This is a genomic window from Nostoc sp. (assembly GCF_036917675.1).
Lineage (GTDB): Bacteria > Cyanobacteriota > Cyanobacteriia > Cyanobacteriales > Nostocaceae > Nostoc.
In genome coordinates, this window is the sequence record NZ_JBALCT010000061.1 from 57,672 (window position 1) to 115,342 (window position 57,671).

Here is a 57,671-nt window from a genome sequence, read left to right on the forward strand (position 1 = left end):
CTGACCTTGCTTAAATAGTACTAAGGTTGGGAGAGAGGCAATTTTATACTGAGTGGCCAAATCCGCGTATTTTTCTGTATCGATTTTGACAATCCGTAGGCGATCCTTAAGTTGGGCATTGACTTGCTCTAAAATTGGCACCATCATCTGACAAGGACCACACCAGTCAGCATAAAAATCTACTAATACAGGTACATCAGAAGCAGACAGCATCTCTTCAAAGCTGTTAAATTGCTTTTTAGTTGCCATATGACACACACCGATTTTCAATTGTTTGTTTCAATAGTAATTCTTATAAAATAAAATCGGTATAGGTTTATAGGTTTTTGTTGGGAAAATATTAGATGAGTGAATATAGACTGATTTACCAGCCAAAAATCTTAAATAATTATAATAAAATACGTATATTCTTGTCTTTTGTGCATAGGCATTAGATATATATTTCAACCTATTCTGTTATTATTTTTATAGGGTATTGTTCATAAGATAACTGACTATTATTATCTATTAGCTATCTAATTTGCATCATGCCAGCAAGATTGTCACCCCGTAAGAGTTAGATTTTATCCAGACAATATCAGATGTTCCCTAAATCACCATAAGATAATTAGCGCGGTATTTTTCAGATTGAGGAACATTAAATGACACTATTACAAGATAAAGTCGTAATTGTTACAGGTGGATCACGAGGAATTGGGCGAGCGATCGCAATTGAATTAGCCACACAAGGAGCGATCGCAGTTGTCAATTATGCCAGTTCTAGTGCAGCAGCTGAGGCAGTAGTTGCAGAAATTATCGCAGCCGGAGGTCAGGCGATCGCTATCCAAGCAGACGTTTCTAAAATTGATCAAGTAGACGCACTAGTTAACGCCGTCATCGAAAAGTTCAGCCGTGTGGATATCTTAGTTAACAACGCAGGTATTACCCGCGACACGCTGCTTTTGCGTTTGAAGCCAGAAGATTGGCAAGCTGTGATAGACCTTAACCTAACTGGTGTTTTCTTATGTACACGCGCCGTCAGTAAAATCATGCTCAAACAGCGATCGGGACGAATTATTAATATTACCTCCGTTGCTGGGCAAATCGGCAACCCAGGTCAATCAAATTACAGCGCCGCCAAAGCAGGTGTAATCGGCTTCACCAAAAGCGTTGCCAAAGAGCTGGCTACTCGCGGCATCACCGTTAACGCCGTCGCCCCTGGATTCATCGCCACCGACATGACCAGCAATCTCAACAACCCCGAAGAAATTCTCAAATACATCCCCCTCGGTCGCTTTGGTCAGCCCGAAGAAGTCGCTGGGATGGTGCGCTTTCTCGCCGCCGATCCCGCCGCAAGCTACATCACTGGACAAGTATTTAACGTTGATGGTGGTATGGTGATGGCTTAAAGAGTGCTGAGTTAGGAGTTAGTAATTTTGGTAGCGTGCGTTAGCCTATGGCTAACGCACCCTTGTTATACAGTGACTAATTAAATGTCGTCGTGACAAATTGCTGTCCTTGAAATAAGCATTGTATCACTAGGCTTTTGAAAAGCATAGAGTCATCAAAGTTAACACTATATGCAGTGGCAGAATGAATGCCATTTTCTTAGAGGCTGTTTGCCAAGTCATTGGCAACAATACAAATTGTTAGCAATGCGTTTTTTCGACAATTCATATTTTCGACAATTCATATTTTCGCCAACTCAAAAAAGGTGCATACTTTACCACCTTGCGTGTACGGTTATCACTACTATGAAATTGCTACGTATATACTTAGTGAAGCGCTAAAATTTCAGAAGTTACAAGATGTAGCATTAAAGTCTAAGGCTGTACGCTATGTATAAGACTACACTTAGAGGTTGACGATTAAGCCTCGGCAAATATGCTCTTTCAAGTATATGAGTAGCTTCTCTAATTCATTTTAGAGGCAGGCTAGATCAAGCATTTAGCATTTCTTCTCTTCTAAACAAGCAACCAAATATGATTCACTCTCCTTCGCCTTCTACTCCAGAGTCACAAACATTCAAAGTTCTATCGATAGACGGAGGGGGAATTAAAGGGCTGTATTCAGCCAGAATCCTAGAACATTTCGAGGATAGATTTAACTGTCACATCGCTGATTATTTTGACTTGATTTGTGGCACTTCAACAGGAGGCTTGATTGCACTAGGGCTGTCCCTAGATATCCCTGTCGGACTGATCAGCAACTTATACTACAGACGAGGCAAACAAATTTTCCCCCAGCGAAATAGTTTTCTAAGTTCGCTTAAACAGGTTTTCCTACGAAGCAAGTATGATAACAGCGAATTGAGGAAAGCATTGGAAGAAATGTTTGGAGAGCGAACCCTTGCAGACTCTCGCTGTTTGTTGTGTATGCCCGCGTTTTCTTTAACTGATGGTAGACCCTTCATTTTTAAATACGACCATAATGAAGGCAATCTACGTAGGGATGGCAAAACAAGATACGTTGACATAGCTCTTGCAACAAGTGCTGCACCTGCGTACCTGCCGATTGTTACCATCGATACTTCCGAGCACAAACAGTTTATTGATGGAGGAGTTTATGCCAACAATCCAACTTTAGTTGGGGTAATGGAGGCACTTCGGTACTTCGTTGGCAACGGCAAAAGATTTCAGAAGCTAATGGTGATGTCTATTGGTTCTCTGGAGCCAAATCCTGGTAGGCGGTTTGTTGCTAAACATCATCGTTCGGTTATCGACTGGAACAACGATCTAATCACTACGTTTTTTGAGGGACAGGCTTATGTTACGGGTTACTTTGTGGACACTCTAGCGCACTACTGCGACTCCCCGTTTGATTATGTTCGTATTCCTGGTGCTCCTTTATCTCCACAGCAGGCACAAATTATTAACCTCGATAACACTTCCAGTGAGGCATTGCAGTTAATATCACAGATGGGCACAGATCAGGCGTTGTTTTGGGGTAGGAAACCAGAAATTGCTGAGTTCTTCAAAGAACGTAAACGATATATTATCAGGTGATCACGTGGCAAACTGTCATAAATTGTTCCTGAAGTTCAACACTTTAATTGCTTTTAAGTCTAAGCAAAAAGAGACATTACGTGTATCCCGTAATGCTGTTCGTGAGAGAATCAGGCGGTACTTTCAGAATAAGCAGAATGGCTTTTTTCCAAAGTTTCACGGGCAGGGTTCATTGATGATGAATACTATCATAGAGCCGCTTGATGGAGAGTTTGACATTGATGATGGTATTTATTTCAAAGTAGAAGTACAACCAATTCAGAGCGTTAGCACATTACACCAATGGATTTGGGAAGCCGTAGATGGGCATACGACACAAAAGCCTATTGACAAGCAAACCTGTGTCAGACTTGTTTATGCCGGAGAATATCACCTTGATCTGCCCATTTACTACATCATTGAAGGGCAAACTCCATATCTAGCTCATAAGGGTAAAGGATTCATTAAAAGCGACCCTAGAGAATTCATCAAATGGTTTAATAATAAAGCTGACAATGACGGTCAACTAAAGCGAATTGTGCGTTATCTAAAAGCCTGGAGTGATTACAGGAAAGGCCACTTGCCGAGTGGATTAATTTTTTCAATTTTAGCGGCTAATAATATTGTTTTTGATGAACGAGATGACATAGCCTTTTATAAAACTCTACTCAACATCAAGAGTACCCTAGAACAGAATTTTGTATGCTATCGGCCGACAACTCCTGCCTATGAAAACCTGCTGAAGGATTACAGCAAAACTAACAAGGATTACTTTTTAGGGCAGCTTGGCAGTTTCATTCAATCTGCTGAGAAAGCCTTAGATGAGAAGACAAACCAGAAAGATGCCTGTGAAGCTTGGCAGCGTCACTTTGGCGAAGGCAGATTTCCCTTTGAGTCTTATGCAAATACTGAAGAATTCATTGAAAATCGTTTTAGTATCGATATTCGATATGAATTGAAGATAGATTGCCTCGTTTCACAACAAGGCTTTAGACCTCATTCGTTAATTGAAATGATTTCAAGTAGATTACCTTTGCTTAGAGGTAAAAGCCTAAAATTTTATATTGTTGACTGTAATGTACCAAAGCCATTTCAAGTCAAATGGAAGGTTCGTAATGTTGGAGAAGAAGCAACCAGAAGAGATCAAATTCGAGGTCAAATTCTAAATGATAGTGGAAATCATCAAAAAAACGAATCAAGTCTTTTTCACGGAGCGCATTTTGTGGAATGTTATATTATTAAAGATAATATTTGTGTGGCACGGTCTAGAATTGATGTGCCGATTAAATTTCCAGAGTAGGGTGGCTGCCGAGAAACGAATACCCTTGGCAAATTCCGAAAATATCTAAACTGAACGAGCTAGTTAAGCAATGAGTAGAGTCTGTTAAAGCCAAATTAAAACTCGAATTAGATTGATAGCAGGATCTGTCATAAAATGCTGTAAATTGGATTAAGTTAGTTCTATATAACGCCAGTTGTGCAATTAAAATGAAGTATAGTAATAACTATCAAATAACCTTTTTAAAAACGTAGTATTTTAAATTCATCACTTTTAATACTATAAAATACGGTAACATTTTTACTGATCGATTTAGCATATCTTAAAGCTAAAAATGAACTTTTCAGAGTATCTCCAATACCAATTGAAAAAGTATAAGGTAAACACTCTTTCTTTACAAAATCAGATAGATTTTTAATATTAACTTCATGACCTTTACAAATAATACCATCAGCTCCACTAAATATTATTTCAAATCTTTCTTGTACTAAATAAATTGAAATAAAATCTACAATTTTTTTGATATCCTCATTGATTTTCTTAAGGCTAACTTCGTCATTTTCCATAAAACTTTTCTCTATTTTTAGTCCAATATCGTCTCCATCTAAGATTATATACATCATTATCGGTTCCCTCTAATCTATCATCCATTGCTCTTCGTTACACCACTTTTTCTCTGCTTCTTGATAAGATTCTACACAATTGCTAGATACAAATTTTAGCTTTATAAACCCCTTAGTAGGTCTATTTGTCCAAAAATCACCATATAATAGTTTCTCTTTATCGTCACCTATAATTGACAACTCTGATGCCCCTTGTGGAATATTTTCTTCATCTGATTTAAGCCTCTTTTGTGAATAGAAATAAGTAACTTGTTTAAGACCTTTATTTTCATTATTCAATAATGTTTCACTCGATGAATAAGAAACAAATTTATCAGTAATCGAGATGAAGTGAATGAATAAAAAAGACTGCCTTATTGTTAGCACAATTTTTCCAAAATACTTATTTTTGTTATTATCCTCTGAGTTATATGTACCGATCCATGTTCCATTTAGATTGGGTCTATCAAATATTTTATTTAAAACTGGCATTTTCCAACCCCATTTGAAATAGAAAGCCCAATATAGAGTCAAGAAAGTAATAGTCATACTAAAAATTCTAAAAATTTCAAAGGATAAAATATTTACACTAAATAAAATTATTAAGACACTCGATACAATGATTGATGAAACAACTGTTATAGTTATAAGCTTTTTAATTTCTATTTCATTCATAACAGAGTAGCCTCGATTTTTAGTTGTACAGTTACTAATTAAATGTCGTCGAGACAAATTGCTGTCCTTGAAATAAGCATTGTATCACTAGCCTTTTAAAAGGCACAGATTCATTAAAGTTAACACTATACTATACCCAGTGGTAGAGTGAATGCCATTTTCTTAGCAAGTGATAAATTTGTGATCATTCCAAAATATAAGTAGTTCATCAGAAATGACAATAATTTGTCATTTAAGACAGTAGTATGTCACTGATGACAAATAGTAAGTCACTGTACACTTGGTTGTAAGACAATTTAACTCAAGCTTGAATTTTTTGTGAACTGGTCAAGGTACAATTGTGCATCATCGAATAGCCCGTCGTAGATATCTCTTCCATACAGAGAATAAATCATAGTAGGGCTAGCATTGCAATGCCCACCCTACAAGCAACTAGGGCTGTTGACGTATCCTTTGCCAGATAGTAAAGGCCAAAAGAATGATAATGCTACTGGCGGTAGCCAACATCACAGCCAAACTCATACCTTGTATTCTCATGGCCAGCAAGTTGAAAACTAAGGTAATTGACCAAAGTATGAACGCAGCATTGCGCTGGGAGAGTCCCCAAGCAAGTAAGCGGTGGTGCAGGTGGTCTTTGCCAGGAGTACTCAGAGGGTTATTTCCTGCTAGTAACCGCCGCACAAATACTTGAGTGGTGTCTAGGACTGGTAACAACAGAAATAAAACCGTAGGAATTAGCGCATAAAGTGTGTTTTGTTGCAGTTTGCCTAAAATACTGGTTGCTGCCAGTACATAGCCGAAAAAGTATGCTCCGGCATCACCCATAATAATTCGTGACGGATGAAAGTTATGGCGCAAAAAGCCCAGTGCAGCACCTCCCAAGGCTGCAAGTACCAAGATTGCTGCTGCACGATTATTAAATTGGGCTGCAACAGCCAACAAACTCATCGCGGTAATAAAGCTGATTCCTCCTGCCAAGCCATCCATACCATCCATCAAGTTGATGGCGTTGGTAATCCCTACTACCCACAGCACTGTTAGCAACATGGACAGCAGCGAGTCGATGGGGGTGCCAAACAGGACTTTGACGCTGATGCCATTAGCTACCAGCAACAGTGCCGTGACAATTTGCGCCCACAATCGAACAGAGGGCGGTAAACCGAACTGATCATCGATAAAGCCCACAAGGACTAATATCGAACCCCCCAACAAAATAGTGAGTACCTGAGCCAATACGTTTTGGAGTTCGATCGGTCGTAAAAGGCTAGCTAATACCAGCGCGGCAATTACACCCGCGTAGATAGCCAGCCCCCCTGCATTGGGTAAAGGTTCTCGGTTGAGTCGCCGAGCGTTGGGTTGGTCAGCCCAACCTACCCGCAAGGCGAATTTGCGTACTGTCGGAATTAAACGCCAAGTTACAACCCAAGCCAAGAGGAATGTAAATACTACCGCCAACCAGCCGGTGCCGTGAGGGTCGGCAATACCAAGGGACTTAAGGGAGTTCTCTAGATTCATCTCCCAATTCAAGCATTACTGCCAGTATCTAATATGAGCATCACCTGTATATTAATCAATTTTTTTATTTCCATTTATAATTTGAGCGGCTTGGGAGATTAGCACTCTTGACGTGTGAGTGCTAAATTGTCTAATGGAAGCGCTGGAGAAATAAAACATGGCGAAAATTATTGCATTTAACGAGGAATCGCGGCGAGCTCTAGAAAGGGGTGTTAACGCCCTTGCCGATGCCGTAAAAATCACCTTGGGGCCAAAAGGTCGCAATGTCCTTTTAGAGAAAAAATTTGGCGCACCTCAAATTGTCAACGATGGTATCACTGTTGCCAAGGAAATTGAATTAGAAGATCCTTTGGAAAATACTGGTGCAAGACTCATGCAGGAAGTAGCATCAAAAACTAAAGATGTTGCTGGAGATGGCACCACCACCGCCACAGTTCTAGCACAAGCCTTGATTCGGGAAGGTTTGAAGAACGTCGCGGCGGGTAGTAACCCAGTTAGTTTGAAGCGCGGGATCGATAAAACCATTGAGGCACTGGTAAAAGAAATTGCTAGGGTAGCCAAGCCAGTAGAAGGAAGTGCGATCGCTCAAGTTGCCACTGTCTCTGCTGGTAACGATGAAGAAGTTGGCCAAATGTTAGCCGAAGCAATGGAAAAAGTCACCAAAGATGGTGTAATTACCGTTGAAGAATCCAAATCCCTAACCACCGAACTAGAAGTAGTTGAGGGCATGCAGATTGACAGGGGCTATATTTCCCCCTATTTCGTCACCAACAACGAGCGACAAATAGTCGAATTTGAAAACGCCCGGATCTTGGTTACTGACAAAAAAATCAGCAGCATCCAGGATTTAGTGCCGATTTTGGAAAAAGTCGCCCGTTCTGGTCAGCCCTTGCTAATTATCGCTGAAGATGTCGAAGGTGATGCTTTGGCAACTCTGGTGGTGAATAAAGCGCGGGGTGTATTGGCTGTGGCTGCGATTAAAGCGCCTGGGTTTGGCGATCGCCGCAAAGCTTTGTTAGAAGATATTGCTATTCTCACCGATGGACAGTTGATTTCTGAAGAAATTGGCTTAAGCTTGGATACTGCTGCTCTAGAAGCGCTGGGAACTGCCCGCAAAATCACCATTGACAAAGAAACCACCACAATTGTAGCTGGCAGTGTCACCAAGCCAGAGGTACAAAAGCGAATTGCTCAAATTCGCCGACAGTTGGAAGAAACCGATTCTGAATACGATCAAGAAAAACTGCAAGAACGCATCGCCAAGCTCGCTGGCGGTGTGGCAGTGATTAAAGTGGGTGCGGCAACCGAAACCGAACTCAAAGACCGCAAACTGCGAATTGAAGACGCACTGAACGCTACTAAAGCCGCCGTGGAAGAAGGTATTGTTCCTGGTGGTGGGACGACCTTAATTCACTTAGCTAAGACGGTAGAAGCGATTAAAAACAGTCTGCAAGATGAAGAAGAAAAAATTGGGGCTGATATTGTCGGACGAGCGCTAGAAGCTCCCTTGCGCCAAATAGCAGACAACGCCGGTGCTGAAGGTTCTGTTATTGTCTCTCAAGTCCGAGATAGCGACTTTAACATTGGCTACAATGCTGCTACCGGGGAATTTGAAGACTTGATCGCTGCTGGCATTATCGACCCTGCCAAAGTAGTGCGTTCAGCTTTGCAAAACGCTGGTTCCATTGCTGGTTTGGTCTTAACCACCGAAGCGATCATTGTTGAAAAGCCGGAGAAGAAATCCGCTGCTGCTGCGCCTGATATGGGCGGTATGGGCGGCATGGGCGGCATGGGCGGCATGGGCGGCATGGGCGGCATGGGCGGCATGTTCTAACTTCTGCTGATCCAGATAAATATTTTTTTAGCAGTTTGTCTTCCCAAGGCAAACTGTTTTTTATATTAAATTTTGTAAAATTACGTGTAAGTTGTTAGTTGCCCTAGTCAGTTGTTTTTAGCACTGACAAATGACAAATGACAAATGACAAATGACAATTGACTATTAGGTAATATTTAATGACCCGAAAACTGCGCCGCCTCCCCAAAATAGCAACTAGATCGGATGAAAATGAGTTCTATCACCAACCAGGGACTCTACCAGGAACCATTATTATTGATGCAGATGCTCCACCACCGATAATTTTCTTGATTGACTATAACCAAACTAATTTTACCCGTGAACAAATAGCAACTCCAGAGGAGTGTGTCCCATATCTGGAGATGGAATCGGTTTCTTGGGTAGACGTACAAGGTTTAGGCAGTCAAGACATATTACAACGATTGGGTAAAGTTTTTAAGTTACATCCTCTAGTTTTAGAAGATGTAGTTAATGTACCGGAGCGTCCCAAAACAGAGGATTATGAAGACCAATTGCTATTCATTAGCCGTATGGTAGTAGCAAAGGAAAGAACATGTGGTTTTTATAGTGAGCAAGTGAGTTTAATATTAGGGAAAAATTATTTGCTGACAGTACAAGAGGAACCAGAGCATGATTGTTTTGAAGCGGTGCGATCGCGAATTGAAAAAAATAAAGGTATCATTCGTAAACAGGGAGCGGATTATTTAGCTTACGCTGTGTTAGATGCGATTATTGATGGCTTTTTCCCAGTGCTGGAGCTTTATGGGGAGCGAATCGAAGAGCTAGAGGAGGAGGTAATAGTTAAACCAACCCCACAAACACTACAAAATATTTATCAAATTAGGCGAGAATTACTGCAACTACGTCGTGCTATCTGGCCACAGAGGGATGCAATTAATTCCTTAATTCGAGATGGTAGTGAACTCATTAGTGAAGAAGTGCGAATCTACCTGCGAGATTGTTATGACCATACGGTACAAGTAATGGATATGGTGGAAACTTATCGAGAACTAGCATCTGGATTAATGGATGTGTACCTTTCGGCAGTGAGCAACAAAATGAATGAAATTATGAAGGTACTAACGATAGTTTCAACAATTTTTATTCCACTGACTTTTGTAGCAGGAATATATGGGATGAATTTCAGCACTGAAAAATCGCCATATAATATGCCTGAATTGAATTGGTATTGGGGCTACCCAATTTGTTTGGCAGTAATGGCTGCGATCGCACTGGCTTTACTATTCTTTTTTTGGCAACGAGGCTGGCTGCAAAATTCTGTAATAGTCAAGCGCAATTAAAAATTGCAGATGAGCGATGAGTCGAATATATATTATATTCATTAACACTGGGAGTTGAGATGCTGAGTTATGAGGAGTAGCGACCAGAATTTAATAGTTTTGACGATTTATATTATCGGTGTCTCCTATGTTTTTAACCGCATGGTTGAATCCATTGACGACCAAATTAAATTTGAGTTTAAAAAAGGAATCGTTGACGAGCAACTTAAAGAACAAAATCTCGACGATAAAATTGGGATTTCCTTTAGACTCAAATCCTCATACCCAATTGACGATTTGAAAGATTTAGGAATTGGCATTGAAAATAAATCTGAAAATATTGCCGTATACGTTGACTGGGACAATAGCTCTTTGGTAGTTGAACATAGCAAGCAATCGCGCCGCGTGATTCGGAAATCACCAGACTTAACCCGCGATTTAGCAGTACCCCAAAGTCCTAGCCTGATTGCCCCCAAGAAAACACTTTCTGAAACGGTGACAGCAGAAGATGTTTTCGAGCGCGATCAAGTAACTGGAACCTATTTAGCAAAAAAACCACTAATTGATATCAACGGACTGCAAAAAGGGCAAAAAAAGTTATACAACGACTTTATTAACAGAAGAAAGGAGTTGGATTTTTCCCTGCAACTGGTGCTACGGATATCTGAGGTGCGTTTAGGTTTAGCTCCAGGTCGTGATTTTCCTGACATTAGCATTATCAATTGTCCTTTCACAGTCAGGAAACTACCTTGGACTTACGCTCTACCTTGGAATAAAAAAAAGTAATCCCATGTAGAACATACTATGTCAACCAAGTACACTGGATCTAAGGAGAGAGTAGGCGCAGGCAGTTGCAGATCAGTCATAGTCACTGGTTTGAGGAAAGTCCGGACTCCCGAAAGACCAAACTTGCTGGATAACGTCCAGTGCGAGCGATCGTGAGGATAGTGCCACAGAAAGATACCGCCAATCAATTTTGGATTTTAGATTTTAAATTTTGGATTGAATCTAAAATCCAAAATCCAAAATCCAAAATTCTTTGGTAAGGGTGCAAAGGTGCGGTAAGAGCGCACCAGCAGTATCGAGAGGTGCTGGCTCGGTAAACCCCGGTTGGGAGCAAGGCGCTAGGAACTACGGTTGGTCTTTTACCAGTTCCGCTCAATGAGAGCCGCTAGAGGCGTTTGGTAACAAGCGTCCCAGATAGATAACTGCCCTCGCAAGAGAACAGAACCCGGCTTACTACCTAGTCTTTCCCCTGCAATGGAGTATGAACCTTTCACGGTTTGTACTCCATTCTTTTTTGGACGGATTTTGTGCGATCGCTAAGGAATAAGAATTAAATAACATACAATTTATCTCCCAATACAGTTCAGATAAGACCAAAACACTTGTAGACACGGCGATTTATCGCGTCTCTAAACCAGACGGCGATTTATGTCCCTGGCTTACCTCACCCTCAATCCCTCTCCGATATATTGGAGAGGGATCGTGAGATAGGATGAAGTTTTGCATTTTATTTAATCCACGTTCCTAATTCATAATTTAAAGCATTCCCAGTATCTCTAATCCTGTATCCAGATGCCATTTCACCCGATATAGTCCAAACAGCTTCTCTTGACTGTACCGTGCTGGGTATTCTAGCTTTCTTCCCTCCATCGTCATCTTGAGCAATGCTGACTGTTCTGGTGTAGGTGTTCCCATAGCCTCTAGCGTTGCTTCTAGCGCTTGTACTTGAGAGAGCATAGGAGTCTTCAATCCTTTATTCTCTGACACTTGCTTACAGGCTATAACAGGGAAAGTCAGGAGTGCGTTAATGTAGGATGCCTTATCAGCAGGGTTCCCTATTGCTTGGATGCCGTACTCTATCAGACATAAATCGCGTAACGCTCTCAAGCTTTTGGTTGAGTCGATGGCGGGTATTATCCCGCGCACCTCTCAGTTAGAACCGGACGTGCGACTTTCACCGCATCCGGCTCCCGATGTTCTTAGCTTGCGCTTTTGCTCATGTGCTTGTAGTCGTGGCATGACTCATGTAATGCTTCGAGGTTATTTGTCTTCCAGTTGGCATGATTTCCATCGATGTGGTGCAGGTTAACCCGTTCGTCACCAGTGAACTTCATGCCGCAGGATGCACATTTATGGCTTTGCTTTTTGAGGGCTTTAGAGGTGTGACTGTCGTAGAGCTTGCTATTACGCGCACTCCAGTAAGTCAAATCTCCGTCATAGGGCGATTTTTCACCTGCCACCATGACGTGTCTGTTTTCGGAGAAGGGAATCGGTGGGAATGCCTTATCTACAAGTTTTTTACTTGAATAGTGGTCATTCTTGGTTTCCTTGTTGAATACCGTGTATGCTCTGGGTTAACCCCTGCCTTGAGGCATCGGAATATTCCGAGTTTTAAGCCTTTGGGGGCAATGAGTCTATTCATTATTACTGAGTGGTCAATCCTGTCGAAGCACTTTTCAATATCGAGTTCTATAACTCGTTTTTCTATTCCGTTGCATTGGGAGCGTAAGTTGTCAAAAATGTTTTTCTGTGCGTCATGCGCTGACCGTCCAGTTCTGAACCCGTAGCTCCGGGCGTGGAAAGTGGCTTCATGTGCTGGTTCGAGTGCATATTTTGCTAGGCATTGCCAAGCTCTATCCGCGATAGTCGGTATTTTTAGCATTCTGGTGGTTCCGTCTTTTTTAGGGATTGGAATTTCCCGTAAGCCGCGATGATGCCAGTTGTTATACTGGGTCTTGAGTGTTATTTCAAGTGCAAAACGTTCCTCAAATGAGAGGGACTTTTTGCCATCAATACCTGCTGTCTTCTTACCAGCGTTTAGCTGTGATACTTGTCTTATTGCAAGAAATCGAGCCGAGGTGGATTTCATAATAAGCTTTTGGAGTAACCGTGCTTTCCGCTTGTCTCCAACAAGAACCGCTTTATACACACGCTTTTGAAGGCGGAATAGATTTCGGCGGAATTTCTTCCACGGTAGGGCTATCCAAGATTCACTAGTTTTGTAACTGTGTCTAATCATTTTCTCTTCTAGAGTGAATGTATTCTGAACACCTCAGACCAATTACGGTCTGTCCTACCCGAATTGTGGGGGTTAATCCGCTCGTCTGGTCTACATGGGGGTTCGACCACCCCTAGACCCACAACTCGTTTTTATTCGTTCCCTCGGAGAGATTGATTGTTCCGTTAGGTGTAGCCAATTCAACCATTGGATTCCCTGGACTCTTGCCGTTATTGAGGTTATTTCGGCGGGAATTTTCTCCAATGAAGTCAGGGTTTTGTTTGTTGCGCCCTGCTTGAATTTAGGTTGCTTTTCTAGGCTCGGTTTCACCATAGGAACTCCCTATTAGCGCCAGTGTCCACCCGCAACGGTCGTCTGATTGCGCCCTGTCCCCAGCTTCACCCTCCAGAAACCGAGTCTGGTCAGTGTGGGCAGATAAGGAGTCAAATCTGAGTCTGATTGGCAGGACTTGCACCTGCATCTGACCGAGAGTTCAGCCTGTCCCCCGTGATTGAGTTGAGGCTGGCTTAGTTATTTACGGCCTGGATGCCGAGATTCACTAAGCAACGAATCGCACAACTTCTAATTCTGTGCGTGTAAACATAAAATAGAGTTACCTCTTGTAAAAGTGGAAATCGGTGGATGCATACCCTCAGAAAGTTTCATCCACCAATTAAGCATTATTCAATACGCTTCCACATTAGTACAGCTTTGTTAAGTAACGTAAAGTGTCTAAAGATAATCGCGGTAATCCAGATATTAAAAATTATGGTTTCAAAACTGACAGGGAAGAACCTCTGACTGAGAAGATGAACTTACGTATGACAAAATCCATGAAAGAGGAAGTGCAGCAACAAGATAACCCTCCTGAATTCTGTAGAGAAGCTATTCAAGAGAAGCTAGATAGAAATAAAAGGAAGTAAGTAGGTCGGCACGATAAAACCCATGTATATTTAGTTATAAAAAAACTGTATAATTACTGCTTTATAAGCGGAATGTCTAAAAATAAAGGTAATCCAGATAACTTAAAGCCATTCACTACGGACAGAGAGCGACCACTAACTGAATATCTACATTTGCGTGTCACCAAGGAAATGAAGGAAGAGGTAAAAGCTAAAGACAACCCTCCTGAGTTTTGCCGTCAAGCTATTCAAGAGAAGCTAGATAGAGAGAAGTAGCCAAAAGTTGCTAGAGTAATAGTCCAAGAACTTTAGAGATATAAGTATAGATAGCTAGTACAGCACGGCGTAAATAAACCACTCATTCCAAATTAATAAAACGCTTACGCTGTATTCATTTTGAATTTTAAATTTTGAATTCCCCCTTGCCGTACTCCCCTGCCCTCTTCCCCTTGTCATGTGATGCCCCTTGCCTATCCACGCCGTCAACGGCAACTCGAAAGTTTAGTCCAAAAATTAGGTTTGTCGCTAGAAGCACCTATAAAGTGGGAACTGTTGGATTTAGCGCTAACTCATCCCACCGTCTCTGATTCGGCAAATTATGAACAGCTAGAGTTTGTTGGCGATGCAGTGGTGCGGCTGGTGTCGGCTGTTGTGTTATGGGAAAATTATCCTGATTGTCCAGTAGGGGATTTTGCGGCAATTCGTTCGGTGTTGGTGAGCGATCGCATCCTCGCCCAATTAGCAAGAGTTTATGGTTTGGAGTTATACTTACTAGTCGCTGGCAGTGCTACTGCTGATAAAGTTGGTCTAGAGTCACGACTGGCAGATGCTTTTGAAGCAGTTTTAGGTGCGCTTTACTTAAGTACTCAAAATCTGGAATTGATCCGCTCTTGGCTAGATCCTCATTTCCAAGAACTAACGACAGAAATTCGCCTCGATCCTGCCAGACTTAATTACAAGGCTGCTCTCCAAGAATGGACTCAGGCGCAATTTAAAGTTTTACCAGAATATCGAGTTGTGGAACTCACTCAACCGCACCGCAATCAAGAACGTTTCGTGGCTGAAGTGTGGCTGCACGGAAACAAGCTAGGAGTTGGTAAGGGACGCTCGATCAAAACTGCTGAACAAGCCGCAGCTAAGGTAGCTTTTTTAGCAATTCCTAATCCGCAAATCCCCTGAGCTTAAAAGACGGTTGATTAGCTGATAATCAGTTGGTTGTCAGTGGTCATTTGTCCCTCGTCCTTTGTATACAAATGACTAATGACTAATAGACCTCTTGCATAAATCAAAATAAGAACCCCACCCCGCCAAAGCTACGCTTTGTCTCCCCTCCCGAAGAGCGGGGAGGGGTGTTAGGGACTTTTGCAAGAGGTCTAATGACTAATAACTAATGACTAATGACTAATAATTAATGACAAACCAAATTAAAATTGCTGTCATCGGAGTTGGGCGTTGGGGAGTGCATCTGCTGCGGAATTTCTTAGCACATCCCCAAGTAATTGTAGTTGCTGTAGTAGACCCACATCCAGAACGATTAGCGGCGGTAAAGCAGCAGTTTAACTTAGATGAAAATGTAGTATTAACAACCCAGTGGGAAGATTTAAAGAAAGTGCCAGGGTTAATAGGAGTGGCGATCGCAACTCCAGCTACCACTCACTATGCTTTAATTAAAGACTCTCTCCAACAGGGATACCATGTTTTGGCAGAAAAACCTCTAACTCTCAACCCAGTAGAATGTCGGGAACTTTGCCAGTTGGCAGAGCAGCATCATTTAATACTCATGGTTGACCACACTTATTTATTTCACCCAGCAGTTGAGGCAGGAAAAACTGTAGTACAAGCGGGTAAATTAGGAGATTTACGCTATGGTTACGCGACGCGCACCCATTTAGGGCCTGTCCGGCAAGATGTTGATGCGCTGTGGGACTTAGCCATTCACGATATTGCTATCTTTAACGCTTGGCTTGGTCAGATCCCTCTGAAAGTACAAGCAACGGGTACAGTGTGGCTACAGGGGCAAGCCAATAGGGAAATTACCCACTCTCCATCCCAAGGTTTAGCTGATCTAGTATGGTTAACACTGACATACCCAGATAACTTTCAAGCTTATATTCACTTGTGCTGGCTGAATCCCGATAAACAGCGACGGCTGGGGATTGTGGGTAGCCTTGGTAGTTTAATTTTTGATGAAATGTCGCGATCGTCACCTCTAACGCTGCTACATGGGGAGTTTGAACAGCAGGGCAATCAATTTATTCCGGTGAATCAAAAGCAGGTGGTGCTGGAATTAGAGCTAGGTGAACCATTGGAGCGAGTTTGCTCCTCCTTTGTTGTCTCTATCCTCAACAATACTCCCTCAGAGGTTTCCTCTGGCTGGGTAGGCACACAGTTAGTAGAAATTCTTACTGCACTAACAGTATCTCTTGAGCAAGGCGGCAAACCTGTTTTTCTGAAGCGGTTATAAACCAATACGCTTGGGTTAAGGATAATCGTAGGTTGGGTTGAAGGTCGTGAAACCCAACAAACCATTAATTCGCCGTATTCGTATACTTTCAATAGTGTAGAAGATAGTAAAAATTACCAATAGCAATTGACAAAATTGTAGAATTGGATCGAGTCGCCATCCCTGAAAAATGAAAATAAAACCATAAAAATAAAGGTTTCTGATTTTTATCTGATGATAGTAATAGAAATCATTCGTGAAAAGTTAGATCCCTGACTTCTCAAAGAAGTGGGGGATCTGGACACCGCGAATTTGAACGAAATCAGATCGGATTGCTATAGTGCAATATCTCAAATTCAAGCGAGATTCGAGCAAAGCGACTATTACCTTTCAGAAGTCCCATTTGCATAAACTTCTATTTTTGGAAGACTTACCACAATAGTTTGTAACGGCGAAAGACGAATCTCGCAAGTCTCCTTCCGAAGTACCAGCAGGGACTTGGGAAACTTCTCGTTGTCTACCCCTGCTTTCACAGATTTGTTGCTCTCTAAAGAGGGGCTTTCCCCAGACTCCTGTAAGCTAGGGTAGCGGCTTGCTTTTGCCCCCTGATTCTCAGAGGAAAATCCCAAATCGCCGACATTTTCTTCTTTCTTTGGAACAGCTAACAGCGAGATATCAATCAAAGGAATGGTAATCTTTAATGTCGTACCTTGATAAAGTCCCGCACTCTCAAGAGAAATGCTGCCTCCCATGAGTTCGATTAAGTTTCGTGAAATCGCTAATCCCAGTCCAGTACCTTCAAACTGGCGCGTAGTTGTGCCATTCACCATTACAAAGGGGCGAAATAGTTTGTGCTGTTGAGTTGGATCAATTCCTATACCTGTATCTTTAACAGCGACTACCACCTGAGATTTACCATTACTATGTTGAAGTTCTGTACTAATGGTGATGCTTCCGGTGTCGGTGAACTTAGTGGCATTACCGATAACATTAATCAGCACCTGCTTCAGTTTGGCCGCATCTGCTTTAATTGGTATCAGTTCAGGATCTAACTCACATTTCAACTGCAAGCCTTTTTGTTGAACATTAACTGATTGTAAATTAATCACCTCTAACAATATTTGTCGGAGGTCAACAGGTGTGCTGACGACTGAAAGCTTACCTGCTTCGATTTTAGAAATGTCGAGTAAATCATTAATAATACCTAGCAAGTGAATCGTTGTTTCATCGGCACGTTTGAGGAAATCCATTTCTTCTTCCCGGTCATCACATAAGCCATCTTCAACCAGGCGAATACAGTTAATAATAATATTTAATGGATTTCTCAATTCATGGGAAGTCGTAGCCAAAAACTGGCTTTTTATCTGGTTAGCAGTTTTTGCTTCTTTCCAAGCTATTTCCAGTTCTTCTGCCCCAGCTTTAAGCCGTTCTACCATTTGGTCTAATGCTTGGGCTAGTTGATTAAATTCCTTGATTTGAAAATTGTGCGGAACTGGTTGTGCAGCGTGGTGAGAGTGAATATTGAGAGCGTAGTCTCGCAATTCTTCTACAGGACGTGCCAAGTAAGGAGCTAGATATAGGGATGCTAACAAACTTGCACCAATCAAACCAACAGTCAAAACGATGAGAATTAGTTTGATTTCTTGTAAACCAAAAAGCGCATTATCGACACTAGTAACAGCTAAGACTATCCATTTTTCCTGCTGCTGTTGGGTGAGCGGATTTGCAATGGCTGTATAGCCACCGACTAATTCTTTACCCTCTGTAAAAGACAAATTTATCGAATCGTTTCGTCCCGCAATTGCATTTTTAATTACGCTCCTTAGTTGGGAAGCATTTGGATGCTGATTGATATTAGTTCCCACCCAGTCTGTAAGTGGGTGCGCCAAAATTGTGCCATCTTCAGCAATTACTACCATCGCGCCTGTGAGCGATCCCGGTCGATTTATGGTTTGTTGATACAATGCAGACTGAATACTTAAGCTGTAAACTAAATTTTTTCTGCTATCAGAGACTGGTGCAGATAACACTAATCGCAGTTGATTTTGGGTGTTTCTTTTACCAGTTATTCCTGCCTTTGGCGGGAAGATTGCTTTGACATCAATTCCGTCACTAGGCAAAGGTAATGTCAATTCTCCAATAGCTTGATCCCCACAGCTACTGGCAATTATTTTCTGGTTTTGGAGATTCGTTAATTGGATGCATTCAATATTGGCTGGAAGTTGTTGCCTTAACTGCGTGAGAATTTCTTGCTCTTGTCTCGGCAAACCCGACGGAATCACCGTTGTTTTACTTACACTCAGCAAATTAGCTTTTAAGATTGCGATCGCATCTCCAATTCTCTGCCCTTTACTGATGGCGCTTTCTGCTAAATTTTGACGTGCAGTTTCCAATATGCTAGAACGTGCCTTATTCAAGGCAACAATCTCGCCTGTAAATAAAACTGGGACAAACAGCAGCAATATCCTCGTTACTAAAATTCGACGAAAGGAAGATTGGCGGGAATTAGCCATCGAGTGTCTCACTTTGCATCTGCAAACCACAACACCAAAGATATCTAATTAGACCAGCTACATGAGACATTTTATTAAATTATCAGAATTTTATTTTCAATGTTTAAAAATAACAAATTGCTATAATTCAAAAAGAAACGTGTTATACCAAAAGTCATATATACTAGATGTAGAAGCGATTTGTGTTGCAGATGAATACAGTAGTGAAATTGTAAAACAGTAGCTTGCAGGCATGGATTTTTTTGAGAATCTACACAGGATCAAAGAAAATATTAAAACTATCAAATCAATTTCATGTTGCAATATCGTCCTCATACTACAGTCGTTTTAGCAATGAGTGCAGATGGCAAAATAGCAGATTTTAAGCGATCGCCTGCTCGGTTTGGCTCAAGGGTTGATAAAGCACACTTAGAAAAACAAATCGCTGCTGCTGATGCGGTTTTATTCGGTGCTGGTACTCTAGACGCCTACGGAACAACACTCACCGTCAGAGATCCAACTTTAGTGCAACTTCGAGCGCAAGCGGGGAAGCCTCCGCAGCCAGTTCATATAGTGACTACACACTCTGCAAACCTGAATCCGGAAATTCACTTTTTTAAGCAACCAGTTAGACGCTGGCTACTCACCACAACAGCAGGAGCAGTTTCATGGAAAGGACGCTTACAGACGCTTCCCTCAACTGTGGAAACCAGAGTACAGGAATGCCCTCCAGAATTTGAGCAAATTCTAGTTTTTGAAACACCAACGCGAGAAATTGATATTCCCGCAGCTTTGAAACATCTAGCCACTCTACATATAACACGCTTGGTGGTCTTGGGTGGAGGTGAATTAGTCGCTTCCTTACTAGAATTAGATTTAATTGATGAATTATGGCTGACTGTCTGCCCACTGATTTTAGGTGGTAATACCGCACCCACACCCGTCGAAGGGAAAGGATTTTTACCCGATTTAGCTCCCAAGTTGCAACTTCTAGAAGTTCATGCAGTTGAGCAAGAAGTGTTTTTGCACTATCGCCTGCAACGACCAGGAGATTAGATTACGCTAAGTTAAGTTATTGGGCATTGGGCAATTCAATTTTGGATTTTGGATTTTAAATTTTGGATTAAATTTCAATCTAAAATCCAAAATCTAAAATCCTTGCTCCCCCACTCCCCACTCCCTACTCCCTACTCCCTACTCCCTACTGCCCTAAAAAGTGGAACAACTTAAGCCTCGCTATTCTGTCCTTTGGACGAACAAAATCGCTGAAGTACCCCAAAATGCCTGGAATGCTTTGGCAATGCCACTCAAAACGCCGTTTTTAGAATGGGAGTGGCTGAACAATCTCGAAACCTCCCAGAGTGTTACGGCTAAAACTGGTTGGTTACCAAATCACTTGACATTGTGGCGAGATAGAACGCTGATTGCTGCTGCGCCACTTTATCTCAAAGGACATAGTTCTGGTGAATTTATTTTCGATCATCAATGGGCAGAGTTAGCCGATCGCATCGGAGTCCAATATTACCCAAAATTGCTGGGAATGACACCATTTACTCCTGCTGAAGGCTATCGGTTCTTAATCGCCCCAGGAGAAGATGAGGATGAAATCACAGCGATGATGGTGCATGAAATTGACACTTTTTGCTCCAAAAATCGGATTTCTGGCTGTCATTTTCTCTACGTCGATCCCCAATGGCGTCCGATGCTGGAACGGCATGGTTTTACAACTTGGCTGCACCATAGCTATGTCTGGGAAAATGCTGGCTTTAAAACTTTTGATGATTACTTGAAAGTGTTTAACGCCAATCAGCGCCGCAATATCAAGCGGGAACGCAAAGCTGTGGAGAAAGCAGGTTTACGATTGCAACCGCTAAGTGGTGATCAAATTCCTCAGTCTTTGTTTCCCTTGATGCACCAGTTCTATGCAGACACCTGTGATAAGTTTGGCTGGTGGGGTAGCAAGTATCTCACACAGAGGTTTTTTGAGCAGCTACACACCGATTATCGCCATCGAGTCTTATTTGTTGCTGCATATAGTGAACAAGATAACTCTCATCCTTTAGGAATGTCCTTTTGTTTGTTTAAAGGTGACAAACTCTATGGACGCTATTGGGGGAGTTTTCAAGAAATAGATTGCTTACATTTTGATGCTTGCTATTATGCACCAATTGAGTGGGCGATCGCTAACGGTATCCAAATTTTTGACCCTGGCGCGGGCGGGCGTCACAAAAAACGGCGCGGTTTCCCTGCTATGCCCAATCACAGTCTGCACCGCTTTTACAATAATCGTTTAGGACAAATTATCCGTCCTTATATTAAGGAAGTGAATCAACTCGAACAGCAGGAGATTGAGGCAATTAATGCAGAGTTGCCATTTAGTGAGAAAAATGCTTGAGGAAAAGGAACTACGAAAGTAGCAGAGTTTGCCGAATGATTAAGCTTTACTCGGCAAACAGATGTTTACTTTGCTTAGGGACTTCCAACAAATAAATTACCCAATCTTGTGGTGTGGGCATCTTGCCCACCTTTGTATACGGGCGGGTGAGACACCCACCCCACAAGAAGTAGTTGAGTATTTTTTTATTTGTCAGTCCCTTATTTTGAAAATTGTAAAATTAAATTGTTGGCGATCGAGACGTATTTCTGCTACCATTCGTCAAAACTCACCCTCTTTAATGCCTCTTTGGATATTCTCCACTAGTTGCTGCACCATCGCTGCTCTTACTGAATCTCCTCTGGAATTGTAGATAGCAATAGCCTTCTCAGCATCTTCAATCCCCTTTTGTGGTTGTCCTTCTAAAGGCAATACATTACCTCGAAAAACATAAGCTTCCGCATAGTTAGGATCAAGCTCGATTGCTCGCGTGTATTCAGCAATTGCTTCTTGAGACTGACCTTGTTTATCAAAATTACGCCCACTTCGGAAAAATTCTTCTGCATTCGCCATAGTTCCTGAATTTTGTCCTTGACTACTTGAATTACACAAACCATTTGAATCCCTGACTTGCCCCGATGAACAAGCTGATTGTTCCTGAGCTTTCGCTACAGAGTCAAGAATTATAGGGAAGATGATAAACGCAGAACATACACCAAATATAACGGACTGGTGCTTTGTTACTAATTTCATTTTAGATTACTCGTAATTCTAATAGTTTATTGTTGTGCTATGTAATCCATTCGTTCCACTTCATTAAGCATCAAATCCTCGATACGTAAAGTTGTGTGTTGACCTACTAGTAGTTCTTCTACCTCAACTACACAGGGAATATAAGCGTCCTGCTCACGGATGAAAGTCATAGTAAATGTGTACGCATCTTCAATACTTCTAGCTTCTAATTGACGAAGCTGAGACTGAAACTCGCATTTGAATTCCTCTTCAAAAGACAGTTTTTCTTGTAGAATACCATTACTGTAAAGATGGTATTCAATAGTGCCGCACGTATCGCTGCCAGCGTAGTAAATAACAGAAGTACTCAGAGATTCTGAAATATTTCTAGCATCTTCTTCTGTTAAGTAGATTCGTATCGACGACATATGGGGTTTATAAATTAAGCTCCAAGAATGTCCCCGCAACTGAAAAACAAAAGTGCTTTCATTCTGAATTTCAATTTCGCACTCATACGCATTGCGTACCCAGACATTCATTTGTCTTAAGCTGCTAAATGCTTGCGAGACTTGTTCTACAGATGCTCGAACAAGAACAAACACAAGATTTCGATCAATTGTTTCTAATCCTCTACGCTGCTCTAGAGGGATACCTTCTTCTCTGACAAAATATATTGACATCTTGGTAAATAGTTTTAAATTCTACCAGCGTTTCCGGGACCACCATAACCTGTAGGTACCCTTCCTGGAAGGATGTACACAATAGGATTCAATAATTCAGCTTTACCCATCTGAAGATTACCAAACGGCGGTACAATTTCACATCCTATGGAATGCCAGACCCCTATACCTCTACGGCTAGCTTCAGCAATTGTTTTAGGACTTATTGTTCTGACATCGGATGTGGTGAGAAAAACAATCGCTGGGTTTTCATTGTTAGCTGTTGCAGCACTCTTAGCGAGAACATCTAGGAAACCAAGAATTTGATAACGCTCATAGCTGGGAGGTAGTAAAGTCCTTTGCACTGCCTTTGACTCATAAAATACGCTATCCGGGTAAGTGAAACTAAAAAATGGTATTAAGTTAACGACAAGCGCAACTACCCCATCTGGTTGTACATTACCTATACCAGCTTTTATTTGCCTTAATGGTGAAGGAAAAAGTCTTCTGTTGGAAGCAATGGGATCACCTGGTTTAAGTGTACTCAGCGCGAACCTTTCAAATTTTACTCCCACTTGAGGTAATGAAATGCCTTGATTAATGGCAATTTGATCGAGTCTGCTTTTAGTTAATGGTGTTTGGCTAGAATTAGCGCAGGTTTGAGCTTGAACAGCAAACGGAGTCATAGAAACTGTAGCTCCTACCCCGATGAATAGCGCTATTTTTCGGATGTAATTCATGATTAGCAACTGAAGTAAGTAAGCTTTTAGCAGGGCTTTTAAATTTCATTCAAAGGCGAGTATATAGTTTTTTTATAACTATGTATTCAGGAATTTTACGTAGTACAGTTATTGCGGTTCATTTGAGGATAAAAGTATAATTTATAGCAAATCCTCTGATTTACTTTTAAGTAAAAGGAATCAAAAATATCTGAAAGATATCAAGAATACTGTTTTTTTATAACTATGGCTTCAGTAAATTCATGCACTAACATTTTTTTGGACTATTTGTAAATAAATCTATAATTTATAGCAAAGTCTATAATTAACTTTTAAGTAAAAGGATCACAAATATCTTAAAGATATAAAGAATGCTAAGTAAGATAGGAATTACACTTGATATAGAGTGTAAAAACCCTGAATAAAAAAATTTCTTTTTTAGAATGCTTATGGATTTGATGGTTGAAAATTTAGCGGCAATTGATGATAAACTTTCCCAGCGTCATATTGACCTTGATCCTGGTGGATATTTCATTATTTACTTGGATCGGGACGCAGGGTTAATTTATGCCAAGCATTTTACAAATGTGATTGACGATCGCGGTTTAGCTGTCGATCCAGAAACAGGAAAGGTAATTCCGGCGCGAAAAAAGGTAGAACGAACTCATACAACAGTTTTTAGCGCAAGGACGGCGAAAGAACTTTGCGTGAAGATTTTTGAAGAAACTCAGCCCCCTCCTCTAACTCAATTAGATCATGCAGCTTATTTGGGTCGAGAATTTGTTCGGGCTGAGGTGGCTTTAGTCACAGAGCAAGAGTATGTTCAAGATTAAAGTTAAAAGTAAGGAGTTAAAAGTTAAGAGTTTAAAATTCATAACTCCTAACTCCTGTACAGACGCGATTAATCGCGTCTCTCCCATCACCCATTAGATGATGGCTGATTTATCTGATAGATATAGTAAGTCGCCATTGGGATAACGGTGGCGGCAATTAACAATCCTACTACCCAAGCAGTAGCGTTACCTTGGTCGGTTTCTTCTGCTTTCTTGAAGGTGCCTTCTACCTTTACATTATCAGTGATTTGGGGTGGTCCTGGATCGGCTTTGCCAGAGAGAACGGCGACAAGGCGATCGCTTGCATCTAGAAATGCCTGATTGTATTTGTTACCATTGCGTAACGGTACACTTACTGTTTCAGTAGCTACACTCTCAGCAATAGAGTCAGTCAGTAAAGACTTGACTTGATCTCCAGTCACAATGGCAGTACCATTGGTAACTGTATCAATAACCAATAAAGTTTGATTAGCTTGGGCTTCCTTTGTCGGAAACCATTTTTTAAACAGTTCTTTGGTGAAGCTTTCCGGTGTTTCCCCGTAGTCGAGACGGCGAACAGTCACAATTCTAACTTCCTTATCTGTTTGGCTTGCCAAATCCTTGAAAGCGCTGCTAATCTTGCCTTCATTCAGACGGCTGATAACTTCACTTTGATCTAAAACCCAGGTGTTATTCCCTGCCGTGAGCTTAGGTATTTGATACACACCTGTGGCACAAGCCGGTGCGGCAAACAGCGAAGCTGCTAAAATAACCGTCACTAAAGGCAAAATTAGCCGGATGAGGTGTTTCTGACTGCTAAATACTTGTTTGAGGAGCTGTTTCATCGTGTGAACCCTAAGACAGACTTGCACCAAAAATACTACAGAATCACTGCAAAAATCACCTCGTTCCCGGTTTTCCCCAGTATGAAATTTTTGCTCCTGTCAGCAGAATATATATTTTACAGGATTTTTTGACTGCACAAACTTGTTCTGAGGGCGGAATTTGCAAACCCTCTAGAAACTATATCCTATGAGCGATATTTTTTCATATCTGCAAGTAGCTTTTCCTATTGTATTCATTCATGGGTGATATCTGCATTTTTCTGATATTTTACTTACAGCAGAATTCAAGTATTTGAACCACATCTGTCATCGGGGCACAGAAATGCTGTGCCCTTAGTGCGTGGTCTATTTACCTGAAAATCGCTGTAAATCTATATCAATATAATATATACATGACCATAATTTTAACTAACGACGACGGCATTGATGCCCCCGGTATCCAAGCTCTGCTCAAAGCTGTAAACGGCAAAAATGTTATTATCGCTGCTCCTGTTGATCCTCAGTCTGGCTGTGGACATCAAGTTACTACCACTCGTGCCATCAACCTCCAGCGACGTTCTGAGAATGAGTATGCGATCGCAGGTACTCCCGCCGATTGTGTGAGAATTGCAATAGCACAAATTGCCGCAGATATCAAATTTGTACTTTCAGGTATCAACGCTGGGGGTAACTTGGGAGTCGATGCCTACATTTCTGGCACAGTGGCTGCTGTGCGGGAAGCTGCAATGCACGGTATTCCTGGAGTTGCCATTTCCCAGTATCGCAAAGCCAAGCAGAATTTTGATTGGGATCTGGCCGCCAAATTCACAGCTGAAGTTTTAGTGGACTTACTCAAGCGTCCCCTAGAACCGGGAAGCTTCTGGAATGTGAATCTGCCGCATCTGCAACCAGGAGAACCAGATCCTGAGATGGTGTTTTGCCAAGCCTGTACTAAACCTTTGCCCGTGAACTATCGAATTGAAGGCGATGATTTTTATTATGTAGGGGAATATGCCAAACGCGATCGCACTCCTGGTAGTGATGTGGATGTATGTTTTTCCGGCAATATCGCGGTAACTCAGTTAAGAGTTTAACATTCAGTTAACAGTTACTAGTTAACTGTTACCAGTTTTTAGCTAAGTAGGTGGGCATAAAAAAAACCAACTATGTGAAGTCCTTCAATTATTTACCTGCGGAGTGTCAACAGATTGGCCATAGTTGGCAACAGTCTAATTACTTGATTGCCGCAGCTAGTGTTTACAGTAATTTGACAACCAATTGGATAAACCTATGAATGATTATAAATACCAAGTCGGTGGCAGTTTGACAGTTAATGCACCTAGTTATGTGCAAAGACAAGCAGATTTCCTACTTTATGAGGCTCTCAAGCAGGGAGAGTTTTGCTATATACTCAACTCTAGACAAATGGGGAAATCATCTTTACTTGCAAGTACAAAATATCGTTTAGAACAAGAAGGATTTAAGTGCAGTACTATTGATATGTCGATTATTGGTACTTCACATATTACCCCACTTCAGTGGTATAAGAGTGTAGTTGGTGATTTATTGTTAGGTTTTAATTTATTTCATCAAATCAACTTAAAAAAATGGTGGCGTGAGCAAGAAGACATATCTTTATTGGAAAAATTAAGATGGTTTATCGAGGAATTATTACACATTCATTTTCCTCAAAAAAAATTATTTATTTTTGTTGATGAAATTGATAGTATTCTGAGTTTAGATTTTCCAGTTGATGATTTTTTTGCACTGATTCGGTTTTACTATAATCAAAGAGCAATCAACCCTGAATATAAACGTATTACCTTTGCTATTTTCGGAGTAGCAACTCCATCAGATTTGATTCAAGATAAAAGACGTACACCGTTTAATATTGGTAAATCAATAGAACTTCAGGGTTTTAAATTACAAGAGACTATCACTTTAACAAAAGGATTAGAAGGCAAAGTAGTAAATCCCCAAATTATTTTAAAAGAGATACTAGCTTGGACTGATGGACAACCATTCCTAACTCAAAAGCTGTGTCAAATTATAGCAAATGAAAAATGGAAAGATAGAGAAAAATTATTGATTAACGATCAGAAATTATTTATTACTAATTTGGTGAAGTCACGCATCATAAATAATTGGGAATTTCAAGATGAACCAGAACACTTAAGGACTATAAGTTTGCGACTTCTAAATAACGAGCAAACGGCAGGAAGATTGTTAGGAATATATCAGCAAATTTTAATAGGAGAAGAAGTTATAATTGATAATATTAGAGAAGAAAATGAATTATTTTTATCAGGTTTAGTTATTAAAAGTCAAGGTAAGATTCAAGTTAAGAATAAAATTTATCAAACTATTTTTAATTTAAATTGGGTCGCTAAAGAATTAGATAACTTACGTCCATATTCTCAAAGATTAAAAAAATGGGTTGCTAGCAATCAGCAAGATAAATCTCAATTATTAAAGGGAATGAAATTAAAAGAAGCACTAGTTTGGTCAGAAAATAAAAAACTTTCTAATATAGATTACCGATTTATTGCTACTAGTCAGGAATTAGATAAACAAGAAATTGAAAAAACTTTAAACGCTGAAAAAATTGAATTAGAAAAAGCACAATTTGCTCTGGCAGCTGCGAAGGAAGCGAATCGGATTTTGGCCCAAGCCCGAAAAGCTGCTAAATTAGATGCTGTAGCACGCTTTGGTAAATCGTCTACTGTTAGCTTTGCAATTGGTATTACTATTTTTATTCTCCTGCTACGCTTCATTGGTTTATTGCAGGGAATGGAATGGAATATGTTTGATAGCTTTTTACAACAAAAACTGCAAGCAGGAATTGATTCTCGTATTGTTGTAATTACAATTGATGAACGAGATTTACAACAAATAGGACAATATCCTATACCTGATAGTATTTTGGTGAAAATGCTCAAAAAATTGAAAAGTTATCAACCTAAATTAATTGGGTTGGATTTATATCGAGATTTGCCAGTAGAACCAGGGTATCAAGAATTAGTAGAATTGTTTAAGAATACTCCTAATCTTATTGGAGTTGATAAAGTTGTAGGTACTAAGGTTGCACCGCCAAGAGTATTAGCTCAATTAGATCAGGTAGGTTTTAGCGATCAAGTATTGGATGGAGATGGTAAGGTACGTCGTGCTTTGTTGACAGTGCGTTCTTCACAGACGTTGACGCAGCCATACCCGAAAAATCAATTACGCCAAAGTTTTGCTTTAAAATTAGCATTACAATACTTAAAAACTGTTGGCATCACTCCCCATCCTCATCCTCAAAATCGCCATAATATCCAGCTTGGCAAAGCCTTATTAATACCCTTGCAACCTTTTGACGGAGGCTATGTCCGAACCGACACGGGAGGTTATCAAATTTTACTTAATTATCAAGGTACAGAACAACATTTTCAAAGCTTCTCCATCACAGATTTGTTGCAAGAACGGATACCAAAAGAAAAAATCCAAAATCATATTGTTTTAATTGGTACAACATCTGAAAGTATTAATGACTTTTTTCAAACACCTTATAACAATCGGTTATTTGGGTCAGCAAAACAAATGGCAGGAGTATTTATTCATGCTAATACTATCAGCCAAATATTAACCGCAGCAATGGAAGGAAGAGAAATGCTGCGGACTTGGTCTGAAATATGGGAAAGCTTATGGATTTTGCTTTGGTCTGGGATAGGAACATTAATTGGTTGGCGATTAAAATCACCTGGACAATTAATGTTTGTCGTTACTATCACCGGACTAGGATTAATTGTGTTTGGTTATCTGGCATTTTTACAAGGTTGGTGGATTCCCATTTTTCCCTCTTTATTGGGGTTAATATTTGCTCCTATCATCCTACTTATGTTTGCAACTAAGCAACTTGAGAAAATCCAACTCCGGCAAACTCTCAAGTTACTACTTGCAGTTGCAAAAGAGCAACCTGCTGCTGGAAAAATTGCGATTGAATATTTCAAGCAAGCAGAAGGCAGAGAAAATCAGCGGTTGATTGACAAAATACTACAACAAAATAATTACGAACTATTTTAATTGGGTGTTTTTGGGTTCAGCTTTATTAGCTTTTTCTATAGTCATGAGCATTTCATACCAGAATCCTTTTTGTGCGTACCAATTCGCTTGACCGACGGTAGTTAACTGGCTCAATTCTTTATCTACTTTGGTTGTTTTTGCAACTCGTTGTACCCAACCCTTAAATGTTGGGTCATCTGGTTGCACAGTTTTTCCACAGACAACTACCAAAGACCATTCGTAGTTTTTACCTACAGTTAGTGGCGTTTTTTCTTTGGGTTGAGTGAAGCTAACAATTCCTCCACTAGTAGTAATAGGTAAAAAAGTTCTTTCATAATAGTTACCCATCTCATCTCTAAAGGTCAGCACAACTTTCTGGGCTGAAGTTTTAGGTAAAGAAATGAATACGGGAGGATGGTCTTGGAAGGTTAACCCAAAGTTACGCTTTGGCATCAAAGGTTTAATGGGCTGTTCATTTTCAGAACACCTAAGTCCATCACGAGAACCTGCACCAACAGTTTCACTTTTTGGTTCTGGCTCTCCAGGTGGTTCAAAATTTTCTTCAAAAACAAATTGCTTTAATAGATTTACTTTTGATGCAACTGATTCTGATTGTGCCAAACTAGGTAAGGCAAACATTAACAGTTGTAGGGATAAGCCAACAATCAAGAATTTAAATTGATATGAAAAATTATTTACTATCATTTTCTAAAATGTCAGTTGTGAGTCAGTGCGGTCTTGGGGGGGGCAGCGCGTTGCGGGGGTTCCCCCCGTTGTAGCGACTGCTGTGGTTTCCACGCCACTTGCTTTATACCGGGGAAGCTGTCCACCGCAATGGCTCCCCATGAGCAACTGACGTTAGCGCGGCGTAAAGCCTGCGGCATAGTTTCTCTTCGAGACGCTGCGCGAACGTTTAGAGCGAGCCTGCGAGTGTCACCTGAAAGGCCACTTGTCAGTTGTCATAAAGTAGGAGTTTTTTAATTTTTAATTGATTCGTAAGTTAACGCCAATTCCCTACCAATACAAATGGAGACCAATAATAAGGATGTTTGTACTGATGAGAATTTAATAGAAATAGTTGCGCTTGACGCAGTGCTTCGGCTTTGCTGACGAGCTTTTGGGTGAGCAGACGGTAAAATTCTGCTATCAAGTCAGCAGTTGATTTGTCTTGTACTGACCAGAGGGTTGCTAAGGTACTCCTAGCACCAGAACGGACGGCAATTCCTGCCAATCCTAAAGCGGCGCGTTTGTCGCCTTTGGCAGTTTGACAAGCGCTAAGAACTAATAATTCAATTGGCAGGCGTGGAGCATTATTGCTCAGTTTTGAAGATGCACCTTTTAACCATCTATCTAAATCTTTAACATTAATTCGGTCTTCCCAAGTTAAAAGAAATGTTTCTTCAGCTTTAGAGCTGAATTCTCCGTGAGTGGCAAGATGAACTATGGAAAATGGAGCTTCTTCTATTTGCTTTTGAACGTTGAAGCGAGTAAAATTTTCATTTAGTAGTATTTTTGTATGGACATAGTTTGTAATTTGTTTAATTTCTTGTTTGACACCAGGTAACTCAGCAAAGCCTTGACGTGCTGCTGTTAAACCCGCAGTCAAGGCTTGAAATTGTTGGGCAGGAAGATCCCCAGACGGTAATAGTTGTAAACTAGGAGTCAGTGCTATACTATACTTTTGGATGATGAACTGTTGGCGATCGTGCAGAACTGCCATCGGTACACTGCGTAAAAAACCATCCAAGACAAACACTAAAGTTTTAATTTCTTGAAGTTCTATTTCTTTTTCAACAGGACGCAATAACCAATCATATAATTTTTGGGCAGGAGGTAGTACTTCGTCAGGCAAGAAAGCAGGGTTTAAAGACTGGCGCAGTCGCTCAAAAACCTCTGATTCTTCTTGTGAAGAAAGATTTGTTCCATAATGTTGCAAAGGTTGTCCAGGAAGAGAAACAATTACTTCCAAGCGACGTTCTAGCAAAATTGGATAAATCACTGCGGCTTTTGGATCGATTTTATCTATTGGTTGCGGTTTATAAGTTAAGCAGGCTTCGCGGAAGAAGTTTTCTAACTCTGCTAATTGCAATGCTTCAATTGTCTGGCGAGATTTCTCTAAGTGTTGTTGCTTAACGAGCTGCGGTAGGCTGTCTATATTTTGTAAAAGTAATTGTACTAACTGCCGATATACTGGTTCAACTTCGTCGCGGAAAGAAAACTGTACGTCTGGACTCGTTTGGATTAAATCTTGACGCAGAGATGTTAAGGAATCAACAGCTTGTTCATAAGCAGTAATTGCTGTCTCAATGTTGCCTTTAGCTTTCTCAATTCGTCCTTGCTGCCACAACCAATTGACGGCAATATCATCTGCTTGCACTCCTTGTGCCAAAGATAGTGCTGTTTGGGTAAGAGTTAAGGCTTCTGAGAATTGCTGAGTTTGTTCGTAGAGATGTCCTAATTCTCCTAAAGCATAACTTTGCGCTCTTGTATCTGTTAATTCTTTGGCCTGTTTGACTGCTTTTGCCAAAATTTGAGCAATGTCTTTTGTGTTTGATGATGACAGTTGCATCCAACTTGCTGCTAAATTAACTTGCGCGTAAATTCCCCAACGACTCGCAGTCAGGTTAGCAAGATGCGGTTGAATTTTGGGTAATAATGCTAGTGCAGCTTGATTTTGCTCAGTTTTAATTAAAAGGCTGAGTTGGTTGAGGAATGCTTCTAGTTGAGTACGCTCGTCACCACTACTTGCTTGTTGATAAAATTCTAAGGCGGCTTTAAAATCATCTCTAGCTCTTGCGGTATTCCCTAATCTCAATAAGGTTTCAGCGATATCTGCGGTAGAATTTACTTGCTTTGCGATCGCTAAACTTTGCGATAATACTTGTTGCGATCGCTCTAAATCTCCCACGACTTGCAGAGTTACCCCCAAACTTCGCAATCCCCTGGCTTTTAGGAGATTATCAGGTAAAGCAGCAAGGTCTTGATTGATTTGTTCTAGTTGCCTTTGGGCGCGACGATACTCTCCCAACGTTTGCAATGCTTGGGCTTGGTTAATCTGCGATAGCACAATCCCTGTTACATCCTTGAGGGAACGATAGATTTTCTCTGCTTGCTGCCAAGTTTCTAAGGCTAATTCCGGTTGTCCAGTGTTAAATTGTAAACTTCCTTGGGTGTTGAGGACTTGGGCGTAAAGGAAGGAATCATCCACTGTTTTTAGGATATTCTCTGCTTGGGTGATTAGCGATCGCGCTACTTCCCACTTGCCTAAATCTTGATAAACAATCGCTAAATAGTTGTAACTTAATACTTGATAGTGCTGCTGTTTGCTTTGCTGAAATATCTGGGCTGCTTGTTCCCAAATTTGTGCAGCTTCTACCAACTTTCCGGTATCATAAAGTTGTTTTCCTTGTTCAAGTAGGGTAACTGAAGATTGACTTGGGGAAATAGAATACTTGGCAGTGGCTGGTAAAACAGTTATTATTAAAAAAAAGATTAGTAGGGCTAAAATTAGGTGACGATGAATATGCATAAATGGTCATAATAATTTGCGATTTATAATTGCTAGTTCGTAATTTTAGCGTTGATTAATCATATCAAGTCTACTACTAAATATAGCTGGCTAATATTTACGAATAAAGACAAAGGCGCGGATTGGAAAAAGACTGCAACAGAAATTAGCTTCTTTCCCCTTCTGCTCTCCATCCCCCCATCAACTTGTTTCATCAAGACTGCCTTGCCCAAAGGACTGATAAAAACTTCAGTACACATCGCCTCAAGCTTACGGACTGGAGCGCTCACAATGTCATTGAACTTTAGCAAAGATGATGTTACTACCATCCAAAAACTAGATTTCATGAAAAGTCCATACTTGGTTTTTTATCTCAATCTTTAATTATTACACTTTTTAGATGCCTAAATTTTATTCTTAGTCAATTAATAATATTAATATATGTATAAAACTTCTATTTTCTTTCATGTATAGAATTTTTTATAAATCAATTAATAATATTAATAATAAAATTTTTGATTTAGTAGAAAGTAATTTTACTATTGTCAAATATTGTTTTAAACTCAAATTTAAAAATGCAATTTATGTACAGTATCTCCATTGATTATCAAAGTTAATTATTCCTGTTATTAATATAAAATTTTAAAATTTTAAAACTTTTCTAGATTCATGCTGCATTAAATTTAAAAGAGGAATTTCCACGATGAAAATACAAAGCTTATTTACAAAAGCTTTATAGTTAATATTGGCTGGTATCACAGTCATGGTTGTGACTATTTTCAGATTAAGTCCTAGTTTGGCTTATTCCACAATACCACCAGCACTACCAGAAGCAGCAAAAGTGACTATAGCCTACTATGCTGGCGATCGCTAAGACAATTCGTCCTCAACTTGACAAATGGGGGCTGAAGCAACTAAATCTTTGTATCCCAACTCAGCCAGTACTGCGGATTGGCGGTAGAGGCGTAACAGGGCCAGCTTTTCTAAATTTTTCGTAGTCCGCCTGCACGGACTTCGTTTGTTTAGCCAAGCTACCGCGCCTTTGCAGTTTCCCGACTTGCCCGACTTGTTCGCTTTTATACTAATTCTCTAAAATCAGGCAACAGATTTAAAGCCCTAAGAGTTAATTTGTAAACTCAAGTAAAGTACCTGTCTAATAAAGGTTTCAGGAATTTAAGTCAATACAGCACTTATTTGCTGAAACTCAGACATAGCAATGAGTGAGTACCCTTAAAATTTTCTTTACAAATCAGCTCTAAACCTAGACGAAATCTAACTTTTTTAATTACGTTAGCGTAGCGGGGCGTAGCCCATTACATAGCTTGCTTCTTGCCAAAAGCGAGTATTACGAATTCGTATTAGCGTTCCCGTGGGGTAGCAAGTGGCGGACGACTTCCAGTCGTTCCGGCTTGGTGCAAAATGTAAGAGAATTATATTCTTATACTTTTCCATGCATATAATTTGTTTTTAGTCAATTAATATTATTAATAACATAGTTATTTGATATTTTAAAATACAGATAATTTTTTGTTTATCAATTAATCATATTAATAATATAGTTGTTTCATTTTTCAAAGTTCATTGTATTTTTGTTAAAGATTATTCGGTGTTTGAACTTGAGATTTTAATAAGTGATAGGGTATTTATACAGACACAATTTAGAGGATTTAAAACAATGGGTAAATTCACGCTTACATCTTCAAATATCACTTTAGAAGGTAGTGTTTTGAAAGCTGTCTCTAAAACTACTGCTCAAAAGGACGTGCAGACTAGTATTGATCTAAATGACTGCATAGCAAATATAGATGGAACTTTAACATGGACAAAAGGTGGAAATTTCAAAGCAACCAGTCGAAATATTAAGGTAGAGTCGGGTTCAGGTGACACCATATTGCGCGCCGAATGCCAGAAAGCTAATGCTTCTTCTTGGGTGGATGCTTCTTTGAATTTAGATGAAAAAATTACAAACAACGAAGGTACATTAAGATACGACGGTTAGAGTTTTAAAGAAGTAGAGAGTGCATTTTTTCCTCTACTTTGCAACATTATGCACAAGGATTCCTCAGCCTATGCACGGCAGTGGATATAATTGTACAAAAAACTTGCACCGAAATTTCTATTAACGGAAATGAACTCTCAGCAACTTGCAAAAAGCGTGATAAATGACCAGACAAAACCTCAATCGTCTTAGAGGTTGTTTGAAAAGTGGTTAGCTGTGATTTTAGACACTTGTTGATCCCCCCTAGCCCCCCTTTTTAAGGGGGGAATTAGAATCAAAGTCCCTCTTTTCAAGGGGGATTTAGAGGGATCTAAAACTATTTGATACATCATTAAGGACTTTTCAAACATCCTCTTAAATGGACTTGAAAATATTGATGGAGAATTAAAATATACAGGTGATAAGTAGTCGGACAGAATTAATTACACACTGTCATTGCAAAGGTCGCGTTCGCCCTACAGCCCTTCGGGCATCCTACGGCAGGCGTTCCCGTAGGGCAGTGAAATGAAGCAATCGCAAGCGCTGGGATTGCTTCACTTCGCTCGCAATGACTGTAAATATTTTTGTCCATCTACTCATTTAGCGAGCGAGCAAGCAAGACATTGTTACACAAGTTCATCCAGAAAAGATGGACTTGAAAAACAGATTGTCATCTGATTTCGGTCAATGGTATTTTCCAGTTCAAATCAAAGGTTAGTAAGGCTTCACAGAAAAGTTTTCAGTCTAATGAAAAATAGTTAGATATTGGAGAAAGATATGGCACTATATCAAGTAGAAAATCAGTGGGGTGGCTCATCTGCTCCGTGGAACGAAGGCGGAAAGTGGGGAATCGGTAGTCGTGATAACCAGAACGTTGTCGCTATTAATATCAAGTCTAACGATGGCGGAGAAACCCTTAATGGAACCATAACTTACTCTGGTGAGGGACCGATTGGCTTTCGGGCGAAGCGCTCTGGGAGTAATGATTACACGGTCGAAAACCAATGGGGAGGAGATGCCGCTCCTTGGCATGATGGGGGTACATGGGTACTAGGTGGTCGCTCTGGCCAGAACGTCGTCGCTATTGATGTCAAGTCTGACGATGGCGGAGAAACTCTAAATGGAACCATAACTTACAAAGGTGAGGGATCAATTGGTTTCAAAGGCGTTAGGGCTTCTGGCGTTGCTAAGATCAAAACCAGAGGATTTGAGGACGTAGGAGAGGATCTGACGACAACAACTGATGATGATACTAATGGTGTAATAGACCCAAAAGATCTACCTACTTTCCCATAAGATCGAATCAACAGACTGAAAGGTTTGGAAAATTGACTAAATAAGAAGAGTTGCAGCCTACGTCTTCGAGCTAGCTTTAGCGATCGCTTTTGATCGCTAAAGCCAAAACAAATGAACTTGAAAAGCAGATCGCGAATATTATTGGGACTTTCAAATCCAATTTCAAACTAGCCCAGAGATGTCGATTGATGATACCACTATTGTTTGGAATGAAAAAGAATCACCTTTCTTTACAGTTGGTCGTATGACAGTTAAGCATCAGCAGGTTAATTCTCCTAAAGAAAGTGACTTTGGGGAAAATCTCAGTTTTTCTCCTGCGAATGGTTTAGCAGTGCATCGTCCGGTCGGTGCAATCAATCAATCGGTTACGCAGCATTGTTTATCATATTGTTGCTGATAACCGTCACGAAAAACGAGGAGTCAAATATCAGGAACCAACTGTTTAATATTAGATAGCTTAAATGGCGAAAAATTCTCCATAAATATAACAATTTTGAGTCACAAATGAGAAGTAATCGCATTAACAGGTTACGGATAATGAGAATTTAGAAGAAGCTGCCCACGCAATAAAAGTTGTGGTTATATAGGTATAATCTGCTGCGTCTTGAGTTTAAAACTTCTCTACTTGTAGATCAATCTTCCTTCGATTTGGCTATTAAGATTTTGATGATGGCTAAAGTACTCTTCAAGAACATTCTGGCAGGATGTTGAAACTACCTTTGCGTTGTCTAATTTTGTCAATTCTTCAATTGTTATGCCTAGACTATGTAGTGAATTTTTGTAATGATATTCCTCTACACAGATAGTGTATTGAGCGTCGGCTTGTACGGGTTGTCCATCAATGCTCAAAGATTCAAGCTCATTTTGGGAATCACTGTAAATTGCCTGAATACCTTTGCTGACCTGAAAACAACAACTTTCACCGGGTATTCTGTTTTCTAGTCTCATAATATGTGCAAATATCTTAGTAAGCTGTACGCCTGTAACTTTAAGTTTATAAAGTACATCGTCGTAAGGAAAAACTTCTTTAATATCGCTGAGTGTTACTAGGGGTCCTAATTTTGTTCGGCGAATTGAACCACTTCCTATCAAAGTTACATCCAACATATCTAGTTGGTCAACAATATCAACGATTAAATTACCCAATTCAGTTTCTTGTTCACGCTTAGGATGGGTGAGTTTACGTGCTAATCGTCCAATTAGTCGATTATATTTGCGATCAACTTCTTCTTGAAAAATCGTAATCAACTTTTCAATTTCTGGATCTGGTTCAGCCAGATTATTGTCTACAGGCAAAAGTTGCCACTGCCATTCTACAATGCTGTTAGTATCGTCATCTACTACAATATCAAAACGTCCAATTTGGTCTGTGCCAATTCCAGCTTGTGCAATCAGAATATTGTTAACTTGGGCAGGTTGCTCTAAAAATGTATGAGAGTGTCCGCCAATAATCATATCTACACCCCATTCCGGGTTTAGCAATGCCGCTAGTTTTTTATCCTCTTCAAAACCGATGTGAGTGAGCAAAATTGTTAAGTCAATATCCTCGTTTTTATAGGCATTGCAAATTTTGCCAACTTCGGAAGCAGCATCTTCAAGACTTATAAATGTACCAATACTGCTGTCACGTTTTAATGACTTGAGAACTTCTTCCGTTACAATTCCGATGAACATAATATCGAATCCATCGACATTCAGGATCAGATAAGGAGTCATCAAGCGTTTGTTATACTTTTTGATATACAAATTGGCATTCACAATTGGGAAATTTGCCATCTTTTCTAAGAACAGTAAATGAGGCAATCCATAATCTAATTCGTGATTCCCCAGAGTGACTACATCTGGAGCGAGGTAATTCATAATTTCTATAGTTGAAAGACCTTTATATTCCTTATCAATTAGAGAACCCTGAAGCATATCACCAGAAATCACAAAAAGCACGTTTTTCTCTTCTTGGCGGACCTTATTAATATAGCCAGAAAGCAGCGAGACTCCACCAATCAGATGACCTTCCTCACCCCCAGCCTCTGCCAGAAAGTCTCCATGCATATCATTGGAATGCAAAATCGTGAACTTTTTAAACCGTTCTGTATTCATCATCATCTTTTGCCTTTGTAAAACTAATTAAATTAATATAATATTCTTTTAATTTAAAAATAGCAAGCGTACCGCAGATTTAACCTGTCAGATATTGCTCTAAAAAGATAGGGTCATTTCATGAGTAAATAACTTTCAAATTTATTAGTATAGATGGCAAAAACTTACAGCATTTCTGTCACAATGCTAAATAGATTGAGCGCCCGATATTGATTACTAAAAATTTTGGCAAATTCCCTGGAGTAAAAGGGTTGGCTACGGTAGACAAATCCTTCAGCAACATTGTAACGGGTCAAATCAGAAAAATTTTGAGCGATCGCCTGTTCTTGCTTCTCGTTTTGAGGAATCATAAGACGTTCTCCAGGAACCCATAGTTCGATTCCCACTAAAACGGAAAATGTCCCAATCAATAGATATAGAGTCTCTTCAATAAATCCCTGCCACTGGCTGACTCTACAAAAGAAGCTTAGAGGTTGGCGCTTATGAATAGGTGCTTCAAATCTTCAATGAAGCTAGTAAAAAATTTGCCCTCATCTACTTGCAACGCCACCCAGGCATTTGCTACTGTTTTTGTAGCAGGACGACTATCAATCAATGTTTGTCCTAGTGTCCACTCTCCCTTTGTTTCAACCCGGACTTTTGCTCTTTTCAACATCAGGGTTTCTGGATAAAACAGGTATCCTAATGTTGCCGCATCATGAACAAGAAGACCTGGAATTCCTGCTGTCTCTCGATAACTCAAGGCTGTGCCAATCATAAACTCACAAAGATTTGTCAAGAACTGAGAAAGTTTACTCTCTGGATTTGCCTGAGTGACTGCCACAGTCATATCTCGCGTGAAAATTAAGCGTCGGGTCACGTCTAGCGGCAGCACAACAATATCGTCTCGGCTATCAAATACTGTCTGAGCAGCTTCAACATTAAACCAAATATTAAATTCAGCATGGGGAGTCACATTACCAGGACAGAAGAAAGCACCCCCCATAACCACAATTTCCCTGGCTTTTTTCAGGATGCCAGGACTTTTCATTTCCGCCGCCGCGAGGTTGGTCAGAGGTGCGATCGCTACAATGGTAATTTCCCCCGGAGCAGCATTCAACTCTTCAATAATCAGTTCATCGGAGTAGGGAGCGTCTTCAATGTTATGTGTGGCAGGGGGTAAAGTATAAGAAAGATTGCCCATCCCATCCGACCCATGAATATGGGTGGCATCTTCTATAATTTCTGTTTTTGCAAGGACACTGCGACCCACTTTAATGTGTGGGAATCCTGCTAAATTTAAAATCTGGCTAGCACTAGAAAACGTGCATTTGGCAGCGACATTACCATCTGCGGAAGTAACAGCGACAAGTTCAGCGAGTCCTCTTTTTACCAAGCTAAGAAGCCACAGGAAGGTATAGATATCATCTCCGCCTGGGTCGGTGTCGAGAATAATTTTGTGATGCGTAAGTTGAGTTGTCATTGGAAAAATTGTTTAAGTAAGGGATGATTGTATAAAAGTCTAATCGGGCATTATCAAAAGCAATTTTTGCCGATTTATTATACTAATTGCTGCTCCATAGAACTGCTCTGAATTGGGTTAGTTCTCTAAATTCAAAGTAATTACTATCGTTGTGTCAATAAGCAGTTATAAATGCCACTATTTCTTAGCTTATTGGGAATAAATTCTTTTATTGACATTAGGTGATCGCCCTGGTCAAGCAACCCTAGAGAGTGATGATTTACTCAAGGGTCTAATTACAAAAAAAGGCAGAGGGTAAAGTGCAGAAGGAAAAAAGTGTTAATAAAACTTTAGTTGTGGGTTATTGCCAAAGCGTATAAAAAGATTTGTGGCAAGCGGAAAGTGCCACGAGACACAAGGCGTCATTGCTTCAATCCCACGTTTTTAAACGTGGGTTCCCTTCTGACTTGAAAGAGCAGGGGGAGCAGGGGAGGCAGGGGATGCACGGGGAGAAACAGACTTTCATGCTTGGCGGTGAAATTTGTTTCATTGGGACTGCTTTCTGAAAAAGCTATTGTATCTTTTTAGTTAATTCGTAAGTACAACTGAGTCTCGAACTGTCTTAAGCGAATATAAAAATTTTATACCTCGGTTATTATTTTTTAGAGCAATTTTGCAAATACCTTTGCTTTAGCAGTTTATTAAAGCACTTTTATATGAGACAAAACAAGCACATGAATGTCATATATTTTTCTCTGTTATCAGATATTTTTTGTTAATGTTTTACAGACTAGTTTTTTTGTCAATACATAAGTATTATAACTTTGAAGATAAGTAAATCGGCATGATAAAATGTATCTATGTTTAGTTTTGTAAAAGCTGTAGAATCATTTATTTGTAAGCTGTTTGCTGATTTTGTATTTCATTGCATATGTTGATTTTTTAACGCTGATTTTTTTACAATCTTATAAAGATTATTTTTATATGCATTTGTATAAAAGTTGTCAAATTGTCAACTTTATATTTTTGGTAAAAAACGCTGCTAAGTCCATAAAATAAGTCTTTAGAGTAATTATTACTATGTAAATTCCCCGTTTAATCAGTATTTTAGATTACAATTTTAATTAATTAATTATTCATCTCGAGATTGAATTTAGAAATAACCTCTTACATAGTCAAAGTTATGATATTTATAACTTGACAGAAAGACTAGTTAGTGTATAAGGAACTTAATAAACGTCAGAGCAGAGTTAAATATATGACATTTATGCTCTTGTTTGATTGTAAATAAAGGTGCTTTAATGAATCGATAGAATAAAAATTTACTAGTTTAGATGTGAATAGGGAACAATTTATGCAGTTGTTTACTCAAATTGTTAATATGCCTGTGAATATCTGAAATTTAGATTAGTTTTCGTTGTGAAACTTGAGTGCGAACAAAACCTTAAAACTTAGCGATCGCCTATTTTTTGTTGGCAATCTAGACAAAATGAATAACGCTCCCTCTCCTCTGCATGAGTTAATTTCTCACGTTTTATCTTCAGAGGAATCAAAATTAAAGATTTCAAAAAGCTTATTGCCATTAGGTACGATGCAGTCCCTCAATCAACGCTTAATGCATCAACCTTTATTGAATTTTATTAACGCCACTCTTCGCGGGATTGGTCAGGTGATTTTTGTCAATAACCCTGTGAGCGGTCTACTATTTTTAATTGCCATGTTTATTCAGGCTCCTTGGTTGGGGACAATGAGCTTGCTGGGAACTGCGATCGCAACATTAACAGCAATTATTTTACAGAAACACTTTGCAAAAATTTTCCAGATCAATCGGGATGACATTCAAAATGGCATTTTCGGTTTGAATGGCTTACTCACTGGAGCGGCGATCGCATCGTTGGGACTATTTGGTAATGGCACATGGAATCTAAATTGGGCGATTGCAGTGATTGTATTCGCTTCTCTGTCAACGGTATTAATGGAAACTGTGGGAGTCTGGTTTGCTAGTCAGTTTCGAGTAGCTCCGCTCGGTATTCCATTTCATATCGCATTGCTAAGTTTTGTGATTCTCGTGCTATTTCTACCCCAAACTTTCTTCGATTTTGGGTCATTACCGCCTGTTTCTCCTAGTCAATTTAACGGTTTGCGACTCGCAGGGTCGCTACCGCTCAGTATTGGGCAGGTGTTTTTTTCCAATAGCTGGGTTGTTGGAATTTTGATTGTTTTGGGGATTGCTATCTGCACCCCAATTAGTGCGATTGTTGGCTTGCTGGGATGCGTAATGTACCTACTTGCAGGTTTGCTGCTACAAGTGACTCCTGACGATTTGTATACTGGGCTATGGGGTTACAATGCTGTGCTAACGGCGATCGCCATTGGTGGAGTATTTTACACGCCAAATTTATTCAGTATTTCTATTGCTCTGGGTTGTGCCTTTGTTGCATCGCTTGCTAGTTGGGGCTTGGCAGCTTTGTTTGCGCCGCTAAAATTACCCGTCCTGGCGCTGCCGTTTGTGATTGTAACCATTGGCTGTTTTCTGATTTTACGGCGATCGCTACCCTCGCTTGTGCCGGTAGCATTGCATACAGTTGCTAGTCCCGAAGAGCATCGGCAACGGTTTTTAGTGGCAAAACGGATTATTTCTAACTTTCGCCGTCAACTTGCATCTGCGATCCAAAGCAAGCCGCGCCAACTGCTGTTTAAACAAGCGTCTTCTACCTTTAAAGGAGACTTGCGCTATATCTTCGATGCCATCGACCAAGACCATAGTGGGCATCTCTGTATTGAAGAATTAACCAATCATTTAAACCAGGCAGGAAAGGGGTTGTCGGATAACGAAATCACGCTGTTATTCACAAGTATGGACAGCGATCGCAGCAACACAATCGACTTTGAAGAATTCGGTGAGTTAATGCTGCGCCATCGTCAGTTGATGGCAGAATACAACGATTTTCTCACTTATTTTTTACCAATTGATGCTGATGAAGACAATATTATTAGCCTTAATGAAATGAATATCGCAATGGCAAGTGTAGGAGAATCGCCGTTGACAAAAGATGAAATTATGTTTCTGTGCGATCGCACAGGAGGGCAACTATTGACTTGGAATCAATTTATTGAAGCGATACTAGTGATTTAAACAGCGATCGCATCAATTATGTAGAAGTAGCTGTAACTAAAGCGTTAGAAAAATCATTAACAATTTTTGAGGTAAGTCTGTTGATAAAAACTTTTGAAGATATCAAGTCAGAAACTAGAATACCTGTTGTAATCGCAGACGATCAAGGATTTGTCATTCACATCAATCTTATTTTTTCAGATGTTTATCTTTGGGGTGCAGAACTGATTGGAAAATCGTTGACTGAAATTATCGCGATTAACTTCCACGATTCCCATAATCTAGGATTTTCTCGCTTCTCGATGACTGAAATCTCTCATGTCGCGAATCATCCGATTAATGCAGTAGTCATAGACAAAAAGGGAAAAGCTATTCTTTCTGAACACTACATCACAGCATTGAAAGTTGAAGACAAGTGGTTTTTCGCCGCCCAATTGCGTCCTTTAGAAGATGAAAGTTCAACTGTTGAGGAGGAAGTTTAGATGCAACTGCGTGACTTAGAGCTTGCAGATCGAGATTTAGAAATCGTGATTAAGGAACTACGAGCAACACTAGGAAAAATGGAGCTTGCCCTTGGTTCTATTGATGAAGCGATCGTTTGGACAGGAGAAGACACTGGGATTCAGTGGTGTAACGCTACGTTCGATCGCTTGGTCAATCAATCTCACATTGCAGTTCTCGGAAATCGCCTTTGTGACTTACTGCCACTTACTCAGCAGGAAGAAAGGATTTCATTCAATGAACATCCGGTATTCAAAGTGCTGGCACAGGACTTCCAAACCACAGAATACGAGTTTGAACAATCGAACGGAACTTTAGTTTTAGAAATTTCTGGTTCTTATTTGGAACTCAAAAATGGTGACAAATCTGCTGTAATCACCATTCACGACATTACTGAGCGTAAACGAATAGAAGAACAAATTAGAGAACGTAATGCCCAGCTAGCAAGCGCCAATGAAGAAATTAGTATATTAAACGAAAAACTTAAAGAAGACAACCTCCGTTTGGGGGCAGAACTCGATATAGCTCGCCAAATCCAACAGATGATTCTGCCCAGAACCGAAGAACTTGAAGCGATCCCCGGACTGGACATTGCTGGATACATGGAACCTGCTGATGAAGTGGGCGGCGACTACTACGATGTGCTGTACACCGAAGGTGTTGTTACCCTTGGCATTGGAGATGTCACAGGTCACGGACTCGAAAGCGGCTTGCTCATGCTCATGACCCAAACGGCGGTTCGCACACTGCAAGAGATTCGTGAAAGCGATCCCGTAAAATTTTTAGATACGCTCAACCGCACTATTTATAAAAATGTGCAACGGATGAATTCCGAAAAGAGTTTGACTCTGGTAATACTCAATTATGCTGAAGGCGAACTGAGTATCAGCGGACAACATGAAGAGACGCTAATTGTTCATCACGGCGGACAAATCGAGCGAATCGACACGATGGACTTAGGTTTTCCCATCGGGCTATATGACGATATTGCCAGTTTCATCAGTCACACTACCCTAAAGTTGCAGCCTGGAGAGGGAGTGGTGCTCTATACCGATGGCATTCCCGAAGCGAAGAATATAGATAAAGTGCAGTATGGCGTAGAGCGGCTCTGTGAGGTAATTAGTGAACATTGGTATCAGTCAGCCCAGGAAATTAAGGAGGCAGTTATTACCGATGTAAGACGGCATATTGGTAAGCAAAAAGTGTTTGATGACATTACCTTGCTTGTGTTGAAGCGACAGGCTGAATAGCCCGCTCTAGTAAGTCAACCCTTAATAAGTTATTAAGCATTTAATTTGCACATTAAGGTCGCAGGGGGCAGGGAGCAAGGGAGAGGGGTTGCAGCTTTTCTTGACAATGAAAATAGTGCAATTTGTAGGCGCGACAGCTTATAACGCTGAAATCGAAGTAATAGTTAGAATTGCCCATAAAAAATCCCAATTTAGACCTGATCAAGATGAAACTCAATTACAACTAAAATTAGAAAAACTATGGCACAGATTTTTGGCGATTTCATCGAACAATTTCCTGTCAATCACGACTCACTTGAACTCACATTTACCCCAGATTCTCGCCCGATTAAACAACGCTGGCGTAACAACCGACTATCGGCTCACTTTCTTGCTGATTATTTCTCCAACTTTCTGCCAGTCGATGAAGACGACCCAACTCATACACGACAGCTTAAAGAGACGCAAGCTGCTGTGGTTTTTGTGGCAAACGAACTGTTGGAAAACGCCATGAAATTCAATGATGCAACCACTCAATTTAAGGTGAGATTTGGGATTCATTTTGTAGAGGAGGAGCAGATGGCAGCTGTGCTTTTTGCCACAAATAGCGTGAGTGCGACAGGTGTTGACAAATTTCAGGCATTTATTCAAGAACTGCTAGTTTCCGATCCCAACGAACTTTATATCCAGCAAGTTGAAAAAAGTGCAGAGGAAAATAGTGAAGCATCCGGTTTAGGGTTTTTAACCATGATTAATGACTACTCAGCACGACTAGGCTGGAAGTTCGATACGGTTCAAGAAAAGCCCAATATTACCACGGTCACGGCAATGGCACTTTTGCCAATCTAGAGTTTGTTCTTAATAATGATGTTCCAACTGTTAATGAAAATAATCCAACATGGTTGCAATGCAAGACGTTAAAGGCGAAGACTACACCGTACACGTTGAACCTGACACTTCAACGATTCACTTCCAAGGGGAACTCAGTTTAGGTGGTCCTGCGGAGTACGCTCCGATTGCCGATCTCTTAAATAAAGTGGTAGACACCGAACCAAATACGATGACTCTGGATCTAAGAAATCTGGGATTTCTAAATAGTTCTGGCATTAGTATGTTGTCCAAATTTGTACTGAGTGTACGGAAGAAGAAAGGCATTCAGTTAGTCGTGCTGGGGTCAAATGATATGCCCTGGCAAGGGAAATCTCTGAAGAACTTGGAGAAACTGCTACCCGGACTCAAACTAGATATTCAGTAGAGTTTACACCCCATCCTTGCACCACTGCACATAGTCAAAGCCAATGCTGTCTTTGCCATACATCGTTGGTAAATGGACTTAAAAATAATGCTCAAAGAACTTTTACCATTTCAAACCAATACCTGGAGTTTTTTTCTGAGTAGCTTAGTGCTGACGATCGTCGGTACAATACTCCTCTACATCATTTTATTTTATATTCTGCGTTCAATCTTTCGTAAATTTGAACGAGACATTGCTCTGGTGACGCTGAATGTATCTGCGTATCCGGTTCTCGCGGTTTTTATTTTAGGTATTCTTAAATTTACCTTCCATCAGTTGCCCTCCGTAAAGCTAATTGACGGCATTGAAAATTTATTGGCAGCTGGTTTAATTATCTCGATTAGTTACTGGCTGGTTCAACTCTTTACTCAGGTTTTCATTTATTATCTGCGGGGGTATACCCAGGAAACTGAATCCATGTGGGATGATGTGCTTTTGCCCCTGCTAGAAGCAGTTGTTCCCGCGATCGTTTTCACCCTAGCCACTGTTTTTGTGTTGAAATCCTTGGGTGTGGATTTAACAGGAATTTGGGTGGCTTTGGGTGGAGCAACTTTTGTAATTGGCTTTGCAGCTCAGGGAATTTTAGCTAACTTTTTTAGTGGAGTTGTATTACTGATTGATACTCCCTTTCAGTTTGGCGATGTGTTGCTGCTTGAGAATGGCTCCATTGCCATGCTGCAAAAAATTGGGGTGCGAGTAACTCAACTTTATATACCATCTAAGCATTGTGATATTTACATTCCCAATAGCACACTGCAAAGTCAAAATATTACAAATCTCAGCCGTCCGACCTCGTACTATCATTACTCTACCGACATGAAACTGCCGATCGCACTGAATGTTGAAGAAGTAAAATATGTGATGGTAGAGGTTATCCAAGCTCATCCTGATACTCTAGGCGACATTGACCAGAAATTAGCACAGATTGACTGCTACTATCAGTTAGAAGGATTAGAAAACCAACAGAAGATTGGTAAATTGCGTCTGCTTGCCGAACAGGAAGTGAATTTTAAACTAGAAGAAATTACACCTGCACTTGAGGCACTTGTCGTCACCTTGCAGTTTGCTGAAAAAGGTGGCATGACCAAGGAAGAAATTGAGAATGTGCAACAAGAATATCGAGAAATTTTAAGTGCGATCGGTTTAGAAATTGTCACCGAAATCTACCGCAATCGTTCAGTTTTTACACTTAAAGAAAATCGTTCTCAAGATAGCTTGATTGAACTGATCCGAAATTGGTATCGCATTTACATTCGGGATTTTCATCTTTTAGATAATGATAGCAGCATTATCACTGAAGAATGGGAACGCAAAATCAATTTGTTAAAGCGGAGAGTGCAGCGTTTGTACCAAAAAATTTCTAATCCTCAAAGTGAAGAAACGCGATTAGATGACTATGTAATGGAACTGAACCGATGGTTACGAGAACGGTTTAAAGAACCCCGACAAAAGTGGCAGGAGCCACAAATTTTAATCAAAGGAATCGAAAATAGTGACGCGATAACTTACGTTCAGTTCAACCTGAATTTCTTTGTTGATGATATTAGGCTAGAAAACGGTCGTCGAGGCGATCGCGTCAGCAGCCAGATTTATGAAGAGGTTGTGCGATACCTCAAGCACACCGCCACCGAAGTAATAGAATCAAACGCAACTATCACTGTCCAAGGCGAAAATACTAATTCGTAATTCGTAATTCGTAATTAAGAAAATCGGATTTTAGAGAGTTGGTATAACTTATAATTCACACCCAATGTAAATTAAGAAATCAGCGTTGCATAGTGGCGGTATGATTTGCCTCACCCAGAAAGAACAATAAGTTTGAGATTTTAATGCATAAAATCTCATCACTTGATTGAGCAACGCTTCATATAAAGTTTTCAGGTTTGGACAAAACTTTAGTTTTGAAAGAATCAAATAATATCAATTCTCTGAAATCTGACTTCCGTAATTGTGAATTACGAATTGGTATAAATTCTCAAGTTTTCAACTCTCAATTCACATTAGATATAATTCACACTTCCACCATGATTACCTCTAACTTTGAACCCAAACCAACGCTTAATGCTGCACAGCGCACTTTGATGGCTGAGGCTTTCCAAGTCGCTCGTCATCTCACAAATGGTAGTGGGGATGTTCATTCACAACAACGATGGCAACAACGGCTTTATGAATTACAAGCAACATTACAAGGATTTGCCCATCCAATTTGTCGTGAGGATTGTCCAGTAGAAACTATCCCAGTCAATGTCCGTCAAGCGTTTGCTGAAGCGATCGCCTTACTCAAGCACTACTACGAGGTGGGGGGTGCAGTTTGGCAGGGAACTGTATCATCTATCACATTAAGTCAGTACAAAGTTGAAGCAACACCAGCTGAGTCATTCACATTTGCCATTCCTCAACTCTGCCAACAGTTTCAGTTAACAACTGAAGTTCAAGAACAAATGACGACACTGTTGCAGACGGTTGATCGTAAAGTCCTTGAGCAAAAGCAGATTGTTCAGGCAGCCCTGACGAATGTTGGTTTACTACCTAACTTAAAAAGTGCGCCGCCTGGTGCACCACTAGTTTTATTTCAACATTTGTTTGGAGATATTCCGATTCCAGTTGAGGCGATCGCAGTTGTGTTCACAGAAACTCAGATTTACTTTTGTATTGATTATTCTGACAATCAACTGCGTGATTCAGCTTTGTGGGAACAGCTATCAGAAATTGAACGCGAACGAATCCAACAGTTTTTAGAATCCTTGAGTAACTTTAAGTTTGAACAATTCCGTCACTTCCCCTCGTTTAGCTTTAGCGATCCGGCAAGTATTGATGCTGCTTGGAGCGCTCGTTTAGCTCAAGCAACTAATTTAAGCCAACCGCAAATTCTCCAAACCCTCAGTCATTCAGCGAGTATTCTGCCTACGAAAGATGCTGAAAAATATTTGCTGCATGATATCTGGGGACATAACTGGCAGTCTATACTGACTCAGTTTCGGGGCGACTATCAGATATTGGCAAGTTGTAGCGATCCACTACGACCGGCTGAAACTGCCTATACCGACTATGGCCCGTTGACCTGCCGGGAAATTTTTCAGCGCCAGGGAGAACAAGTGTCCGTCGATCCAGAACGGGCAAGGCTGTTTTTTCAAGGAGAGGTACGGCAACGCTTGGGGCTAATGTTTACCCATTTAATCGGTGAAATGGTTGCAGATGTAGCAGAGTTCAAATTCATCTGGGATCGCCCGGAATTGAGCGAACAACTTCCATGTTCCTCCTCATTAAAAGAAAACCCGACGAAACTGGATTTTGCATTTGCAGATTTAGACTTTTTATTTTTGCGAGTACTGCAACCGTTGCTAGATGTCAAGCTGTCGAGTTTTGAAGAATCAATCTTAGAACAAGAGTTGCTGGCAGAGTGGGGCAGGTTGGGAGAGTCTATCCAGTCACTAGAGGCGCGAGTCAGTTTGAAGCAAGCGATCGCCCAACTTTACCAAATTTTCTTCGAGGAGTATTGGCTGACTTGCTTGCCCACAATCACAGGCAATACCAGCATCTATGCCGATGTAATTGCTAATTTGGTTCACCTGCAAAACGTGATCAATACTCTGTTTACTGACATTAGCTTACATACTCTAGCTGATGTTCCATTCCAAACCTTGTTGCTTTTATTCATGGGGTGCTATTGCAGTGGCGATAGTTATGAAGAGTTCTGGCAAGTTGACGATGCGATCGCGCAATACTTTATTCCCTGTTACCGTCAGCTAAGTCAGTTGATTAACAATTAAAAATTCAAAATCAATACTGAATTCATCTGTCTTTTGCCTTATTTGGTGAATAGCACAAATTTCTGCTTAATCACAAGAATAAGGTTTACAAATCTGTAAAGGAAAAATCCAATGACTATTAATCTTGGAAGGTGGGGAATCTTACTCAAAGTTCTTCCCCTGACAGCACTATTCTGTTTAGCGAAATGGATAACTCATTTGATGCAATGGGAAATTGGCAAGTTCGATAGTCAAATGGGTTCTTTGTTAGCAGCAGCAACATTCATCTTGGCGTTTATGCTGAGTGGAACACTGAATGATTATCGTGCCAGTGAAGATATGCCAAATCAGATTGCGAATGCAGTTGAAACAATTCAAGACACAAATTTGTTCATAGCAGCTCGTAAGCCCAATTACGATCCAAGTCCACTGACGGCAGAGTTAATTGAGATCCTCAAATCTGTATTACTTTGTTTAGAACAAGATAAGCCATTTGTCAGAGCTGAGAATGCAATTACGCAACTTAATCGCTCACTGGTTCCCTTATCGGAGTTTTGCGAACCTCCTTTGATAACTCGCTTGCAAGCTGAACAGGCAAAAATTCGTCTTCTGGTTGCGCGAATTGAGAGCATTCGTGATACCGATTTCTTAGCACCAGCCTATGCGTTGCTGCAAATTTTGGTAGTTGCCTCAAGCTTGGCTTTGTTAATGACGCGTGCTGACGATCTTTATATGAGTTTGATTGTTTCAGGCTTACTATTCTCATCATTTATATATTTGTTGCTCCTCATCTACGATCTCGACAATCCTTTTGAGTATCACGGCAAGTCCAGTGTAGATGTTGATTTGTCAGTTTTAAAGCGATCGCGCGACCAACTAAACATGAGGCTGTTGGAGAGTAGCGAACCTCAAACATCTATATAGCAACTGGATTTATCAGCTAATTACAATGCAGTACGTTAAAGTGACGGAATTTTCATATTTAGTAAAGGTTAAAGCATGACAAATCAATTTGCATTTCCAAATAGTATAGGTAAAAATAATCAACTTGGCAAACTCTCCAATTTTGGAGAAATGCCCGGACTTGAAGAAAGTAGCGCGAGACTTCCAGTCGCTTAGTGCAAGATATCAAACAAATCAATTCGATAAATTCCCACAATCACTTTTATTTCTCCCACCATCGGGTTGTACTTGGCTAGTATTAGCCACTAATTCTATCTGTCCTCGTTGATTAATCATCCATCCAGTAGCTTCTAGTAGTGGTGGTTGCTCTTTTGCATCTGCTACTTTTCTATTGCTGATTTGCCCTGATTTATCTGAAAAACTCTCTGCACCAATTCGCATATCTTGCAAAACTACCTGACCATGCAATACTTGCCGGGGGTCTTCTGGTAATCCTCCGCGTCCGCTAATCACAAAATTCGCCTCTTCGTTGCTGGGACAACCTGCCACAATTTGATTTGCCGGGTTAGTAGGCACAGAAGGCAATTGAGTTAATCCTCTAGAGGGGTCAATATCTGGAGTATTAATATTAACAATGCCGTTGATGCCTAATTGAGAACTGGCGGTGATATCACTATTTAGAGTTAGTTTGTCATTAACTTGTAAGCCAAAAATATCTTGAGTGGTAATGTCGATATCTCCACCATTTCCTGCAAAAGCATTAGCGGTGATGTCGCTGTTTTCTGAGGGGACAGCAAGAATAAATTTACTATTAATATTGATATTGCCACCATTACCACCGCCACTATTTTCTGTTCCCGCACGGGTGGAAATTTGACTATTATTTCGCAAAAGTAAGTTATTAGCAACTTTAAGGTTGATGTTACCTCCTTGTCCAGAAACACTGGTAGAAGTGATAGAACCTTGATTGAGGGAAATTGCACGGGCATCAATATTGATATCTCCAGCATTGCCTGTTCCTAAAGCGCTGACAGAAATGGTTGCGCGATCGCCAATATTTAAGTCACCATTGGGAATATTAATATTAATGTCTCCCCCGTTTCCTGAAGCAGTTTGAGCCGAAGAAGCAAATAAGCCTGAGCCAAAACCCTGCTGGGAGGGGTCAATTAAATCAATGGATTCTAAAGCATTAACTGTTAAATCCCCAGCTTTTCCAGAACCAAAGGTAGTAGTAAATACTTGTGCGCCGCCTTTGGCTGTAAGTTGACGCGCTGTTAAGTTAACATTGCCAGATTCGGCATTGGTTAATGTTCCCGTACCAATAAAAGAGTTATCTAACTCCAAGGTATTACTGCTATCAAGGGTAATATTTCCCCCTTGTCCTTGACCCAAAGCAGTTGTAGCAATTATTCCACTATTGCGAGTAAGAAAATTCGGGGTTTGAATCACAACATTTCCGGCTTTACCTTGGCCTGCACTCACAGCAACGATTCCCTGGTCAAAGTTAGCAAGGCTGAGAGTACGCGCATAAGCTGGATTGATAATTTTATCTTGCAAGTCTGCAAATCCATTCCCAGCAACTTCTACAGATTCGCTGGCGTTGATAGTGATATTACCCCCGTTACCAGCACCAACTGTGGAAGCGTTAATCCTACCGTTATTTAATTGCAGTGTGTGGGTATTAATTGTAATGGGTGCACCGTTGCCTTGACCAACGGTAGCCGTGGTAATCTCTCCCCCTTGGTCAACAATTAACTTTCCAGTCGTAATATTCAAAGGACCAGCATTACCAATCGGACTCAATGAAGCTGTTGCGATGCTAGTGGGAAAACTGCTGTTATCTGCAAAATTCCCCACCACTTCTACTTTGTCGGTAGCATTGAGATTTAATGTTGCTGCATTCCCCTCACCTGTGGTTGCTGAGGAAACGATGGAACCATCACGGACATTTAGTTGTTTAACTGATAAAGTTAAGTTGCCTGCATTGCCCGTACCAGCTAGCGCCGTTGCATTGATTATCGACCTATTAGTGAGCGTTACATTATCAGCATTAATTGTCAAATCCCCAGCTTGCCCTGAACCAACAGTTGCTGTTTCAATCCCGGCAAAATTCTGCAACAATATTTCTGTAGCATTAATTGTTAAATCTCCGCCATTGCCTGAGACTGGGAAGGTGCTAATTCCACCTGCATCTCGAAGCACTAAGCGCCCAGTATTAACCCTCAGTTTGCCAGCGTTGCCACTCCCGAAAGCATTTGTGCTTATACCTACTCCTGTTCCTTGTAGAAGTTGGCTCACCAATTGGCTAGGGGTAAGTATTGGGGTTGTGGGTTGACGACCGATAACTTCTACCGATTCTGAAGCATTAATTGTTAAGTTCCCGGCATTACCCGTAGTATTTGCGTCAGTTCCAGTACTTATGGTAGTTGCTTTAAATGGAAAGAAAGCTGTTGGATCTTGGCTAATGCTCAACCGACGAGCATTGAGAGTAAAATCTCCAGCATCGCCGCTAGCACCAGTAGGCAGATTTACAGCCAACGCCGCATCAGAATTTGTACCAATATCGCTTGTCCGCATGACTACATCATCTGTAGCATTGAGAATCATATTTCCCCCTCTACCTTTACCCCTAGCCAAAGCGAAAATAGATGTAGTGTCTAGAAAGATTGAGCGGGCGGTGAGGGTAATATCATTGCCTTTATCAGCACCTAAGTTTGCATTGACGATGCGAATATTTTTACCAGAGAGAATATCACCACTAGTAAATGTAATTTTTCCTGGTGTGTCTCCAATAGAAGCGATATTACCCGAACGAGGAAAGTTACCTCCGGCATTGAGGCTGAGATTACCTGTGGCTAGTAATGAAATGTCTCCTGCTTGCTGTTGGGCATTAGCTAATACATAATTGGTAGTGGTAATTCCACCTGCGGTGCTGTTGATAGTAATATCACCGCTATTAATTGAGTCAGTGATATTGGCTATGTTGAAAAACCCACTAATTAAATTACCAGTGGTAATATCATTGATGACGTTTAGGGTAATGTCGCCACCATTGCCGCTACTTTTCGCAGAAATGATAGATGCATCGGTAGTATTAATTTGACTGGTTTGGCCAAACTTTCCTGATGTAATAGTTGCATTCCCGCCATTGGTGAGGATTTGAGAACCTGGGTTCATGAGAAACTGCGCCACTCCAGAATCTCTTTCGGTAGCGATCGCATTTTCATCGTTAATCTTAGCGTTAAAATTACCACCATTGAGAATGATACTGCGGTTGGGATTGATGGTGAGCGATCGCCCCGCTTCTAAGTTAAGATTATTTGCCCTAATGCCAGTGATATCATCATCAACAGTAATATCATTATTAGCCTGTAAACTAACATTATTCAGCGCTAACGCTTGGCTTAAACTTTGACCGCTAACAGTACCCCCTGGTTGAATAAAAATATCTTTCGGGTCAAGCAGTAATGTACCAAAACCATTTGCAGCACTAGTATCGACAGTACCAGCAAATTCCACCCTGCCACCTGATACTTCTACAAACCCACCATTCCCATTGTCACCACCACGGGCGCTAATATTACCCGCAAAATGAGTCAAATCGTTTGCTTTAATAATTACAGTGCCGCCATTGCCATTGTTAACAGCATCAGTATTAATTTTGGCATCATTTAATAAGTTTACTTGATTACCTAAAAGCTGCACTGTTCCCCCTGGTACAATCAAGGAACCATTACTAGTAATAATATCTCCCTGTAAAGTCAGAGTTTGCCCAGTACCTATTTTTAAATTACCCTGATTGTTAATTTCTGCCTGCGGTTGGTGTAGGGCATTAGAAAATAAAGCTGTTGGCTGAATTGTTAATAAATCACTTTTTTGAGGTTCAGTAGCACTAAATAAACCATTTGTTCCTAACTTAATTTCATTTGCAGTACTAGCTGTAAAAGAACCTGCAATATCTAATCGGGCATTTTTACCAAAAATAATCCCATTCGGATTAATCAAAAATAAATTTGCAGCACCATCTACACCTAATGTCCCGAAAATCTTAGATATATGATTTCCTGTAACGCGAGTGAGGATGTTACTAATACCTGCCGGATTAGCAAAATAAACCTGCTGTCCCTGATTAACATTAAATTCCTGAAAACTATGGAAAAGATTACCACCGCGAATTGCACCTCCACCAATTAATTCACGAATATTTTGAGGGCTAATGATAGATTTTTCGGTTCTTAAAGTGTTATCAGGTATTATTTGAGCGTTAGCTGGGTGAAAGCAGGTAAAAAAATAAGTAAATAATATTGTGTATATTTTCAAGTACTGAGAGTATTGTTTACGTATGTTTATTGACTTAAACATGAGTTCACTTGTTTTTTATTTGAAAGCAACAGAACCCCAACTTTTCAAAGAAGTCAGGTTATTATTGATTACGGATAATTTAGAACTGTTGTATTAGTAGTAAAATAATCACTAAAATACTCTTTACATAAACCACAACTAACTGTTGCACTTTTCCCTTGTAGATATATTAGCCCCAAACTTTTTAACTTAAATGCTACTTCTTGCTCTAAGGTAATCGGTGCAGTTGAGTTGATAACCTGTTGAAAACCATTAACTAAATCGGGACTTTGCAGAAGAGAGTGTAACTGATTGTGCAAATGCTCGCTAAAAATTCCAGTATCATTTGTGGCATCTTGTAGTATATCGTCCACAGGAATTTGATGTTGAACGCTATGATAAAACGCCAGTCGCACCAAGTAAGGAAATCCTCCTGTAAGTGCCATTATTTGTTCCAATTGCATAGCTGGAAGTTGAAGGCCGTGACGTTGTGCTAAATCTTCTACCTGCAATCTTGTAAAAGAAGGTAATTCAATTGCTAATCCGACATTAAAAGGAGATTTATTGATATCTAAACTAATATAAATATCAGTGGATCTAACAATTAACATTCGTAAATTCTGCCAATTTGATATATCTCTAGTTTCTTCATACCACGAGCGCAATAGCCCCAGAAAATCACAAGTCAATTGCGGATATTCAAACAACTTATTAACTTCATCTAATGCTAAGATAATGGGAGTAGAAATTTCCTGTAATATATATCCTTGAAAATAAATAGTACAGTTCATCAAATCTCCCATGTCTTCATCCCAATATTCTTCTAGCTTTGACTTGATTCCTAACTGATAGGTAATATTGGTACAGAACCAGCGTAAAAATTTTTCTAATGAGCTAAAAACTTCTGTTTCAGCGCAATACAAACTTAACCTGACAGTATGATAATTACACAAACTACTATAAGCAAGGATTCTGGTCATTAACGAAGTTTTCCCCATCTTTCGCGGTGCTTTAATATGAATAAACGCACGAGGTTGAAGAATTGCTTGATAACAAACTTGTTCTACGTTCCGTTCAATATACAAGGTAGAAGAAAGCGGAACTTGTCCTTCTGGAGGTTCTAAATTTATCTTTTGCCGCATTTGTATAGGCTGAGATATTTGTAAAGATGAATTGTCTAATCGCTGCTCTAGCACAGCACGACAATTAGTTCGATTAACTTTCTCGCCAAGAGTAGTAGAAAGTAGTTGCCATAATTTAGGAGCAACTAATTGCCTAATATAGTTCTCAGAGTAGTTATTTTCTGTAGCAATTTGTCCGTAACTTTTTTTTGTTTCCAATAGAGATGTTGACAAGACAGCTTTTTGAATAAATGAGAGTGATTTTCCTGTCTTATTATTAATTAATGTTTCAGTACATTCGATAATTTGTTCTATACTCCTCATCTCTCTTCAAAACTTAAATATGTTTAAAGCGGAATTTTCTTTTGCTATTATTCTACAAATCAGAAATATTCAATGCTCCATTTTTCCTCAACCATTGCTTTTGTTGAAGAGTTAACCCAATAGCATCAGTAAATAGCGCTCCCTTAACGCGAGAACCGGAAAAATTTACCTCGTTTAATTGGGTATTTGTAAAATTTGCATGTCTTAAATCACTATCACTCAAATTTGCTCCATTTAGAACCGCCTCCTCTAAGTTGACGTTAAATAAAGAAGCTAACTTTAAATCAGCACGACTCAAGTCTGCATTAAATAAACAGGCTAACTCCAAGGCAGCTTGACGTAAAATTGCATCACTCAAATCTGCACTACTCAAGTCCGCTTTAATTAAATCTGATTGAGTTAAGTCGGCTGCCTTTAAAATAGTATCCTGTAATTGCGCTCCTTCTAAATCAACTCGTTGTAAAGAAGCAGCACATAAAATCGCCCCTTCCCAGTTGGATTGGCGAAGATTGGCATCATCAAACTTAGCGCCAGTGCAATCTGTGGCTTTGAGACTTGCTTTAAACAAATTTGCCCCAGTTAAGTCTACTTGAGTCAAACAAGCATTTTCTAAATCAGTATCTGTCAAATTTGCCTCTCGTAAGCAGACAGAATCAAGCCTAGCATAATTTAAGTGGGCACCGCTTAAGTTCGCTCTAGTTAGAGTAGCGTGACTCAAGTTTGCCCACAATAAACTCACATTTAATAGATTTGCGTTTTGCAAATTGGCTTTTTGGAGGTCTGCTCGATTTAAGTCTGTCCAAACCAGCGTGGCACAACTTAAGTTAGCCTCACTGAGATTGGCACTACTGAGGTTAGCATAGCTAAAATCAACATCACTGAAATCAACATCCTGTAAAGAAATCTGGCTTAAATTCAGGTGTTGAAAATCTCTTTCCTTCGCTGCATAGCGTTTGAGAATTTCTTGGGCAATCATTGTTTTAGGCAAATTTGATTAACAATCATCTACCGCTTACAAGGAATTGTCATCCCATATAGCAATATTTAATTAATAATTTATATTTAATTTTCTGTCATCAAAATTAATGCAGCTTAACTAAACATATGAATTATATTTTTTGACAAACTATACAATATATGTATAACAATAATATATATTATATTATATATTCAAATTTATAATAATTATATATTGACAAAAAAAATAATTTGTGAAACAGCAACTAAAAATATCTCGCAGCAGAGAAAAAGATATGACATTTATGTACTTGTTTGATTTCAAATGAAAATGCTTTAATAGACTGTTAGAGCCAGGGTATTTGCAAAAGTTATCTAAAAAAATCATATTTACTGTTTTAGTTTTTATTGCTTTACATAAAAATTTGTAACCCTCTGCAAATATGAATTTTAATAACGGATTCTGTTGTTGACAACCTGATATGCTTAACATTAGCTTGGAAAAGATTGTTCCAGTTTCTCCTGGTGCAAAGGGAGCCTTTAACATCATATGTCTACGATCGCGTCAACATCTAGCATTATCAGTACGGTTAGCAGTATTATCGAAATGGTTTCTGACGAAAAGTTGAAACAGGCTTTGAGTCAG

General features: G+C 40.1%; 48 protein-coding genes, 1 other RNA gene and 2 pseudogenes (2 of these 51 cut by a window edge). 30 read left to right on the forward strand and 21 right to left on the reverse strand.

Features of this window, described 5'->3' with window-relative positions; genetic code table 11:
• Nucleotides 1–249, reverse strand: partial view of a thioredoxin gene (trxA, locus tag V7K31_RS23075; protein ID WP_335097104.1) — the 5' portion only. The gene continues 69 nt to the left of window position 1, outside the view; only the first 249 of its 318 coding nucleotides appear in the window; the start codon lies at nt 247–249; the stop codon falls past the left edge of the window.
• 392 nt (nt 250–641) lie between these two features.
• Between trxA and fabG the strand changes: the two genes are divergently transcribed.
• The 3 genes from fabG (at nt 642) to V7K31_RS23090 (ending at nt 4,263) form a co-directional block, all read left to right on the forward strand.
• Nucleotides 642–1,388, forward strand: coding sequence for a 3-oxoacyl-[acyl-carrier-protein] reductase (gene fabG / locus V7K31_RS23080; RefSeq protein ID WP_335097105.1), 747 nt, complete (start codon nt 642–644; stop codon nt 1,386–1,388).
• Nucleotides 1,389–1,961: 573 nt separating this feature from the next.
• On the forward strand, nt 1,962–2,984 hold the full coding sequence (locus V7K31_RS23085; protein ID WP_335097106.1) for a CBASS cGAMP-activated phospholipase: 1,023 nt from the start codon (nt 1,962–1,964) through the stop codon (nt 2,982–2,984).
• A 4-nt stretch (nt 2,985–2,988) separates the two neighbouring features.
• A complete protein-coding gene (locus tag V7K31_RS23090) occupies nt 2,989–4,263 on the forward strand; it encodes a nucleotide-binding domain-containing protein (protein ID WP_335097108.1) in 1,275 nt (424 codons plus the stop codon).
• A 221-nt stretch (nt 4,264–4,484) separates the two neighbouring features.
• Here the strand turns inward: V7K31_RS23090 and V7K31_RS23095 are convergent, their stop codons facing one another.
• The 3 genes from V7K31_RS23095 to V7K31_RS23105 form a co-directional block, all read right to left on the reverse strand.
• Nucleotides 4,485–4,865 carry a mCpol domain-containing protein gene (locus tag V7K31_RS23095; protein WP_335097109.1) on the reverse strand — a complete coding sequence of 127 codons (381 nt, stop codon included), beginning with the start codon at nt 4,863–4,865 and terminating at the stop codon, nt 4,485–4,487.
• A gap of 12 nt (nt 4,866–4,877) precedes the next feature.
• On the reverse strand, nt 4,878–5,519 hold the full coding sequence (locus tag V7K31_RS23100) for a hypothetical protein (RefSeq protein WP_335097111.1): 642 nt from the start codon (nt 5,517–5,519) through the stop codon (nt 4,878–4,880).
• Nucleotides 5,520–5,951: 432 nt separating this feature from the next.
• Nucleotides 5,952–7,034: an MraY family glycosyltransferase gene (locus tag V7K31_RS23105; protein WP_335097113.1), complete on the reverse strand. Its 1,083-nt coding sequence runs from the start codon at nt 7,032–7,034 to the stop codon at nt 5,952–5,954.
• A 157-nt stretch (nt 7,035–7,191) separates the two neighbouring features.
• On the opposite strand from V7K31_RS23105, the gene groL reads away from it, so the two are divergent.
• The 4 genes from groL (at nt 7,192) to rnpB (ending at nt 11,424) form a co-directional block, all read left to right on the forward strand.
• The gene (gene groL / locus V7K31_RS23110) at nt 7,192–8,868 is read left to right on the forward strand and encodes a chaperonin GroEL (protein WP_335097115.1); all 1,677 of its coding nucleotides are present in this window, start codon (nt 7,192–7,194) and stop codon (nt 8,866–8,868) included.
• A gap of 179 nt (nt 8,869–9,047) precedes the next feature.
• Nucleotides 9,048–10,190, forward strand: coding sequence for a magnesium/cobalt transporter CorA (gene corA / locus V7K31_RS23115; protein ID WP_335097117.1), 1,143 nt, complete (start codon nt 9,048–9,050; stop codon nt 10,188–10,190).
• 69 nt (nt 10,191–10,259) lie between these two features.
• Nucleotides 10,260–10,955: a hypothetical protein gene (locus V7K31_RS23120; RefSeq protein WP_335097119.1), complete on the forward strand. Its 696-nt coding sequence runs from the start codon at nt 10,260–10,262 to the stop codon at nt 10,953–10,955.
• 47 nt (nt 10,956–11,002) lie between these two features.
• Nucleotides 11,003–11,424, forward strand: an RNA gene (gene rnpB / locus V7K31_RS23125) — RNase P RNA component class A.
• 287 nt (nt 11,425–11,711) lie between these two features.
• Here the strand turns inward: rnpB and V7K31_RS23130 are convergent.
• Nucleotides 11,712–11,912, reverse strand: coding sequence for a hypothetical protein (locus V7K31_RS23130; protein ID WP_335097120.1), 201 nt, complete (start codon nt 11,910–11,912; stop codon nt 11,712–11,714).
• 109 nt (nt 11,913–12,021) lie between these two features.
• Between V7K31_RS23130 and V7K31_RS23135 the strand changes: the two genes are divergently transcribed.
• Entirely contained in the window at nt 12,022–12,264 is a 243-nt protein-coding gene (locus tag V7K31_RS23135) for a hypothetical protein (protein ID WP_335097236.1), read from the forward strand.
• Here the strand turns inward: V7K31_RS23135 and V7K31_RS23140 are convergent.
• Nucleotides 12,155–13,194, reverse strand: a pseudogene (locus V7K31_RS23140) (group II intron reverse transcriptase/maturase). The gene V7K31_RS23135 and the pseudogene V7K31_RS23140 sit on opposite strands and share 110 nt — an antisense overlap.
• 707 nt (nt 13,195–13,901) lie before the next feature.
• Between V7K31_RS23140 and V7K31_RS23145 the strand changes: the two are divergent.
• The 4 genes from V7K31_RS23145 (at nt 13,902) to V7K31_RS23160 (ending at nt 16,539) form a co-directional block, all read left to right on the forward strand.
• On the forward strand, nt 13,902–14,096 hold the full coding sequence (locus V7K31_RS23145) for a hypothetical protein (RefSeq protein WP_322693778.1): 195 nt from the start codon (nt 13,902–13,904) through the stop codon (nt 14,094–14,096).
• A gap of 72 nt (nt 14,097–14,168) precedes the next feature.
• Nucleotides 14,169–14,351 carry a hypothetical protein gene (locus tag V7K31_RS23150; protein WP_335097121.1) on the forward strand — a complete coding sequence of 61 codons (183 nt, stop codon included), beginning with the start codon at nt 14,169–14,171 and terminating at the stop codon, nt 14,349–14,351.
• A 183-nt stretch (nt 14,352–14,534) separates the two neighbouring features.
• Nucleotides 14,535–15,254 (forward strand): ribonuclease III, encoded by a 720-nt coding sequence (gene rnc / locus V7K31_RS23155; protein ID WP_335097122.1) that lies wholly within the window; start codon nt 14,535–14,537, stop codon nt 15,252–15,254.
• Between the two features lie 232 nt (nt 15,255–15,486).
• Complete coding sequence (locus V7K31_RS23160) at nt 15,487–16,539, forward strand: Gfo/Idh/MocA family protein (protein WP_335097123.1); 1,053 nt, start codon at nt 15,487–15,489, stop codon at nt 16,537–16,539.
• A 66-nt stretch (nt 16,540–16,605) separates the two neighbouring features.
• Here the strand turns inward: V7K31_RS23160 and V7K31_RS23165 are convergent.
• Nucleotides 16,606–16,722: pseudogene (locus V7K31_RS23165) on the reverse strand (Ycf66 family protein); the annotation flags it as partial.
• 179 nt (nt 16,723–16,901) lie between these two features.
• Entirely contained in the window at nt 16,902–19,031 is a 2,130-nt protein-coding gene (locus V7K31_RS23170) for an ATP-binding protein (protein WP_335097125.1), read from the reverse strand.
• 294 nt (nt 19,032–19,325) lie between these two features.
• Here V7K31_RS23170 and V7K31_RS23175 point away from each other — a divergent pair, with 294 nt between their 5' ends.
• Together V7K31_RS23175 and V7K31_RS23180 are read left to right on the forward strand one after the other, a co-directional pair.
• Nucleotides 19,326–20,066: a RibD family protein gene (locus V7K31_RS23175; protein ID WP_335097127.1), complete on the forward strand. Its 741-nt coding sequence runs from the start codon at nt 19,326–19,328 to the stop codon at nt 20,064–20,066.
• A gap of 160 nt (nt 20,067–20,226) precedes the next feature.
• Nucleotides 20,227–21,405 carry a GNAT family N-acetyltransferase gene (locus tag V7K31_RS23180; protein WP_335097128.1) on the forward strand — a complete coding sequence of 393 codons (1,179 nt, stop codon included), beginning with the start codon at nt 20,227–20,229 and terminating at the stop codon, nt 21,403–21,405.
• Between the two features lie 261 nt (nt 21,406–21,666).
• Here the strand turns inward: V7K31_RS23180 and V7K31_RS23185 are convergent, their stop codons facing one another.
• From V7K31_RS23185 to V7K31_RS23195, 3 genes are read right to left on the reverse strand one after another with little or no spacing between them, the layout of a single operon-like run.
• Complete coding sequence (locus V7K31_RS23185) at nt 21,667–22,137, reverse strand: tetratricopeptide repeat protein (RefSeq protein ID WP_335097129.1); 471 nt, start codon at nt 22,135–22,137, stop codon at nt 21,667–21,669.
• Nucleotides 22,138–22,163: 26 nt separating this feature from the next.
• Nucleotides 22,164–22,796, reverse strand: coding sequence for a hypothetical protein (locus V7K31_RS23190; RefSeq protein WP_335097130.1), 633 nt, complete (start codon nt 22,794–22,796; stop codon nt 22,164–22,166).
• Nucleotides 22,797–22,810: 14 nt separating this feature from the next.
• Nucleotides 22,811–23,515, reverse strand: a complete 705-nt coding sequence (locus V7K31_RS23195) for a hypothetical protein (RefSeq protein WP_335097131.1) — start codon at nt 23,513–23,515, stop codon at nt 22,811–22,813.
• A 428-nt stretch (nt 23,516–23,943) separates the two neighbouring features.
• Between V7K31_RS23195 and V7K31_RS23200 the strand changes: the two genes are divergently transcribed.
• A complete protein-coding gene (locus V7K31_RS23200) occupies nt 23,944–24,327 on the forward strand; it encodes a DUF4346 domain-containing protein (protein ID WP_335097132.1) in 384 nt (127 codons plus the stop codon).
• An 86-nt stretch (nt 24,328–24,413) separates the two neighbouring features.
• Here V7K31_RS23200 and psb32 read toward each other — a convergent pair whose 3' ends face one another.
• The gene (gene psb32, locus V7K31_RS23205) at nt 24,414–25,151 is read right to left on the reverse strand and encodes a photosystem II repair protein Psb32 (RefSeq protein WP_335097134.1); all 738 of its coding nucleotides are present in this window, start codon (nt 25,149–25,151) and stop codon (nt 24,414–24,416) included.
• Nucleotides 25,152–25,543: 392 nt separating this feature from the next.
• On the opposite strand from psb32, the gene surE reads away from it, so the two are divergent.
• Both surE and V7K31_RS23215 read left to right on the forward strand, forming a co-directional pair.
• On the forward strand, nt 25,544–26,224 hold the full coding sequence (gene surE / locus V7K31_RS23210; protein ID WP_335097135.1) for a 5'/3'-nucleotidase SurE: 681 nt from the start codon (nt 25,544–25,546) through the stop codon (nt 26,222–26,224).
• 196 nt (nt 26,225–26,420) lie between these two features.
• On the forward strand, nt 26,421–29,192 hold the full coding sequence (locus V7K31_RS23215) for a CHASE2 domain-containing protein (RefSeq protein WP_335097137.1): 2,772 nt from the start codon (nt 26,421–26,423) through the stop codon (nt 29,190–29,192).
• Here V7K31_RS23215 and V7K31_RS23220 read toward each other — a convergent pair.
• The 3 genes from V7K31_RS23220 to V7K31_RS23230 all read right to left on the reverse strand — a co-directional run bounded on the left by V7K31_RS23220 (nt 29,184) and on the right by V7K31_RS23230 (nt 33,026).
• The gene (locus V7K31_RS23220) at nt 29,184–29,876 is read right to left on the reverse strand and encodes a DUF928 domain-containing protein (RefSeq protein WP_335097138.1); all 693 of its coding nucleotides are present in this window, start codon (nt 29,874–29,876) and stop codon (nt 29,184–29,186) included. The two genes, V7K31_RS23215 and V7K31_RS23220, sit on opposite strands and share 9 nt — an antisense overlap.
• Before the next feature lie 295 nt (nt 29,877–30,171).
• Nucleotides 30,172–32,700: a CHAT domain-containing protein gene (locus tag V7K31_RS23225; protein WP_335097139.1), complete on the reverse strand. Its 2,529-nt coding sequence runs from the start codon at nt 32,698–32,700 to the stop codon at nt 30,172–30,174.
• A 59-nt stretch (nt 32,701–32,759) separates the two neighbouring features.
• Nucleotides 32,760–33,026: a hypothetical protein gene (locus tag V7K31_RS23230; RefSeq protein WP_335097141.1), complete on the reverse strand. Its 267-nt coding sequence runs from the start codon at nt 33,024–33,026 to the stop codon at nt 32,760–32,762.
• A 398-nt stretch (nt 33,027–33,424) separates the two neighbouring features.
• On the opposite strand from V7K31_RS23230, the gene V7K31_RS23235 reads away from it, so the two are divergent.
• The 4 genes from V7K31_RS23235 (at nt 33,425) to V7K31_RS23250 (ending at nt 36,350) form a co-directional block, all read left to right on the forward strand.
• Complete coding sequence (locus V7K31_RS23235; protein ID WP_335097142.1) at nt 33,425–33,553, forward strand: hypothetical protein; 129 nt, start codon at nt 33,425–33,427, stop codon at nt 33,551–33,553.
• An 801-nt stretch (nt 33,554–34,354) separates the two neighbouring features.
• Nucleotides 34,355–34,678 (forward strand): CVNH domain-containing protein, encoded by a 324-nt coding sequence (locus tag V7K31_RS23240; protein ID WP_335097143.1) that lies wholly within the window; start codon nt 34,355–34,357, stop codon nt 34,676–34,678.
• Nucleotides 34,679–35,434: 756 nt separating this feature from the next.
• Nucleotides 35,435–35,953 (forward strand): lectin OAA family protein, encoded by a 519-nt coding sequence (locus V7K31_RS23245; protein WP_335097144.1) that lies wholly within the window; start codon nt 35,435–35,437, stop codon nt 35,951–35,953.
• Nucleotides 35,954–36,131: 178 nt separating this feature from the next.
• Nucleotides 36,132–36,350, forward strand: a complete 219-nt coding sequence (locus V7K31_RS23250) for a hypothetical protein (protein ID WP_335097145.1) — start codon at nt 36,132–36,134, stop codon at nt 36,348–36,350.
• Nucleotides 36,351–36,574: 224 nt separating this feature from the next.
• Here V7K31_RS23250 and V7K31_RS23255 read toward each other — a convergent pair whose 3' ends face one another.
• From V7K31_RS23255 to V7K31_RS23265, 3 genes are all read right to left on the reverse strand, one after another.
• The gene (locus V7K31_RS23255) at nt 36,575–38,056 is read right to left on the reverse strand and encodes a bifunctional metallophosphatase/5'-nucleotidase (protein ID WP_335097146.1); all 1,482 of its coding nucleotides are present in this window, start codon (nt 38,054–38,056) and stop codon (nt 36,575–36,577) included.
• Between the two features lie 158 nt (nt 38,057–38,214).
• Complete coding sequence (locus V7K31_RS23260) at nt 38,215–38,400, reverse strand: hypothetical protein (protein WP_335097147.1); 186 nt, start codon at nt 38,398–38,400, stop codon at nt 38,215–38,217.
• A gap of 116 nt (nt 38,401–38,516) precedes the next feature.
• Nucleotides 38,517–39,512, reverse strand: coding sequence for a nucleoside hydrolase (locus V7K31_RS23265; protein WP_335097149.1), 996 nt, complete (start codon nt 39,510–39,512; stop codon nt 38,517–38,519).
• A gap of 1,405 nt (nt 39,513–40,917) precedes the next feature.
• Here V7K31_RS23265 and V7K31_RS23270 point away from each other — a divergent pair.
• From V7K31_RS23270 to V7K31_RS23305, 8 genes are all read left to right on the forward strand, one after another.
• Nucleotides 40,918–42,627: an urea transporter gene (locus V7K31_RS23270; RefSeq protein WP_335097151.1), complete on the forward strand. Its 1,710-nt coding sequence runs from the start codon at nt 40,918–40,920 to the stop codon at nt 42,625–42,627.
• A gap of 80 nt (nt 42,628–42,707) precedes the next feature.
• The gene (locus V7K31_RS23275; RefSeq protein WP_335097152.1) at nt 42,708–43,088 is read left to right on the forward strand and encodes a diguanylate cyclase; all 381 of its coding nucleotides are present in this window, start codon (nt 42,708–42,710) and stop codon (nt 43,086–43,088) included.
• A complete protein-coding gene (locus tag V7K31_RS23280) occupies nt 43,089–44,357 on the forward strand; it encodes a PP2C family protein-serine/threonine phosphatase (RefSeq protein ID WP_335097154.1) in 1,269 nt (422 codons plus the stop codon).
• 240 nt (nt 44,358–44,597) lie between these two features.
• On the forward strand, nt 44,598–45,185 hold the full coding sequence (locus tag V7K31_RS23285; protein ID WP_335097156.1) for a DUF6272 family protein: 588 nt from the start codon (nt 44,598–44,600) through the stop codon (nt 45,183–45,185).
• A 58-nt stretch (nt 45,186–45,243) separates the two neighbouring features.
• Nucleotides 45,244–45,591 carry a slr1659 superfamily regulator gene (locus tag V7K31_RS23290; protein WP_335097157.1) on the forward strand — a complete coding sequence of 116 codons (348 nt, stop codon included), beginning with the start codon at nt 45,244–45,246 and terminating at the stop codon, nt 45,589–45,591.
• A gap of 87 nt (nt 45,592–45,678) precedes the next feature.
• Nucleotides 45,679–47,316, forward strand: coding sequence for a mechanosensitive ion channel family protein (locus tag V7K31_RS23295; protein ID WP_335097158.1), 1,638 nt, complete (start codon nt 45,679–45,681; stop codon nt 47,314–47,316).
• A 215-nt stretch (nt 47,317–47,531) separates the two neighbouring features.
• Nucleotides 47,532–49,400 carry a hypothetical protein gene (locus V7K31_RS23300; RefSeq protein WP_335097160.1) on the forward strand — a complete coding sequence of 623 codons (1,869 nt, stop codon included), beginning with the start codon at nt 47,532–47,534 and terminating at the stop codon, nt 49,398–49,400.
• 111 nt (nt 49,401–49,511) lie between these two features.
• On the forward strand, nt 49,512–50,303 hold the full coding sequence (locus V7K31_RS23305; RefSeq protein WP_335097161.1) for a hypothetical protein: 792 nt from the start codon (nt 49,512–49,514) through the stop codon (nt 50,301–50,303).
• Between the two features lie 213 nt (nt 50,304–50,516).
• On the opposite strand, the gene V7K31_RS23310 is transcribed toward V7K31_RS23305, so the two are convergent.
• The 3 genes from V7K31_RS23310 to V7K31_RS23320 form a co-directional block, all read right to left on the reverse strand.
• Nucleotides 50,517–54,602 (reverse strand): two-partner secretion domain-containing protein, encoded by a 4,086-nt coding sequence (locus tag V7K31_RS23310; protein ID WP_335097163.1) that lies wholly within the window; start codon nt 54,600–54,602, stop codon nt 50,517–50,519.
• 110 nt (nt 54,603–54,712) lie between these two features.
• Nucleotides 54,713–56,068, reverse strand: coding sequence for an AAA-like domain-containing protein (locus tag V7K31_RS23315; protein WP_335097164.1), 1,356 nt, complete (start codon nt 56,066–56,068; stop codon nt 54,713–54,715).
• Nucleotides 56,069–56,120: 52 nt separating this feature from the next.
• Nucleotides 56,121–57,044, reverse strand: coding sequence for a pentapeptide repeat-containing protein (locus tag V7K31_RS23320; RefSeq protein WP_335097166.1), 924 nt, complete (start codon nt 57,042–57,044; stop codon nt 56,121–56,123).
• Nucleotides 57,045–57,575: 531 nt separating this feature from the next.
• Between V7K31_RS23320 and V7K31_RS23325 the strand changes: the two genes are divergently transcribed.
• Nucleotides 57,576–57,671, forward strand: the 5' end (the start) of a protein-coding gene (locus tag V7K31_RS23325; RefSeq protein WP_335097168.1) for a hypothetical protein. 765 nt of this gene lie beyond the right edge of the window; the window shows 96 of its 861 coding nt (coding positions 1–96); the start codon lies at nt 57,576–57,578; the stop codon falls past the right edge of the window.

Excerpts from the sequence above, each read along its gene's own strand:
- fabG (WP_335097105.1), top strand. The coding sequence starts at position 642 with ATGACACTATTACAAGATAAAGTCGTAATTGTTACAGGTGGATCACGA.
- V7K31_RS23085 (WP_335097106.1), top strand. The coding sequence starts at position 1,962 with ATGATTCACTCTCCTTCGCCTTCTACTCCAGAGTCACAAACATTCAAA.
- V7K31_RS23095 (WP_335097109.1), bottom strand. The coding sequence starts at position 4,865 with ATGATGTATATAATCTTAGATGGAGACGATATTGGACTAAAAATAGAG.
- V7K31_RS23100 (WP_335097111.1), bottom strand. The coding sequence starts at position 5,519 with ATGAATGAAATAGAAATTAAAAAGCTTATAACTATAACAGTTGTTTCA.
- V7K31_RS23105 (WP_335097113.1), bottom strand. The coding sequence starts at position 7,034 with ATGAATCTAGAGAACTCCCTTAAGTCCCTTGGTATTGCCGACCCTCAC.
- groL (WP_335097115.1), top strand. The coding sequence starts at position 7,192 with ATGGCGAAAATTATTGCATTTAACGAGGAATCGCGGCGAGCTCTAGAA.
- corA (WP_335097117.1), top strand. The coding sequence starts at position 9,048 with ATGACCCGAAAACTGCGCCGCCTCCCCAAAATAGCAACTAGATCGGAT.
- V7K31_RS23120 (WP_335097119.1), top strand. The coding sequence starts at position 10,260 with ATGAGGAGTAGCGACCAGAATTTAATAGTTTTGACGATTTATATTATC.
- V7K31_RS23130 (WP_335097120.1), bottom strand. The coding sequence starts at position 11,912 with ATGCTCTCTCAAGTACAAGCGCTAGAAGCAACGCTAGAGGCTATGGGA.
- V7K31_RS23135 (WP_335097236.1), top strand. The coding sequence starts at position 12,022 with ATGCCGTACTCTATCAGACATAAATCGCGTAACGCTCTCAAGCTTTTG.
- V7K31_RS23150 (WP_335097121.1), top strand. The coding sequence starts at position 14,169 with ATGTCTAAAAATAAAGGTAATCCAGATAACTTAAAGCCATTCACTACG.
- rnc (WP_335097122.1), top strand. The coding sequence starts at position 14,535 with ATGCCCCTTGCCTATCCACGCCGTCAACGGCAACTCGAAAGTTTAGTC.
- V7K31_RS23160 (WP_335097123.1), top strand. The coding sequence starts at position 15,487 with ATGACAAACCAAATTAAAATTGCTGTCATCGGAGTTGGGCGTTGGGGA.
- V7K31_RS23170 (WP_335097125.1), bottom strand. The coding sequence starts at position 19,031 with ATGGCTAATTCCCGCCAATCTTCCTTTCGTCGAATTTTAGTAACGAGG.
- V7K31_RS23175 (WP_335097127.1), top strand. The coding sequence starts at position 19,326 with ATGTTGCAATATCGTCCTCATACTACAGTCGTTTTAGCAATGAGTGCA.
- V7K31_RS23185 (WP_335097129.1), bottom strand. The coding sequence starts at position 22,137 with ATGAAATTAGTAACAAAGCACCAGTCCGTTATATTTGGTGTATGTTCT.
- V7K31_RS23190 (WP_335097130.1), bottom strand. The coding sequence starts at position 22,796 with ATGTCAATATATTTTGTCAGAGAAGAAGGTATCCCTCTAGAGCAGCGT.
- V7K31_RS23195 (WP_335097131.1), bottom strand. The coding sequence starts at position 23,515 with ATGAATTACATCCGAAAAATAGCGCTATTCATCGGGGTAGGAGCTACA.
- V7K31_RS23200 (WP_335097132.1), top strand. The coding sequence starts at position 23,944 with ATGGATTTGATGGTTGAAAATTTAGCGGCAATTGATGATAAACTTTCC.
- psb32 (WP_335097134.1), bottom strand. The coding sequence starts at position 25,151 with ATGAAACAGCTCCTCAAACAAGTATTTAGCAGTCAGAAACACCTCATC.
- surE (WP_335097135.1), top strand. The coding sequence starts at position 25,544 with ATGACCATAATTTTAACTAACGACGACGGCATTGATGCCCCCGGTATC.
- V7K31_RS23215 (WP_335097137.1), top strand. The coding sequence starts at position 26,421 with ATGAATGATTATAAATACCAAGTCGGTGGCAGTTTGACAGTTAATGCA.
- V7K31_RS23220 (WP_335097138.1), bottom strand. The coding sequence starts at position 29,876 with ATGATAGTAAATAATTTTTCATATCAATTTAAATTCTTGATTGTTGGC.
- V7K31_RS23225 (WP_335097139.1), bottom strand. The coding sequence starts at position 32,700 with ATGCATATTCATCGTCACCTAATTTTAGCCCTACTAATCTTTTTTTTA.
- V7K31_RS23230 (WP_335097141.1), bottom strand. The coding sequence starts at position 33,026 with ATGAAATCTAGTTTTTGGATGGTAGTAACATCATCTTTGCTAAAGTTC.
- V7K31_RS23240 (WP_335097143.1), top strand. The coding sequence starts at position 34,355 with ATGGGTAAATTCACGCTTACATCTTCAAATATCACTTTAGAAGGTAGT.
- V7K31_RS23245 (WP_335097144.1), top strand. The coding sequence starts at position 35,435 with ATGGCACTATATCAAGTAGAAAATCAGTGGGGTGGCTCATCTGCTCCG.
- V7K31_RS23250 (WP_335097145.1), top strand. The coding sequence starts at position 36,132 with ATGTCGATTGATGATACCACTATTGTTTGGAATGAAAAAGAATCACCT.
- V7K31_RS23255 (WP_335097146.1), bottom strand. The coding sequence starts at position 38,056 with ATGATGATGAATACAGAACGGTTTAAAAAGTTCACGATTTTGCATTCC.
- V7K31_RS23260 (WP_335097147.1), bottom strand. The coding sequence starts at position 38,400 with ATGATTCCTCAAAACGAGAAGCAAGAACAGGCGATCGCTCAAAATTTT.
- V7K31_RS23265 (WP_335097149.1), bottom strand. The coding sequence starts at position 39,512 with ATGACAACTCAACTTACGCATCACAAAATTATTCTCGACACCGACCCA.
- V7K31_RS23280 (WP_335097154.1), top strand. The coding sequence starts at position 43,089 with ATGCAACTGCGTGACTTAGAGCTTGCAGATCGAGATTTAGAAATCGTG.
- V7K31_RS23285 (WP_335097156.1), top strand. The coding sequence starts at position 44,598 with ATGGCACAGATTTTTGGCGATTTCATCGAACAATTTCCTGTCAATCAC.
- V7K31_RS23290 (WP_335097157.1), top strand. The coding sequence starts at position 45,244 with ATGCAAGACGTTAAAGGCGAAGACTACACCGTACACGTTGAACCTGAC.
- V7K31_RS23295 (WP_335097158.1), top strand. The coding sequence starts at position 45,679 with ATGCTCAAAGAACTTTTACCATTTCAAACCAATACCTGGAGTTTTTTT.
- V7K31_RS23305 (WP_335097161.1), top strand. The coding sequence starts at position 49,512 with ATGACTATTAATCTTGGAAGGTGGGGAATCTTACTCAAAGTTCTTCCC.
- V7K31_RS23315 (WP_335097164.1), bottom strand. The coding sequence starts at position 56,068 with ATGAGGAGTATAGAACAAATTATCGAATGTACTGAAACATTAATTAAT.
- V7K31_RS23320 (WP_335097166.1), bottom strand. The coding sequence starts at position 57,044 with ATGATTGCCCAAGAAATTCTCAAACGCTATGCAGCGAAGGAAAGAGAT.